Source organism: Streptomyces sp. NPDC006655 (assembly GCF_040703965.1).
Classification (GTDB): domain Bacteria; phylum Actinomycetota; class Actinomycetes; order Streptomycetales; family Streptomycetaceae; genus Streptomyces.
Genome location: NZ_JBEYJU010000062.1, coordinates 1 through 52739 on the forward strand (window position 1 = coordinate 1; position 52739 = coordinate 52739).

The following is a 52739-nucleotide window of genomic DNA, read 5'->3' on the forward strand; positions in this document are numbered from 1 at the left end:
CCAGGACCGCGTGCACCCGCGGTACGACGTTCTCGCCGTCGACCTCGACCACCGCGTCCCGCGGGGCGCGCAGCGCCGTGTGCAGCACCGCGCGGTCCTCGGTGATGTTGATCTTCTCGCCGCGGAACATGGCGTCCCGCAGCCCGAACACGTCGGTGGCGGCGGCCAGCTCGCGCAGCAGCCGCAGCGTCTCGTCGTTGACCAGGTGCTTCGAGTAGTCGATGTGGAGGTCGCCGACCTGGAGGGTGTAGCCCGTGCCGCGTCCCGGGCCGGCCGCGAACAGGTCCCGCAGACGGGTGTCGGCGAGCTCCTCGCGGTGCCGGGCGAGCGCGGTCCACTCGGGCGTCTGGTTGAGCCTGGTACGGCCGTCTGCGTTCATGTGCGACTTCAGCCTTCTTCCTTGCACCTGTCCTGTTGCACGGCTGCCCCGTCTGCCGGTCCCAACCTAGTTGATCAGCGCGGGACGCCGCCTGGTGTCGCGCTGTCCTGCGGCGCAACAACAGGTACGTCCGGCCGGCGCACCGGTATCAACGAGGTGACGGCGAGCGCGAAGAGGAGGGCTGCGAGGAGTGCCGGGCCGTTCAGACCGTACGTCCCGGCGACGGCTCCGCCCAGGAGCGCGCCGAGCGGCGCTCCGGACGTGGAGGAGGTGCGGAAGGCGGCGGCGACCCGGCCGGTCATCGACTCGGGTGCGCGGTGCTGCATCAGCGTGACCTGGTTGACGTTCCACACCATGTTCATCGCGCCGAGCAGCAGCATGCCGACGACCAGGGCGCCGAGGTGCCGGACGGTGCCGACGAGGAGCAGGGCCGCCGTCTGGACCGTGCCGGCGGCCAGCAGGGCGCCCACCCGTCCGGTGCGGCGGGCTACCCGCTGGGCGAGGAAGCCGCCGCCGATGCTGCCCGCCGAGTACGCGGTCATGGCCGCCGCGTATCCGGCGGTGCCCGCGTGCAGCCAGCGTGTCACGTGCAGTACGAGGGTGGCGATCAGGGCCCCCATGCCGATGTTGCACAGCAGGGTGGCCACACAGGCCGCCCGCAGGGCCCGGTCCCGCCACAGGGCGCGCAGGCCCTCGCCGATCTCGGTGCGCAGGGTGCTGCCGGCCGGGCGTGGCGCCCGGTCCGGGGGCCGCGTCCGCAGGGAGGCGACCAGCGCGGCGGCGGCCAGGTAGGTGCTGGCGTCGGCGGCGAAGGGCATGAACGCGCCGGCCGCGAGCAGCAGCGGCACCAGCGGGGCGCCGAGCAGCCCGCCGGCCACCTGCTGACCGGTCATCAGCCGGGCGTTGGCGGCACCCAGGGCCCGGCGGTCCACCAGGGCGGGCAGCAGCGCCGTGGACGCGTTGTCGAAGAGTGTCTGAAGGGTGGTCAGCGCGAAGGCGAGCGCCAGCAGCAGCGGGATGGAGGCGTGCCCCAGTGCCACGGCGAGCGCGAAGGCGGCGACGAGCAGCCCTCGTACGGTGTCCACGGCCCACATGGCACGGCGCTGGTCCACCCGGTCCGCGACGGCGCCGCCGAGGAGCCCGAACAACAGCCACGGCACGTAGCCGCAGGCGGTCACCGAGGCGACAGCCAGCGGGTCGTCGGTCAGGCGCGCGGCCAGCAGAGGCAGCGCGGACGTCCGTAACGCGTCCCCGAACCGGGACACGACGGCGGCCGTCCACAGCCGTCCGAATCCCCCGCGCCACGCGGGCGCCCGCTCCCCCGTCGTCACCGTCGCCCCTTCATGATTCGCCGATGTGCAAACCGTAGAGGGCACCACTGACAACGGGCCGGGCACCGGCCGCGCAGACGACTCCGGCCGGACACCCGAAGGCTCCCGGCCGGTACCAACTCCTAGATCTCGCCCCGCAGTTTGGCGAGCGCCTCGGCGAGGATCGCCTCGCCGTCCGCGTCGCTGCGCCGCTCCCGTACGTACGCGAGGTGCGTCTTGTACGGCTCGGTGCGCGGCGGGTCCGGCGGGTTGTCCCGGTCCTGACCGGCCGGGAAGCCACAGCGCGGGCAGTCCCAGGTCTCGGGCACCTGCGCGTCGCTGGCGAAGCTCGGCTGCGTCTCATGCCCGTTGGAGCACCAGAAGGAGATGCGCAGACGCGGCGCGGACTCGCCGCGCTCGGCCTCGCCCATCGGCCCCGCCCCGACCCGGCTACCTCGGATCGCGTTGCCACTTGCCACGGTCGTAACTCCCTGCGTGATGGTGCCGCGAAGCGAGTCGGCGTGTCGCTTCGTTGCGAGCGCCTCAGTCTACGTAAGGCCCAACGCGCGTCCAGTGTGGGGAGTTACCGTCCCCGCACCTAGACGCAAGCCCCATGATAGGCCGCGCTCAGGTGCGCGTACCGAACATGGGGCCTTGCGTACGGATTGTGCGTGTGTGCGAGTCGCGGATCAGCTGTTCGTCTTCATCAGCATGCCGAGGACGATGATGCACGCGAACCACAGCAGACCGATCACCACGGTGATCCGGTCCAGGTTCCGCTCGGCGACCGAGGAGCCGCCGACGGAGGACTGCATGCCGCCACCGAACATGTCGGAGAGGCCGCCGCCCTTGCCCTTGTGCATCAGCACCAGCAGCATCAGCAGCAGGCTGAAGACGATCAGGGCGATCGAGAACCCCAAAACCACGGCTGGACCAACTTCCTCGGATACGGATGGACTGCGGGGCCGGGACCGTCACGCGGAGCGTGCAGCGGCTTCCCTTCAGGTCTCGGCCCCGCAAGGGTACGACGGATCGTCGCTAGCGCCTACTCGCGGGTGTGCTCACTGATCGCGGAAACGCACGATCTTGACGAATTCGTCGGTGTCCAGCGAGGCACCGCCGACCAGAGCGCCGTCGATGTCGGCCTGGGCCATGATCTCTGCGACGTTGCCGGACTTGACGGAGCCGCCGTACTGGATCCGGACCTGGTCGGCCAGCTCCTGGCCGTACAGCTCGGCGAGCTTGCCGCGGATGGCGGCGCAGACCTCCTGGGCGTCCGCGGCGCCGCAGACCTTGCCGGTGCCGATGGCCCACACGGGCTCGTAGGCGATGACGACCGACTCGGCCTGCTCGGCGGGGAGGTCCTTGAGACCGCCCTCGACCTGGGTGAGGGTGTGGGAGACGTGGTTGCCGGCCTCGCGGACCTCCAGCTCCTCGCCGACGCACAGGATCGGGGTCAGGCCGTGCTTGTAGGCGGCCTTGACCTTGGCGTTCACCGTCTCGTCGGTCTCGTGGTGGTACTGGCGGCGCTCCGAGTGGCCGATGACCACGTACGTGCACTTCAGCTTGGCCAGCATCGGGCCGGAGATCTCACCGGTGTAGGCGCCGGAGTCGTGCGCCGAGATGTCCTGGGCGCCGTACTTGATCTTGAGTTTGTCGCCGTCGACCAGGGTCTGCACGGAGCGCAGGTCGGTGAAGGGCGGCAGGACGGCGACCTCGACGGCCTCGTAGTCCTTGTCGGCCAGGGCGAAGGCGAGCTTCTGGACGTGTGCGATGGCCTCGAGGTGGTTGAGGTTCATCTTCCAGTTGCCCGCCATGATCGGCGTGCGGGTGGTCATAGCGGGGTCAGTCCTCCAGTGCGGCGAGGCCGGGGAGCGTCTTGCCCTCGAGGTATTCGAGGGAGGCGCCGCCACCGGTCGAGATGTGTCCGAACGCGTTCTCGTCGAAGCCGAGGATGCGCACGGCGGCTGCGGAGTCACCGCCGCCCACGACGGTGAAGCCGTTCGACTCGACGAGGGCCTGGGCGACCGCCCGGGTGCCCGCGGCGTAGTCGGGGTGCTCGAAGACGCCCATCGGACCGTTCCAGAACACGGTCGCGGCGTCGGCGAGCTTCGCGGCGTACAGCGCGCCGCTCTCGGGACCGATGTCGAGGCCCATCTGGCCGGCCGGCATGGCGTCGGCGGCGACGGTGGTGTGGTCGGCCGGAGCCTTGGTCTTCAGGTCCGGGAACTCGGGGGCGACGACGGTGTCGACGGGCAGGACGAGCTCGACGCCGGTCTTCTCGGCGCGCTCGATGTACTCGGTGACCGCCGCCAGCTGGTCCTCCTGGAGGAGGGAGCTGCCGATCTCGTAGCCCTTGGCCTTGAGGAAGGTGTACGCCATGCCGCCGCCGATGAGGATCCGGTCGGCCTTGCCGAGCAGCTCGTCGATGACGGCGAGCTTGTCGGAGACCTTGGCGCCGCCCAGCGCGACGACGTAGGGGCGCTTGACGTCCTCGGTGAGCTTCTTCAGGACGCCGACCTCGGTGGCGATGAGGTAGCCGGCGTAGTGCGGCAGCCGGGCCGGGAGGTCGTAGACGGAGGCGTGCTTGCGGTGCACGGCGCCGAAGCCGTCGCCGACGTAGACGTCCGCGAGGGCGGCGAGCCGGTCGGCGAACTCGCCGCGCTCGGTGTCGTCCTTGGAGGTCTCGCCGGCGTTGAAGCGCAGGTTCTCGATGACCGCGACCTGGCCGGGCTCGAGGCCGTTCACGGCGTCGTGGGCGGCGGGGCCGACGGTGTCCTGGGCGAACGCGATCGGGGCGGCGAGGAGTTCACCGAGCCGCTCGGCGGCCTGCAGCAGGGAGAACTGCGGGTCCGGGGCGCCCTTGGGGCGGCCCAGGTGGGAGGCGACGACCACCTTGGCGCCCGCGTCGGCGAGGGCCTTGACGGTGGGCAGTACGGCGCGGATGCGGCCGTCGTCGGTGATGAGGCCGTCGGCCATCGGCACGTTGAGGTCGGCGCGGACGAAGACCCGCTTGCCGTCGACGCCTTCGGCGAGGAGTTCGTCGATCGTCTTCATGGTTGGGGACTCCTACAGGAGGGCTCTTGATCGTACGAGGGCTGATCGAACCGTAGACGGCGGGTCGATCCTTACGCGCGTCAGGGCTCGGGCGGCGCGACGGTGCGCTGCCCGAGCCCTGCTACCGCATCGAGGTGCGTGCTCGGTCGATCAGAGCTGGTTGCCGACGAAGACCGTGAGGTCGACGAGGCGGTTCGAGTAGCCCCACTCGTTGTCGTACCAGCCGAGGACCTTCACCGTGTTGCCCTCCTGGACCATGGTCAGGGAGGAGTCGAAGGTGCAGGAGGCCGGGTCGCTGACGATGTCCGAGGAGACGATCTCGTCCTCGGTGTACGCCAGGTAGCCCTTCAGGTCGCCGTCCTCGGCGGCCTTCTTGAACGCGGCGTTGACCTCGTCCTTGGTGACCTCGCGCTGCAGCGTCACGACCAGGTCGGTGGCGGAGCCGGTCGGGACCGGGACGCGCATGGCGATGCCGTCCAGCTTGCCCTTGAGCTGCGGGAGGACCAGCGCGGTGGCCTTGGCGGCACCCGTGGTGGTCGGGATGATGTTCTCGGCGGCGGCCCGGGCGCGGCGCAGGTCCTTGTGCGGGAAGTCCAGGATGCGCTGGTCGTTGGTGTACGCGTGCACCGTCGTCATCAGGCCCTTGACGATGCCGAAGTTCTCGTCGAGGACCTTCGCCATCGGCGCCACACAGTTGGTGGTGCAGGAGGCGTTGGAGATGACGTGGTGGTTCGCCGGGTCGTACTTGTCCTGGTTGACGCCCATCACGATGGTGATGTCCTCGTCCTTGGCCGGAGCCGAGATGAGGACCTTCTTGGCGCCGCCGGCGATGTGCTTCTCGGCGTCGGCCTTCTTCGTGAAGATGCCCGTCGACTCGATGACGATGTCGACGCCCAGCTCGCCCCAGGGGATGTCGGCGGGGTTGCGCTCGGACAGCACCTTGATGGTGTGGCCGTCGACGGTGATCGTGTCGGCGGTGTGCGACACCTCGGCCTTGAGGCGGCCCAGGATCGTGTCGTACTTCAGCAGGTGCGCGGTGGTCGCGGTGTCACCCAGGTCGTTGACAGCCACGATCTCGATGTCAGCGCCCTGCTCCAGCAGCGCGCGGAAGTAGTTGCGACCGATACGACCGAAGCCGTTGATGCCTACGCGGATCGTCACGAACCGATCTCCTCGTTGGTACGCCGGCCATGCGGTGCCGGCGAGCTGTATTTGGGATGTCCCCGACCACCCACGACCCTACCTCCCTGAGGCTCCCGTGGTGACATCCAGATGCCCCATACACGGCGAGGCGGTCCGTACCCGCCAGTAGGGGTACGGACCACCTCGGATCATGGATCGAATTGCCCGGTTATGACCGGCAATGCCGACCCGTGTTCACTCTTCTTTCACTCGTTCGTGAGCGGGTCGGCTCACTTGTCGAGTGCCGCCAACGCCTTCTTCACCAGAGCGGCACGATCGGCGGCCGAGGTGACCTGTTCCAGACCGAAGCCGAGCAGCACGCTGCGGTCCGTGGTGACCGCGCCGTACGTCTGGAACAGGGCTCCCGTGCGCGCCCAGTCCTTGAGGACGGCCGGGCTGCCCGCGGGCGGCCCGGCGACGCTCCAGGGGCCGAGGGACGTCTCGAAGCCCGCCGTCTCGGTCGCCTTGCCGTCGAGCACGAGCGAGGCGTCGTCGAGGAGGACGCCGTGCCCGCCGGTGCCCGGGTCGGTGACGTAGGAGACGGAGACCTCGACGGACCTGCCGGCGTACGCGCTCAGGTCGAAGCTGGCGGTCTGCCAGCCCGCCGAACTACCGGTGAAGCTGTGCCAGGCGCCGCTGGTGCCGGTCGCGGCGCACGTTCCGTCCCCGATGGTCAGGTAGTGCTTGAGCCACGGGTGCTCGGCGATCAGGAAGCCCGCTCCGCAGTCGGCCGGTACGGCGCCCTTGGCGGCGCCCTCCTTGTCGGGCAGCGTGGTCCAGTCGTCGGCGCCGACCGTGTGGACCTCGACGATCGCGTGGTCGTAGCCCGGTTCGGTGTCCCACAGCAGCTTGGTGCTGAGGGTCGGCTGGTCGGCCGCGGTGACACCGGTGAGGTCGACGGTGCGGGTGAGGCGCTTGTAGGAGTCGTCGGTGTGGACGGCCGCGGCCATGTACGACCCGGAGTACGGCCCGTACGGGTTGACGGTCCCGGCGAACCGTCCCGCGCCCGCGCTGGCGAACTGGGGGTAGGTGTCGGCGGCGAGTTGGTCCGAGGTGACGGAGTAGGTGCCGGCCTTGTCGAGGGGGTTGGCGCCGGTGCCGCTCAGCGGGCCGGAGAACCCGCCCAGCGCGCCGGAGCCGGTGAAGCCGGTGGCCCCCGGCGTCGAGGTACGGGAGTAGGCGCCCAGGTAGTACTGGCTGAAGTCGTCCGACGGGGTGCCGTCACCCAGGTTGACGCTGCCGCCGGCCAGTTCGCCGGCCTCGATCAGCTTGCCGCCCTCGTTGAGGTAGGCGCGCAGCTGGAGCTGGGTGTCGTTGCCGGGTCCGTTCGTGCCGGAGTAGTGCACGACCGTCCTGAAGTGCGCCAGCACGCCGAGCGCGTCGGGCGCGCCCTGGGTGGCGACGTCCCAGACGACCGCCTTGTGCCCGGCGGCCTTCAGCGCGTCGACGTAGGTCCCCGCCTGGGTGGCCTTGGCCCCCTCCTCGGCGACCACCAGGGTGTCCGCCGCGGGTCGCCGCGCCACGGTGTACGTGAAGTGGCTGCTGGAGACCTTCTTGCCGCCCCTGCTCTCGCCGGTGAACCAGACCTCGACCTTGTCGCCGGGTGCGCCGTCCTTCACCCTGGCCCGGTACTCGTCGAAGTAGAGGTCGTCCGCGCCGCCGTAGGTCTTGCCGCCCTTCCAGTGCCTGAGCGCCGTCTCGTGCGTGCGGCCGCCGTCGACGCGGTACCTGAGCTTCTTGTCGCGGACCGCCTTGCGGACGACGACGGAGACCTCCTGGTCGGCTCCGCGCGCGTACGAGGTGGTGAACGTCGCCGGGGTGAAGTCGGCGGCGCTCAGGCCGACCGAGGAACTCGGCCGGTCGGGGTGGGCGGCGGTCTCGGCGACGGAGAGCGCGAACGGGATGTTCTTCACGAACTCGTCCTGGATCAGCTTCTCGTCGTCCGGGAAGTTGAAGACCGACTGGCAGTCGGCGGCGTTCCAGGCGTCGTTCGGGTCGATGTCGGAGGCCGTCTGGCAGGTCGACATCTCCGGGGTGAACATCGCCATGCCGTTGACGTTCGATGCGTGGCCGTCCGCCTCGCCGTTGGTGGTGTACAGCTCCGAGGAGACCTGGGAGTGGTAGCCGGGGATCGCCGGGTTGTCCGGGGTGCCGGCGAGCGCCTTGTAGAGCACGTCGTCCGGGGTGGGGGTGGCCACCTGCCAGCCGACGCCGTAGAGGAGCAGTTCGGCGGCCGAGTGGTAGTTGATGCCGTACGTGAACCGGATCCGCTTCTCGAAGCCGTCCAGCGCCCTGGTCTCCGGCTCGGACTCGGGGCTCGCGCCGCGGTAGGTCTCGCTGGTGGGGTTGGGGGACGAACCCTCGTCGTCGTAGCCCCACTTGTAGCCGAAGTTGCGGTTGAGGTCGACGCCGTCACCCGTGCCGATGACCCCGTCGCCGTTGACGTCCCGCAGGTTCTTGCGCCACAGGCGGGTGTCGGGGCTCCGGAAGGTGTAGTCGTAGCCGTCGGGGTTGGCCGAGAGGACGAACCACAGCTCGGTCGAGTCGACGATCTTCTTGATGCGTTTGTCTGTGCGGTAGTTGTCCAGGTAGTAGTGCATCAGCCGGCGGGTCATCTCCGGCGTGATCCATTCCCGCGCGTGCTGGTTCGACACGTACAGCACGGACGGCTTGGAGCCGTCCTTCGACTTCTTCGCGCCCTTGGTCAGTTTGAGCGCGAGGATGTCCTGGCCGCCGACCGTCTTCCCGATGGACTCGACCTTGGTGAGGCCGGGTTCGGCCTGTGCCGTGCGGAGGATCTCCTCCTTCAGCCCGCCGCTGCCGCTGTAGGGGCGGAAGACGCCCTGGGCGGCGTGGTCGACCCGCGCCTCGGCCCTGGCGGAGAGGGTGTGCTCGGTGAGGGCGACACCCTGCTTCCGCAGCTTCCCGGCCTGCTGGTCGGTGAGGTAGAGCTCGACCTCCGTCTTCCCGGATCCGGTGACCTGGTCGCCGAGTTCGTGGCCGTCCTGGCCGGCCTTGAGCAACAGGGGAATCTGCTTCTTGGTGACGTCGGCGCGGAAGACCTTCACCTCGTCCGGGCCGGTGCTGCCCGAACCCCCGGTCTGTGCCTGGGCCATGGGCGCGAGTGCGGCTCCGCCGATCAGGAGCGCGCCGACAGCGAGGATCGATCTCGCTCTGTGTCTCATGTACCCCCCTAGCAGTGGTCCGCCACGGCGGCGAACTCATGCCAGGCTCATGACACTTCATGATCGAGTCAAGGGCGACTCACGGCCAGCTCACAGGGAGTACACGAGCGGACCACGGGCTCGTAAACGCCGGGCCGGCGACCACGATCGGTCGTCGGCCCGGCGGTCCGACACCGTCTCAGACCGCGAGGTTGTCGGCCAGTTCCTCGGAGAGGTTGGCCTCGGTGCCCGGGATACCCAGGTCCGAGGCGCGCTTGTCGGCCATCGCGAGCAGCCGGCGGATCCGGCCGGCCACCGCGTCCTTCGTCAGCGGCGGGTCGGCGAGCGCGCCCAGCTCCTCCAGGGAGGCCTGCTTGTGCTCCATGCGCAGCCGGCCGGCCGCGGCGAGGTGCTCGGGGACCTCGTCGCCGAGGATCTCCAGGGCACGCTGCACCCGGGCGCCGGCGGCGACGGCCGCACGGGCGGAGCGGCGCAGGTTGGCGTCGTCGAAGTTGGCGAGGCGGTTCGCGGTGGCGCGCACCTCGCGGCGCATCCGGCGCTCCTCCCAGGCCAGCACCGACTCGTGCGCGCCGAGCCGCGTCAGCAGGGCACCGATCGCGTCACCGTCACGGACGACCACCCGGTCCACCCCGCGCACCTCGCGGGCCTTCGCGGCGATGGACAGCCGGCGGGCCGCGCCGACCAGCGCGAGGGCGGCCTCGGGGCCGGGGCAGGTGACCTCCAGGGAGGAGGAACGGCCGGGCTCCGTCAGCGAGCCGTGCGCCAGGAAGGCGCCGCGCCAGGCCGCCTCGGCGTCGCAGGTGGCCCCGGAGACCACCTGCGGGGGCAGGCCCCGGATCGGGCGGCCCCGGCCGTCCACGAGCCCGGTCTGGCGGGCCAGCTGGTCACCGCCGGCAACCACCCGTACGACGTAGCGCGAGCCGCGGCGCAGCCCGCCGGGCGCCATCACGATCAGCTCGGAGGAGTGGCCGAAGATCTCCAGGATGTCCCGCTTGAGGCGCCGGGCGGCCATCGCGGTGTCCAGCTCCGCCTCGATCACGATGCGCCCGCTCACCAGGTGGAGGCCGCCCGCGAACCGCAGAATGGCGCTGACCTCCGCCTTCCGGCAGCAGGTCCGGGTGACGGGTAGCCGGGAGATCTCGTCCTTCACCGCTGCCGTCATCGCCATGGGCCGATCCTTCCATGCATCCGAAAAATACGGTCGTACGCGGCGGCCAACAGCTCCGGGTCATGCCGGGGTGAACCGTCGGTCCGGGCCACGGGGCCCAGCTCGACCGCGGCTCCCAGCCGCTTGGCGGCTTCGGTGAGCGAGTCGCGGTCGGGCACTGCGGCCTCGTCGGCCAGCACCACGTCCAGGGCGAGTTTAGGGGCGTGTCGCCCCAAAACCTCCACATGACGCTGCGGGGAGAAGCCTTCGGTTTCTCCCGGCTGCGGTGCCAGGTTCAGGGACAGGACCTTACGGGCTTTCGTCTCGGTGAGCGCGTCACTGAGCTCAGGGACGAGCAGGTGCGGGATCACCGAGGAGAACCAGGAACCGGGGCCGAGCACCACCCAGTCCGCGTCCAGTACCGCCTCGACGGCCTCCGGCACGGCCGGCGGGTCGTGCGGCACCAGGTGCACGGACTGCACCTCACCCGGCGTCAGGGCCACGGTGGCCTGACCCCGGACGATGTCCACCTCGTCCGGCCGCTGTGGATCATGCCCCTTGACCAGGGCCTGCAACTCCAGCGGCACGGCGGACATGGGCAGCACCCGCCCGTGCGCGCCGAGCAGCTTGCCGACCAGGTCCAGGGCCTGGACATGGTCACCGAGCTGTTCCCACAGGGCGACGATCAGCAGGTTGCCGACCGCGTGCTCGTGCAGGTCGCCCTTGGACTGGAAGCGGTGCTGGATGACCCGGGCCCAGGTCTGGCCCCAGTCGTCGTCCCCGCACAGCGCGGCGAGCGCCTTGCGAAGATCACCCGGGGGGAGCACACCCAGCTCGTCGCGCAGCCGCCCGCTGGAGCCGCCGTCGTCGGCGACGGTGACGACGGCGGTGAGGTCGCCGGTGATCCGGCGCAGCGCGGCGAGCGAGGCGGACAGGCCCATGCCGCCGCCCAGGGCGACCACCTTGGGCTGGGTGCCCCGGCGGCGCGGCCGGGCGCCACGGACCTCGACCGGACGGCCCGCACGGCTCTCCGGCACCATCCGGCGCAGCCTGCCCAGCCGAGGAGGACGTCCGGTCACTCGCGCCCCATGTCCCGGTGCACGACTACGGTCTCCACTCCTTCGGCGGACAGGCGGGCGGCGAGCTTCTCGGACACGGCGACCGAGCGGTGCTTGCCGCCCGTGCAGCCGATGGCGATGGTCACGTACCGCTTGCCCTCGCGCCGGTACCCGGTCGCGATCAGCCGCAGCAGCTCGGCGTACCGGTCGAGGAACTCCTTGGCGCCCGGCTGGTTGAAGACGTACGCCGACACCTCCTCGTTGAGCCCGGTGTACGGGCGCAGCTCCGGAACCCAGTGCGGATTGGGCAGGAACCGCATGTCGGCGACCAGGTCGGCGTCGACCGGCAGGCCGTACTTGAACCCGAACGACATGACCGTCGCCCGCAGTTCGGGCTCCTCCTCGCCGGCGAACTGGGCGTCCATCTTGGCGCGCAGCTCGTGCACGTTGAGGCTGGAGGTGTCGATCACCAGGTCGGCGTCGCCGCGCAGCTCGCGCAGCAGCTCCCGCTCGGCGGCGATGCCGTCGACGATCCGGCCGTCGCCCTGAAGGGGGTGCGGGCGGCGCACCGACTCGAAGCGGCGGACCAGCGCGTCGTCGGACGACTCCAGGAAGACGATCCGGCGGGTGACGCCCCGGCTGTCCAGGTCCGCGAGGGACTCCCGCAGGTTGTCGAAGAAGCGCCGGCCGCGCACGTCCACGACGACCGCGATCCGGGCCACGTTGCCCTGGGAGCGGGCCCCCAGCTCCACCATGGTGGGGATCAGGGCCGGCGGGAGGTTGTCGACGACGAACCAGCCGAGGTCCTCCAGGCACTTCGCAGCCGTCGAACGACCGGCTCCCGACATGCCGGAGATGATCACCAGCTCGGGGATGGCCGCCTCCGCGGCCCCGGCCGGGGTGACGTCCGTGCTCACTTCTGCTCCGTTTTCCTGGACCGCTTCCGCTTGCTGCGGCTGATCCTGGCGCGCCTCGCTGTGCGTTCGCCCTGGCTCGCCCTGTGTCTCGCCGAACGCCGGATCTCGCCCGGCCGTGCCCTGTGCGTCTCGCTCGGTCATCTCTCCTGCCCCCGTCGATCGTCCGGGGCGCCCGCGGGTACGGGCTCCCCCGAGGCGTCCGCCGTCGTCTCGGGCGCCTCGTCTTCCCTGTCATCCATGATCTCTCCCGTCGCCGTGTTCACGGCGGGTGCGGCCGGGGCCGCCTGGGCGAGGGCCGCGGCGATGGTCTCGGCCGTCTTGCGGCCTATCCCGGGGACTTCCTGGATCTGTTCGATTGTGGCGGACCGCAGCTTCTTCACCGAGCCGAAATGCTTGATCAACGCCTGTTTGCGGGTCTCGCCGAGGCCCGGTACGTCGTCCAATGGGCCGGCGCGGAACCGCTTGGCCCGCTTGGTGCGCTGGTAGGTGATGGCGAAGCGGTGCGCCTCGTCGCGGACACGCTGGAGCAGGTAGAGACCCTCACTGGTGCGGGGCAGGACCACGGGGTCCTCGTCCTCGGGCAGCCAGACCTCTTCGAGGCGCTTGGCGAGACCGCAGACGGCGATGTCGTCGATGCCCAGCTCGTCGAGTGCGCGTTTGGCGGCGGCGACCTGCGGCCGGCCGCCGTCGACGACCACGAGCTGCGGCGGGTAGGCGAACTTCTTGGGGCGGCCGTCCTCCTCCTTGAAGCCGTTGACCGGGGCGCCGTCGGAGTGGATGCCGACGCCCACGAGGGCGGCGTTCGTGGGGGCTTCGCCGCCCGTGAGGGGGGCTTCGGTGTCGCCGTCCTCGACCCACTCCCCCGTCCTCTCCTTCTCGGCCAGGTAGCGGCGGAAGCGGCGGGTGATCACCTCGTGCATGGAACGCACGTCGTCCTGCCCGGCGAAACCCTTGATCTGGAAGCGGCGGTACTCGTTCTTGCGCTGGAGGCCGTCCTCGAAGACGACCATGGAGGCCACCACGTCGTCGCCCTGGAGGTGGGAGATGTCGTAGCACTCGATGCGCAGCGGGGCGCTGTCCAGGTCCAGGGCGTCGGCGATCTCCTCCAGCGCGCGCGACCGCGTGGTGAGGTCGGAGGCACGCTTGGTCTTGTGCAGGGCGAGCGCCTGCTGGGCGTTGCGCGCCACGGTCTCCATCAGGGCCTTCTTGTCGCCGCGCTTCGGAATCCGCAACGAGACGTTCGACCCGCGGCGGCCGGTGAGCCACTCCTGGACCGGCTCCAACGGGTCGGGCAGGGCCGGGACCAGCACCTCCTTGGGAACGGCGTCCCCCGTCTCCTCGCCGTAGAGCTGCTGAAGGGCGTGCTCGACGAGAGCGGCGGTGGTGATCTCCTCCACCTTGTCCGTCACCCAGCCGCGCTGGCCGCGCACCCGTCCGCCGCGCACGTGGAAGATCTGGACGGCCGCCTCCAGCTCGTCCTCGGCGACGGCGACGAGGTCGGCGTCGGTCGCGTCGGCGAGCACGACCGCGTTCTTCTCCATGGCCTTCTTGAGGGCACCGATGTCGTCACGGAGCCGGGCGGCCCGCTCGTACTCCATCTCCTCGGCCGCCTCCGTCATCCGGTTCTCCAGACGGCGGAGGTAGGTGCCGGTGCGGCCCGCCATGAAGTCGCAGAACTCTTCGGCCAGTTCGCGATGGTCCTCGGGGTCGATCCGGCCGACGCAGGGGGCCGAGCACTTGCCGATGTAGCCGAGCAGACAGGGGCGGCCGGTGCGGGCGGCGTTCTTGAACACCCCGGCGGAGCAGGTGCGCACCGGGAACACGCGCAGCAGCAGGTCGACGGTGTCCCGGATGGCCCAGGCGTGGCCGTACGGGCCGAAGTAGCGCACGCCCTTCTTCTTGTGACCGCGCATCACCTGGACGCGCGGGAACTCCTCGTTCATCGTCACCGCGAGGTACGGGTAGCTCTTGTCGTCGCGGTACTTGACGTTGAACCGGGGGTCGTACTCCTTGATCCAGGAGTACTCCAGCTGGAGCGCCTCGACCTCCGTGGACACCACGGTCCACTCCACGGACGCGGCGGTGGTGACCATCGTCCGGGTGCGGGGGTGCAGGCTCGCCAGGTCCTGGAAGTAGTTCGCCAGGCGCTGGCGCAGGCTCTTCGCCTTTCCGACGTAGATCACCCGGCGGTGCTCGTCACGGAACCTGTACACCCCGGGACTGTCCGGGATCTGTCCCGGCTTGGGGCGGTAGCTGGAGGGGTCGGCCATGTCTCACACCCTACTGGCGAGCGCCGACACCGCGCCGCCCTGTGGCCTCCCGGGGGGGGCGTCCGGGACGGCCGGGAGCCGGGGCGGCACGCCGGGTCCGGGGTTCTGGCGTCGGAGGCCTCGGGCGGCGGCCTGTGGCGGGTGCGGGGGCGGCGGCGTGGGAACCGTGCGGGGACGTTCGTTCGCTGTCCGCGGTCGAGGGTCGTCCCGGTCCGCCCGCAAGCCCGTCCCGGTCTTGGAATCGGCCACGTCGGCGCCGCCGCGAACGGTTGAGGCGCGGCGCGTGCGAGAGGCCGGTCGGCGTCCCGTGCCGGGCCCCTGCGCAGCCGCCGAGCCGGTCACGACGCGGCGTGCGCGGCTTCCTCCTCCCCTTCTCACCTCTCCTTCTGACGATCTTCGCTCGACGGGGCGCGTCCGGCGCCACCGAACCCGCTCGATCCGCCCGCAGCGGGGTCACGCCTCGGCCAGGTGAACGCCCTCGGCCGGCCCAAGGTGTTGTCGGGGATTGGTCAACACGCTTCAATGCGGGGGAACTCGGGGCCGCGAGCGACGGCCCGCCGACGCGGCGTACCCAAGCGCGGCCGCCCCGGCACCGACGGGGTGGCCCCCACCGCGCCAACGGCCTGACCAGCCGTTGAGAACCCCCCAAGAGAAAGGCCCCCTGCATGCGGCACGGCACACAGCACGCGGACGTCGCCACCGCGGAACTGGACTCGGTCCTGCACGGCGGCCCCTTCCATGTGGCACTGCGCGCCGCGATCGCCGCCCGTGGGCTGCCGCTCCAGCGCGTGCAGCACCATCTGTCGCGTCACGGGGTCAAGGTGGGCGTCACCAGCCTGAGTTACTGGCAGCAGGGTGCCCGCCGCCCCCAGCGTCCGGAGTCGCTGCGGGCCGTCCGCGCGCTGGAGGAGATCCTGCAGCTCCCGGACGAGTCCCTGATACGCCTCCTGGCCGAGACCGAGCAGGGTTCTGCCATGCGCCGTCCCGCGGCCCGCTCCTACCGCTCGCTGGTCAAGGCCTCCGACGTCGTCGACCGGCTCCAGGCCGAGCTCGGCTGGTCCCTCGACGGCGGCCTGCACGCCCTGGGACACCACGAGCGGGTGCGGATCGGCGCCCAGCGTGAACTGGCCGGCCGCGAGTCGCAGCACATCGTGCGCGCCCACCGGGACGGCATCGACCGCTTCGTGGCCGTCCACCACGGCGACCCGGGCTGTGCCCCGCAGCAGATGCGCATGCACGCGCTGGAGAACTGCCGTACGGGGCGCGTCCGTTCGGACCAGGAGACCGGCCTGCTCGTGGCCGAGCTGCTCTTCGACACCCAGCTGCGCTCCGGCGACACCTTCCTCTTCCGCTACGCCGTCGAGGACGGCACGGCCGGTGTCTCCCGTGAGTACGTGCGCGGGTTCGGCTTTCCCGGCGGTCAGTACACCCTCCAGGTGCGCTTCGCCGTCGGCGCTCTGCCGGCCCGGTGCCAACGGTTCACCCAGCACTCGGCCGCGGCCCCGCGCAGCGGCCGGCAGAACCTGCCGCTGAGCGGGCTGCACCGCTCCGTCCACCTGGTCGAGCCCCGGGTACGGCCGGGTCTGCTCGGCATCGGCTGGGACTGGGACTGACCCGAGCGGCTGGAACGGCCCGCGGAGACAGTTCGCGATCTCAGGCGCCCGGCCCGGCCACGATCCGGCCGTTCGCCGCCTTGACCGGCAGTTCGTTCAGCGGCTCGGTGGCAGGCGACCGCACCACCTTCCCGGTCACGGCATCGAACTCGCTGCCGTGGCAGGGGCAGACCAGCGTCGTCCCCTGGAGCTTGTTGATCGGACACCCCGCGTGCGTGCAGATCGTGCTGAACGCCTTCAGGGTGCCGTCGCCGGACCGGCTCACGACGACGTTGTGCTCCCGGTAGAGCTTGGCACCGCCCTTGGCGACCTCGCCCTCGGCCCCGAGGTCGACGGGCGCGGTCGGTGTCGCGTCCGCCGCGGCTCCCCCACCGGGCGCCGAGCAGGCCGCCAGTCCCAGTCCGGCGACCGGTACGGCCGCCGTCCCGCGCAGGACGGTACGACGGCTCGCGGAGGGACGGGCGGTCATGAGGGTCTCCCAGGGGTCGGGGGCGGGGGCGGGTCCGCGGAGGCGTGCGGTGGCGTCACCGGGGGCGGACCGCGGCAGCGGGGAGCACCGTCACGGAACGGTCGCCCGGAATCGTGCAGGGCGACGATACCTGGGTGCTTCTGTCCCGCTTCGGGGCGGGTCGGCGCTCGGGGCGGCCCGCCCGCGTGGGACGTAAACGCTTGCGCAAGCGTTTACGCGGGGACGCCGGATGGAGTAGCTTCCCGGCCGGAGGCCCGCGGCAGCCCCGGCGTGAAACCGGGAGCCTGGCCCAGGCGGGGAAGCGGAGAAGGGGAACCCATGCCCACCATGGCCGACGTGGCGCGCAGTGCCGGTGTCTCCGTGGCGACCGTCTCCCATGTGCTGAACGAGACCCGCCCGGTGCTGCCGCACACCCGCCAGGCCGTCCTCGACGCCATCGAGGAACTGGGCTACACCCCGAACACCCTCGCCCGCTCCCTGGTGACCTCCCGCACCCGCTCCATCGGGCTCGCGGTGTCGGCGATCAGCAACCCCTATTTCACCGACATCCTCCAGGGTGTCGAGGCCGCCGCCCTGGAGCACGGCTACAGCCTGCTCATCGCCGACCCCCACGACGACCCCGAACACGAACGCAAGGTCGTCCAGCTCCTGCACGAACGCCGTGTCGACGGCATGATCGTCGCTCCTTCCGGCGCCCCGGGCGGACTTCTCGCCTACCTCGGCCGCCATGCCGTGCCGACCGTCCTGCTCGACCGGGTGATCGACGGCCACGCGGCCCCCGCCCCGCGCTTCGACCAGGTCTGCGCCGAGAACACCGGGCCGACCGCCCGGCTCGTCACCCATCTCGCCGCCCTGGGGCACCGACGGATCGGCCTGGTCGCGGGGCTGCCCGGGCTGAGCACCACCGACGAGCGGATCACCGGATACCGGCAGGGGCTTGCCGCCGCCGGGCTGGCCCCGGACGATGACCTGGTCGTCTCCGGCAACTCCGAGTCCACCGGTGCCGAGCGGACCGTCGCCGTCCTGATGGCGCTCGCGGCGCCGCCCACCGCGCTCGTCACCGCCAACAACGCGATGACCATCGGCGCGCTGCGCGCCCTCCAGACCCACGACCGCTCCGTGCCCGACGACATCGCCCTGTGCTGCTTCGACGACTTCGCCTGGGCCGATCTGTTCTCGCCCCGGCTCACCGCCGTCGCCCAACCCAGCAGGGAGATCGGTGCCGAGGCGGTCCGGGTGCTCCTGGAGCGACTGGCCGCACCCGACCGGCCCGCCCGCACCGTACGGCTCCCCTGCACCTTCGTGCACCGGACCTCGTGCGGGTGTCGGGAACAGCCCGAGGACCCCGAGCCCTCCAGGAAAGGAACCCCCTCGTGATCGTCGTCGCCGGTGAAGCGCTGATCGATTTGGTACCGCAGGGCACGGGCGCCCTCGCCGCCCTGCGACCGGCGCTCGGCGGCGGCCCGTACAACACGGCCGTGGCGCTCGGCCGTCTGGGCTCCCCCACCGCGTTCTGCTCCCGCGCCTCGAACGACACGTTCGGCGAGGCCCTGCTGGACGGGCTGCGGCGGGCGGGGGTGGACGTCTCCCTCGTGGCGCGCGGCGCGGAGCCGACCACCCTGGCGGTCGCCACCGTCGACCCGCACGGCTCCGCCTCCTACTCCTTCTACGTCGACGGCACGGCCGACCGCCTGTTCACCGCTCCGGTCGCCCTCCCGGCCGCCACCCGCGCGGTCTCCTTCGGGACTCTCTCGCTCGTCCTGGAACCGGGGGCGAGCGCCTACGAGGAGCTGATGCGCGGCGCGGCCGGGCAGGGCCTGTTCATCGCCCTCGACCCGAACATCCGGACGGCTCTGATCCCGGATCCGGACGCCTACCGGGCGCGGTTCAAGAGCTGGCTGCCGTCGGTGACGCTCCTGAAGCTCTCGGAGGAGGACGCGCTGTGGCTGGGCGGCACCCCGCACGAGTGGCTGGCGTCGGGGCCGTCGGCGGTCGTGGTCACCCATGGTGGTGACGGTCTCAGCGCCTTCACCCGTGACGGCACCGTGTACTCCGTCCCGGGTGAGGAGGTCGCCGTCGTGGACACGATCGGCGCCGGTGACACGGTGAACGCGGCCTTGCTGCACGGTCTTGCGGCTCGGGACGCGCTGTCCGCCGAGGCGCTCCTGGGGCTGGACGCCGACGGCTGGACGACGCTGCTGCGCTTCGCGGCGCGGGCGGCCGCGATCACCTGCTCCCGGGCGGTGCGGAGCCGCCGTACGCCGCCGAACTCGCGGTTCCCTGAAGGACCGTCGGCGTCTTCGGCCGGTGCCGGCGACCTTGCCGGTTCGGTTGCTTCCGCTGTTGAGGAGTCAAGGTTCGTCCTGCCCGCGGAGATCGGGCGGCTGATGATGCAACGTGCGGCGCCCCGCGGGAGGTTCCCGCGGGGCGCCGCACATGTCTGGATTTGCCGAATCCCGTCACCCGGTGGGGGGGGTCAGGCCTTGCGGGCCCGCGTCGCCCTCTTCGCGGGCGCCGCCTTCTTCGTGGCCCCGGCCGTCTTCTTCGTGGCCCCGGCCGTCTTCTTCGCCGCCGTCCTGCGCGGTGCCTTCACCGAGCTGGCGTCGCTGACGCGGTCGGCACCGAGGATCTCGCGCAGGAACTTGCCGGTGTGGCTGGCCGGGACGCCGGCCACCTCCTCGGGGGTGCCCTCGGCGACGACGAGTCCGCCGCCGGCGCCGCCCTCCGGACCCATGTCGACGACCCAGTCCGCGGTCTTGATCACGTCGAGGTTGTGCTCGATGACGATGACCGTGTTGCCCTTGTCGACGAGACCGGACAGGACCTTCAGCAGCTTGCTGATGTCCTCGAAGTGCAGACCGGTGGTCGGCTCGTCGAGGACGTAGACGGTCCGTCCGGTGGAGCGGCGCTGCAGCTCGCTGGCGAGCTTCACCCGCTGCGCCTCACCGCCGGACAGCGTGGTCGCGGACTGGCCCAGGCGGACGTAGCCGAGACCGACGTCCTTGAGCGTGTTCAGGTGGCGGGCGATCGACGGGACGGCCTCGAAGAACTCCGTGGCCTCCTCGATCGGCATGTTCAGGACTTCGGCGATGGACTTGCCCTTGTAGTGGACCTCCAGGGTCTCCCGGTTGTACCGGGCGCCGTGGCAGACCTCGCAGGGGACGTAGACGTCCGGGAGGAAGTTCATCTCGATCTTGATGGTGCCGTCGCCCGCGCAGTTCTCGCAGCGGCCGCCCTTGACGTTGAAGGAGAAGCGGCCCGGCAGGTAGCCGCGGACCTTCGCCTCGGTGGTCTCGGCGAACAGCTTGCGGATGTGGTCGAAGACGCCGGTGTAGGTCGCCGGATTCGACCGCGGGGTGCGGCCGATGGGCGACTGGTCGACGTGCACGACCTTGTCGACGAGGTCGTCGCCGTCCACGCGCGTGTGCCGGCCCGGGACGTTGCGCGCGCCGTTCAGCTCGCGGGCCAGGTGGGTGTAGAGGATGTCGTTGACCAGCGTCGACTTGCCGGAGCCGGACACGCCCGTGACGGCGGTGAAGACACCCAGCGGGAAGGACACGTCGATGTCCTGGAGGTTGTTCTCCCGGGCGCCGTGCACGGTGAGCCGGCGGGACGGGTCCTGCGGGCGGCGGATGTCGGGCAGCGGGATCGACTTCTTGCCCGACAGGTACTGACCGGTCTGCGACTCGGCGTTGGCAAGCAGTTCCTTGAGGGAGCCGCTGTGCACGACCTTGCCGCCGTGCTCGCCGGCGCCGGGACCGATGTCCACGACCCAGTCGGCGACCTTGATCGTGTCCTCGTCGTGCTCGACGACGATGAGCGTGTTGCCCATGTCGCGGAGCCGGACCAGGGTCTCGATCAGGCGGTGGTTGTCGCGCTGGTGCAGACCGATCGAGGGCTCGTCCAGGACGTACAGGACGCCGACGAGGCCGGAGCCGATCTGGGTGGCCAGGCGGATGCGCTGGGCCTCACCGCCGGAGAGGGTGCCTGCCGCGCGGTTCAGCGAGAGGTAGTCGAGGCCGACGTCCACGAGGAAGCGCAGCCGCTCGTTGACCTCCTTGAGCACGCGCTCGGCGATCTTCTTGTCGCGCGCATTGAGCTTGAGCTCACCCAGGAAGTCCGCGCAGTCGCTGATCGACATCGCCGAGACCTCGGCGATCGACTTCTCCATGATGGTGACGGCGAGGACGATCGGCTTCAGGCGGGTGCCCTGACAGGTCGGGCAGGGCACCTCGCGCATGTAGCCCTCGAAGCGCTCACGGCTGGCGTCGCTCTCGGCCTCGCTGTGCCGGCGCTTGACGAACGGCACGGCGCCCTCGAAGGGCGTGGTGTACACGCGCTCGCGGCCGTACCGGTTGCGGTAGCGGACCTCGATCTGGGTCTTGTGACCGTGCAGCAGGGCCTTCTTGGCGCGCTGCGGCAGACCGGCGAAGGGGATGTCGGTGCGGAAGCCCAGCGCGTCCGCGAGGGCACCGATCAGGCGGCCGAAGTAGTCCTTGGTGTGACCGTGCGACCAGGGATGGATGGCGCCCTCGTCGAGGGACTTGTCCTCGTCCGGGACGATCAGCTCCGGGTCGACCTCCATACGCGTGCCGATGCCGGTGCACTCGGGGCAGGCGCCGAACGGCGAGTTGAAGGAGAAGGAGCGGGGCTCCAGCTCCTCGAAGGAGAGGTCGTCGTAGGGGCAGTACAGGTGCTCCGAGTACATGCGCTCGCGCTCCGGGTCGTCCCCAGGGAGGTCCACGAAGTCGAGCACGACCATGCCGCCGGACAGGCCGAGGGCGGTCTCCACGGAGTCGGTGAGACGGCGCTTGGCGGTGTCCTTCACCGTGAGGCGGTCGATGACCACCTCGATGGTGTGCTTCTCCTGCTTCTTCAGCGTCGGCGGGTCGGACAGCTGGACGGTCTCGCCGTCCACGCGCGCGCGGCTGTAGCCCTTGGTCTGGAGGTCGGCGAAGAGATCGACGAACTCGCCCTTGCGCTCGCGCACCAGCGGCGAGAGCACCTGGAAGCGGCTGCCCTCCGGCAGCTCCAGCACCTTGTCCACGATGGCCTGCGGCGACTGGCGCGAGATCGGGCGGCCGCACTCGGGGCAGTGCGGCTTGCCGATGCGCGCGAAGAGCAGCCGGAGGTAGTCGTAGACCTCGGTGATGGTGCCGACCGTCGAGCGCGGGTTGCGCGAGGTCGACTTCTGGTCGATGGACACCGCCGGGGACAGGCCCTCGATGAAGTCCACGTCCGGCTTGTCCATCTGCCCGAGGAACTGGCGGGCGTACGAGGAGAGCGACTCCACGTAGCGACGCTGGCCCTCGGCGAAGATCGTGTCGAAGGCCAGGGAGGACTTGCCCGACCCGGACAGGCCCGTGAAGACGATGAGCGAGTCACGAGGCAGGTCGAGCGAGACGTTCTTCAGGTTGTGCTCGCGCGCGCCACGGACGATGAGACGGTCGGCCACAGCCGGTCCGCACCTTTCTTGAGAGAAGTGACAGGGGCAGAGCCCCGTGCTTCTTCAGACTAGGGGGAGCCACTGACAACGCCGGACGGATTCCTGGATGCGTAAACAATCCCGGACCATCCAGCATGCCCGACGCCGTCAACGACGATATAGCACGCGCATTCGATTTACGGAGCCCGACGGAAACCTTCACCCGAAGGTGTGGCCGGGCTAGTGTCAGCCGCATGATTGATCACGCTCATGACCTGGCGTCTGTACAGGAAGCGACGGACCGGCTCCTCAGCGCAGTCGCCGCACTGGACAACGCGGCCGTCACGCGACCGTCACGGCTGCCCGGCTGGACGGTCGGCCACGTCCTGGCCCACCTCGCCCGCAACGCGGACGCGCTCGCGAACGTCCTGGACGGCCGCCCCATGTACGCCTCCGGCGAGGCGCGGGACTCCGACATCGAGCGGGACGCGCCGCGCCCCCTCGACGTGCATCTGGAGGACCTGCGCGCGAGCCACGCCGCGTTCCGGGCCCAGGCGGAGGTGCCCGCGGACTGGACGCGGACGGTGGAGCTGCGCAACGGGGTCACCGACGTCGCGGCCCGGGTGCCCTTCCGGCGCTGGGCCGAGGTCGAGCTGCACCATGTCGACCTCGGGGCCGGGTACGAGCTGGAGGACCTGCCGGAGGAGTTCACCGAGCGGGAGATCGACTTCCTCGCCGACCGCTTCCTGGGGAGCCCCGACGTGCCGGCGACCCGGATCACGGACGGCACGCGCGCGTGGCGCACGGGGAGGCAGGCACCGCAGACGGAGGTCACCGTCCAGGGCCGGCCCGCGGACCTGCTCGGCTGGCTCTGCGGACGCCGCGACGGGACCGCGCTGGAACTGTCCGGCGGGGAGTTGCCGAAGCTGCCGCCGCTGTAGCGGGCGAACCGCCCGACGGGGCCGCGCCCGCTATAGGCTGACCGCCATGACGTACAGCGGAGAGGTCACGGTCGGCGGGCCGGCGGACGTGCACGAGCTCAAGGACCTGATGATCACCAAGATCGCGGTCGGGCCGATGGACAACAACGCCTATCTGCTGCGCTGCCGCGCCACGGACGAGCAGTTGCTGATCGACGCGGCCAACGACGCGGAGACGCTCCTGGGCACGATCGGTGACGACGGCATCGCGTCCGTCGTCACCACGCACCAGCACGGCGACCACTGGCAGGCGCTGGCCGAGGTCGTCGCCGCCACCGGCGCGCGCACGTACGCGGGCCGCGAGGACGCCCCCGGCATCCCGGTCACCACCGACGTCCTCGTCGACGACGGCGACGTCATCCGGGTCGGCCAGGTCGTACTGACCGCCCGCCACCTCGTCGGCCACACCCCCGGCTCGATCGCCCTGGTCTACGACGACCCGCACGGCCATCCGCACGTCTTCACGGGCGACTGCCTCTTCCCCGGCGGGGTCGGCAACACGCGCAAGGACCCGGAGGCCTTCGCCAGCCTGATCCACGACGTCGAGACGAAGATCTTCGCGGTTCTGCCGGACGAGACCTGGGTGTATCCGGGACACGGCAACGACACCACGCTGGGTGCGGAGCGCCCGCACCTGCCGGAGTGGCACGCACGCGGGTGGTGAGTACGGGGCGCGCATCACCAATCGCGCGCCCCGTGTGAACAGTTCGCACGCGCCGGAGCCCAGCGCACGCTCCCGGCGCGTGTGGTTGCGCGGTCAACTGGTGGCAGCCCCGCACAGGATGACGGCTCCTGCGCGGTACGGGCCGCCGGTCATCATTCCCCGCCCTCGGCCGGCGGCCCCGGCGCGTCTGTCCGTCCGGTGAGCGGCAGCGTTCACAGAACCGCAACACCCGTTCCCAGTATGCGGACAATTACCGGCTTGACCTGGACAAACGCGGTGTTCGCTGTCACTCTCCCGCCATGCACCCTGCCCCGAGCGCGCTGCGTCGCGCTGCCGCCGCCACCACCATAGCCCTGCTCGCCACCGCTGTCGGCTGTGCTCCGCAGCCGGACGACAAGGCGTCCGGCGCGTCCTCCCCGTCGGCCGGAACCACCTGTGCCAAGGGCAAGTTGGCCACCCGGACCACCGGCAAACTGACGATCGCGACGGACGAACCCGCGTACGAGCCGTGGTTCAAGGACGACAAGCCGGCCAACGGCGAGGGCTACGAGTCGGCGGTCGCGTACGCCGTGGCGAAGCAGCTGGGGTACGACAGGAGCGCGGTCGTCTGGCAGAGCGTGCCGTTCAACAAGGCGTTCGCCCCCGGGGTGAAGACGTTCGACTTCGACATCAACCAGGTCTCCATCAGCGCCGAGCGCAAGAAGGCCGTGGACTTCTCCTCCGGCTACTACGACGTGCGCCAGGCGGTCATCGCGCTCAAGGGCACCAAGGCCGCGAAGGCCACGAGCGTCGCCGACCTCAAGGGTCTCAAGCTGGGCGCCCAGGTGGGCACGACGAGCCTCGACTACATCAGTGACGTGGTGAAGCCGTCCCAGCAGGCGGCCGCCTACTCCAAGAACGACCAGGCCATCTCGGCGCTCAGGAACGGCCAGGTGGACGCGATCGTGACCGACCTGCCGACCGCCTTCTACGTGACCGCGGCCCAGGTGACGAACGCCAAGATCGTCGGCCAGTTCGAGAACCAGGGCGGTACGCCCGAGCAGTTCGGCCTCGTCCTGGACAAGGGCAGCGCCCTCACCTCCTGCGTGACCTCGGCCGTGGACGCCCTGCGCGGGGACGGCACGCTGGCGAAGCTGGAGAAGCAGTGGCTGTCCGACGCCGTCGACGCTCCGGTGCTCAAGTGACGGTCACGAAGGCCGAGACCGGGGAGGACTCCGGCGAGGACGGAATGCGCGACGCGTACGTCCCCTCGCAGCGGCGCCTGGACCGCGAGCGCCACAAGCGCGTCCGGGCGCGTCGCGCGACCGCGATCGCCGCGCTGTCCACCCTGGTCACGGCCGTGGTTCTGTACTTGATCGTGGTCAGCGCGCCGGGCTGGGAGCGCACCAAGGAGACCTTCTTCGACGGTCAGTACGCGCGCGAGGCCTTCCCCAAGGTGCTCGACGGCCTGTGGCTCAACATCCGGCTGCTGCTGGTCTGCGGCGTCCTGGTGCTCGTCCTGGGCATGTTGATCGCCATCGCGCGCACGCTGCCGGGCCCCGTGTTCTTCCCGTTGCGGGCGCTGGCGGCGGCGTACACGGACTTCTTCCGCGGTCTGCCGCTGCTCATCAATCTGATGATCGTGGTGTTCGGGGTGCCCGCGCTGCGTCTCCAGGGCGTGACCGTCGATCCCGTGCTGCTGGGCGGTACGGCGCTGACGCTGACGTACTCCGCGTACGTCGCCGAGGTGTTCCGCGCGGGCATCGAGTCCGTGCACCCCTCGCAGCGCGCGGCGGCCCGCTCGCTGGGGCTGACCAACCGGCAGGCACTGCGCCACGTGGTGCTGCCCCAGGCGGTACGCCGCCAGGTGCCGCCCCTGCTCAACGACCTGGTGTCGTTGCAGAAGGACACCGGGCTCGTGTCGATCGGCGGCGCGATCGACGCCGTACGGGCGTCCGACATCATCGCCCAGCGCAGCCTCAACTACACGCCGTACATCGTCGCAGGGCTGGTGTTCGTGGCGCTGACCATCCCCATGACGCGCTTCACGGACTGGGTGACGGCCAGGACGGACCGGCAGCGGGCCCAGGGAGGATCCATATGAGTGAGGCGCCTGTCCTGCGCATGGAGTCCGTCCGCAAGACCTTCGGCGACTCGGTCGTCCTGCGGGACGTGGACCTGGAGGTCGCCCCGCACACCGTGACCGCGCTGATCGGTGCCTCCGGCTCCGGCAAGTCGACGCTGCTGCGCTGCGCCAACCTCCTCGAGGAGATCGACGACGGCGCGATCTGGCTGGACGACCAGGAGATCACCGATCCGCGAACCGACCAGGACGCGGTCCGGCGCCGTATCGGCGTGGTCTTCCAGGCGTACAACCTCTTCCCGCACATGACCGTGCTGGACAACATCACCCTGGCTCCCCGCCGGGTGCACGGTGTCGCCCGCGCCGAGGCCGAGGAACGCGCCAGGGAGCTGCTGGAGCGCCTCGGGCTGGGCGGGAAGGCGGATGCCTACCCCGACCGGCTGAGCGGCGGTCAGCAGCAGCGGGTGGCCATCGTGCGCGCCCTGGCGGTACGGCCCCGGCTGCTCCTGCTCGACGAGATCACCGCCGCCCTCGACCCGGAACTGGTCGGCGAGGTGCTCACCGTGGTCCGTGATCTGAAGGACGAGGGCATGACCATGGTGCTGGCGACGCACGAGATGGGCTTCGCCCGGGACGTCGCCGACCAGGTCTGCTTCCTCGACGGCGGCGTCGTCCTCGAACGCGGCACGGCCGACCAGGTGTTCGGCGACCCGCAGCAGGAGCGCACCCGGCGCTTCCTGCGGCGGATCGTGGAGGCCGGGCGCCTCTGAGGCACCGGTCAGGCTTGCGCGGTGGCGGCGCCGACCAGCGCCGCCACCCGCTCCACGCCGAACACATAGCCCTGGACACCGCATCCGGCGATCACACCGTCCGCGCGCAGCGAGACGTAGGAGTGGTGGCGGAACGACTCGCGCTTGTGGATGTTGGAGATGTGGACCTCCAGGACGGGCAGCCCGTCGCAGGTGTGGAGGGCGTCCAGGATCGCGACCGAGGTGTGCGAGTAGGCGCCCGGGTTGATGACGATCCCGCAGTGGCCGAGGCGCGCCTCATGGATCCAGTCGACCAGTTCGCCCTCGTGGTTGGACTGTCTGAAGTCGACGGTGCCACCGTGTGCGGCCGCCGCCCTGACGCACAGGGCCTCGACGTCGGCGAGCGTGTCGGAACCGTAGATCTCCGGCTGGCGCCGGCCGAGCAGGTTCAGGTTGGGTCCGTTGAGGATCATGATCGGGGCGTCGGTCAGGGTGCGGGGCACTGTTCCTCCGGGTCCGTCAGACGTGAACGGCCCTGGTGGGACCGCGACTCAGAACGGTTTATCACGGTGCGCCGGAGCGCTCGCGAAGGACGCCGTGCGCCCCCGTAACCCACGATCACCGCGGGTAGTTGACCCGGCATGCACGATGTACGCACCGTAACTCCTCCCTCGATGCTGTGGCTGGCCGCGGCCTCGCTCGCCGGGACCGCGATCGAGTTCTACGACTTCTTCGTCTACGGGACGGCCGCGGCCCTCGTCCTGGGGCCGCTGTTCTTCCCGACGTTCTCGACGGTCGCGGGGACGCTGGCGGCGTTCGGGACGTTCGGCGTGGGCTTCGTCGCCCGGCCGCTGGGCTCGGCGCTGTTCGGGCACATCGGGGACCGGCGGGGCCGGCGGCCCGTTCTGGTCCTGTCCCTGCTGCTGACCGGCGTCTCCACGGCCGCCGTCGGATGCGTGCCCTCGTACGGCACGATCGGTGTCGGTGCTCCCGTCCTGTTGCTGGCGCTGCGGTTCCTGCAGGGGCTGGGGCTCGGTGGGGAGTGGGGCGGGGCGGTGCTGCTGACCGCGGAGCACGCGCCGGCCGGCCGGCGCGCCCTGTGGTCGAGCTTTCCGCAGATCGGCCCGGCCGTCGGCTTCCTGCTGGCCAACGGCGTGATGCTGGCCCTGTCGGCGACCCTCTCGGACCCGCAGTTCGCGCAGTGGGGGTGGCGGGTGCCGTTCTGGGCGGCGGGAGCGCTGGCGCTGGGCGGCCTGTGGGTGCGCTCCTCGCTCCCGGAGAGCCCGCGCTTCCTGGAGATCGACGAACACGCGCGCGTGCCGCTCGCCGAGGTCGTACGGCACCACTGGCGGCTGGTGCTGCTGACAGCGGGCGCGCTCGCGGTCGGGTACGCGGTGTTCTACGCGGTGACGACCTGGTCGCTGGCGTACGGGACGGAGCGGCTCGGGGTGAGCCGTACGGTCATGCTGGTCTGCATCATGGCCGCCGTGGTGGTGAAGGGCGCGCTCACGCCGGTGATGGCCCTGCTCGGCGACCGTTACGGGCGGCGTCCGCTGTGCCTGGTGGGGTGTACGGTCTCGGCCCTGTGGTCGTTCCCGATGGTCGCGTTGCTGGCGACCGGGCAGCCGCTGTTGATGTTCATCGGGTTCACGGGGGCTCTGGTCGCGTTCGTCACGATGTTCTCGGTGGTCGCCGCCTATCTGCCGGAGCTGTACGAGCCGCGGGTGCGCTGTACCGGCGCCGCGGTGGGCTACAACCTGGGCGGGGTCGTCGGGGGCGCGCTCACGCCGATCGTGGCGACGGCGCTGGCGCAGCACGACGGTCGGGTGCCGTGGGGTGTGGGTGCGTATCTGGCGGGGGTCGCGCTGCTGAGTCTGGGCTGCTTCGCCCTGTTGCCCGAGACGGGCCCGGCGCCGGTGGCGGCGGTCGAGCCGGTCACCGGCCGCGCGCGGTCTATGGGTTGATCGCCAGTTCCAGGTAGACCGCGAACAACACCAGATGGACACCGCCCTGCAGCGGTGTGGCCCGGCCCGGTACCACCGTCAGGGAGCTGACCACCACGGTCAGCGCGAGCAGCAGCATGTGGGTGGAGCCGAGGCCGAGGACGAGTGGTCCGGAGAGCCAGATGGAGGCGAGGGCCACCGCGGGTATGGTCAGGCCGATGCTGGCCATGGCGGAGCCGAGCGCCAGATTGAGGCTGGTCTGCACGCGGTCGCGGCGGGCTGAGCGCAGGGCCGCGATGGTCTCGGGGAGCAGCACCAGCAGGGCGATGATCACGCCGACGACGGCCTGGTGCAGACCGGCGGCCTGTACACCGGCCTCGATCGTCGGGGACACCCCCTTGGCGAGTCCGACGACACCGATCAGGGCGAGGCCGAGGAGTCCGAGGCTGATCCACGCCGTGCGCGCGGAGGGGGCCGCGGCGTGGTCGTCGGCCGCCATCACCTCGCCCTGCCGGGTGATCGGCAGGAAGTAGTCGCGGTGCCGTACGGTCTGCGTCGCCACGAACAGGCCGTACAGGATCAGTGAGGTCAGGGCCGCGAAGGTGAGCTGTACGCCCGAGAACTCCGGGCCCGGCTTGGTGGTGGTGAACGTCGGCAGCACCAGGCTGAGCGTGGCGAGGGTGGCCACGGTCGCGAGGGCGGCCCCGGTGCCCTCCGGATTGAAGACCGCCGTCCCGTGCCGCAGCGAGGCGACGAGGAGACAGAGGCCGACGATGCCGTTGCAGGTGATCATGACGGCGGCGAAGACGGTGTCCCGGGCCAGGGTGGCGCTCTTGTCGCCGCCGTCGGCCATCAGGGTGACGATCAGGGCTACTTCGATGATCGTGACAGCGATGGCGAGGACGAGGGAGCCGAAGGGTTCACCGACCCGGTGCGCCACGACCTCGGCGTGGTGGACCGCCGCCAGGACCGATCCCGCGAGGACCAGCGTCACCAGCGCCACGACCCAGCCGGGCAGATCACGGCCCCAGGTGAGGGCGAGGAGGACGACCGCGAGCACCGGCACGAGGAACGTCCACTGAGTGGTGAGCGACCTGAGCCGAATGATCATGCAGCGATGGTGGCAGAGGCGTACATCGTTCGCATTTCCTGTCCTTTCCGGGGCCGGGGGCCCGCCGTCGGCGCGGCTCGGCCCCCGGCTCGTACGGTGCGGTCGGGCGTGCGGTCAGACGTCGACGCTGTCCCTCGGAGCGCCCTCGCCCTCGGGCTGCGCCGGCCCGGCGGCCGCCTGCTTCCCGGAGGCCCTGAGGCTGGTGATCGTGGTGACGATCAGGACCGCGCAGATGACGCCGAGGGAGACCGGGATGCTGATCTCCGGAACGTGGACGCCGGACTCGTGCAGGGCGTGCAGCACCAGCTTCACACCGATGAAGCCGAGGATGATCGACAGGCCGTACGAGAGGTGGACGAGCTTTTTCAGCAGTCCGCCGATGAGGAAGTACAGCTGTCGCAGACCCATCAGCGCGAAGGCGTTGGCCGTGAAGACGATGTACGGGTCCTGCGTCAGGCCGAAGATCGCAGGGATGGAGTCCAGCGCGAACAGGACGTCGGTCGTGCCGATCGCGAGCATCACGACCAGCATCGGGGTCATGACCCGCTTGCCGTTCTGCCGGATCCACAGCTTGGTGCCGTGGTACCGGTCGGCCACACCGAACCTGCGCTCGACGGCCTTGAGCAGCTTGTTCTCCTCGAACTCCGCTTCCTCCTCATCGGCGCGGGCCTCCTGGATCAGCTTCCAGGCGGTCCAGATCAGGAAGGCACCGAAGAGGTAGAAGACCCACGAGAAGCTGGCGAGGATCGCGGCGCCCGCGGCGATGAAGATCGCGCGCAGCACCAGGGCTATGAGGACGCCGACGAGCAGCACCCGCTGCTGGTACCGCGAGGGCACGGCGAACTTCGCCATGATCAGGACGAAGACGAAGAGGTTGTCGACGCTCAGCGACTTCTCGGTGATGAAGCCGGCGAAGAACTCTCCCGCGGGCCGGCCGCCGGAGAACAGGAACAGACCGAGGCCGAAGAGTCCGGCCAGGGCGATCCAGACGACGGTCCAGATCCCGGCTTCCCTGATGGACACGTCGTGCGGTTTACGGCCGATGAAGAAGTCGACCGCTATCAGAGCGGCCAACCCCAGGACGGTGAGGACCCACAGGGTCACGGACACATCCACTGCGCCTCCGGTTCGTGAACGGGCAAAGTCCCAGCGCCATCGCTGCCGGAGGTCTCTTCCACCCGAGACGGGCCGACGCCCCGGGATCCGGTCGGATCCGTATTGACGGGTACGCCGCAGCAGACAGGGAGTACTCCCCTCCGTGGGGAAAACAGTACCCCAATCACCAAGGATTGGTAAAGCAGTCAGCAAAATAAAGACCAAATACCAAGGTCAGGCGACTTTACATACGCTTGGCACGGGCCGTCGCGACCTGCGTGAGCACCTGCTGGAGCACCTGGCTGCCGACCGGCACGAGGCAGGGCTCGTACGTCCAGGCATGCCCCACCCACGGATCGGCCAGGTGACCGTCCGGTGCCGGGGTGAGTCGCATCAGTGAACGCCAGAGCGGGTCGAGCAACGGGCCGTGGGCGGCGGCGTCCTCCCGGTCGGCGACCAGCAGGAGGTGGACGCCGGCGTCCGGGCCCTCGTCCGCGAGATAGCGCAGCTGGTTGACGGCCCGGTCGTCGAAGCCGTGCGGGAAGTCGTGGACGATCAGCAGCTGACGCGAGGTGTCCGGACCGGGCGGCAGTGCGTCGGGCGCCCCACCGCGCACCGCCATCTGCACCAGGTCGACACGCTCGGTGAGCCGCCCCAGCGTGTCCGCCACACCGGCGGCGCCTCTCGCGGGCGGTGCCGTCAGCGCGCCCGTCCCGGTCAGCGGCGCGAGCGCGGACGCGCCGGAACCGGCCGGATCGATCACGTGCACCCCGAACTCACCCGCCGGATGAACGGCGAGCAGCCGGGCCGCGAGCGCCACCGCCGTCCGCACGGCCAGGTGCCGCAGCTCACCGGTGTCGGCCCCGGCTCCGTCGTGGGAACCACTGTCGATCCACAGTCCCCGCTCCAGCGGCAGCCTGACCAGCCACGGGATGCGCAGCGCGGAGCTCTCCGTGAGATGGAGGTCGCCCAGCCGGACGGCCAGGGGCGGCTCGGCCGGCACCCGGTAGCCGTGCCAGACGGGATTGTCCCAGCGGGCGTACGCAGGAGGCAGTGCGGGCTCGACGACCTCGGACTCGGCGGTGAGCTGGGCGACGTCCCGGTCGAGGACCGCCCGCGCCTGGTCGACCAGCTCGTCCCGGCGGGCCCGGGCCGCCTCGCGGGCGGCGTCGCCCACGGAACCCAGGCGACTGCGCGGATCGGAAAGCGCCTGGTCCAGCTCCCTCGCCAGGCGCGACTGGGCGAAGTCGACGGCGCTGCGGTAGGCGGCGGTGGCTCGGGCCAGGTCCTCGAACATGCCCCAGACCTGGTTGTAGAGCCGCTCGTCCAGGGACCAGCCGACCGCGTCACCGGCGACGGGCGGCGCGGGGCCCTCCGCCGGGACCGGAGCCTCCGGTGCCGCGGGCCGAGGGGCCCGGCGGCGCCCGGGGTGCGTGTAGTCGATGGCGCCACCGACGCTCGAAGTGGCGGCCACTGTGGTGCCGGAGTCGTCGTCGGCGGCCGAGGACCTGCCACCGGGCGGCGGTTCCGTCCCGCCCACCCCGCCGCAGGGGGCCGGCCGACTGCTGCCGGCACCGGAGGCCGGGGAGTCGTACGAAGACCCGGCGGCGCCGTCAGGCAGGTCGGGACCGGTGACGGAGGCGGCACCCGGCAGGTCGGGACCGGTGACGGAGGCGGCCGTGTGGCGGGAGCGGTCGGTCTCCGTCGTACGCACCGGGATCGAGCGGGTCATGCCGTGTGCCACCGCTTCCTCGATCCCGCGGGCGAGGTCGGCGGCCTGGGGCACCCCCTGGTCGGCGAAGAGCGCGGTGAGACCGTCCGCGTAGCCCTGGCCCACCGCGCAGACCTTCCAGGCACCCTGACGTCGGTAGACCTCGAGAACCACGACGGCCGACTCGGCGTCCAGGCCGGCCAGGGTGTACGCGGCGATCTCGGTGCCGTCGAGGCCGGTGACCGAGGCGCGGGGAGCGGGGACGGCACCGAAGCGGGGCGGGCCGCCGGGTGTGGCGGGCAGGGCGATCAGGACGCCGAGCCGGTGCACGGCCTCAGGCAGGGCGTCGAGGTCGACGGCGATCCGGTGCCCGGCGGCCGCCTGCCGGGAGACCTCCAGCCCTGGCAGGCTGGGCGCGCCCGGATGGGCCACCCGGTCGGCGTCCCGCACCCGGCCGCTCTCGTCGGCGAGGGTGGCCCCGGCGACCACGGGCACGCCGGCCGAGATCCGGATCTCGATCCGGTGCCGTGAGAGCGGATGGTTCTGCCCGCGCACCAGCTCGGCCGCCATGGCCCGTGCCCCCCTGTGTGTCGTGTCGCCTTCGCCCCGGGCCGCTCCTAGAGGACCGGCAGAATCGTGGGCACCAGGTCCTGGAAGGTGCGGCCCCTGGCCGGGACGCCGAGGGCGGTCATGGTCCAGCCCGAGCCGGACCGGTGCACCTTCGCCATGATCTGGGCGGTGTACTCGCCGCCGCCGTCGAGCGTGTAACGGGCGAGTTCCTGGCCGTTGGTCTCGTCGACGAGCCGGCAGAAGGCGTTCTGCACCTCTTGGAAGGTCTGGCCGGTGAACGAGTTGACGGTGAAGACGATCTGGTCGATGTGGACCGGGACCCGAGCGAGGTCGACGAGGATCGCCTCGTCGTCGCCGCCCTGGCCGGCACCGCCGACGAGGTTGTCACCCGTGTGGCGGACGGAACCGTCGTCGCTCACCAGATGACGGAAGAACACCACGTCGACGGGCTGCTTGTCGGCGAACAGCACCGCCGAGGCGTCCAGGTCGATCTCCCGGGTCCGCGAACCGAACAGCCCGCGGCGGGGCGCCGCCTTCCAGCCAAGGCCCATGCGGACCGCGCTCAGGGAGCCCCCGTCCTTCTTCTCCAGGCTGATGGCCTGACCCTTGGTCATGTTGACGGTCACGACTGCGTTCCCCTCGTCGGATGTCCCCGGTCACCACGCCGTGCGCGGCTGTCCGAAACCCTATGCAGCGGTACGGACAGTGCCGAACCCCGGCCCACGGTTTGTGTCGGTGTTGCAACACTTCGCGCCCTTGCCGGGGTCTGATGGCGGCTGCGGGATCAGGCCAGGCCCGCCTCCTTCATCTGGCGCAGTTCCTTCTTCATCTCGGACACCTCGTCGCGCAGCCGGGCCGCGATCTCGAACTGCAGATCGGCCGCGGCGGCACGCATCCGCTCGGTCATCTGCTCGATCTGCTCGGCGAGTTCGGCCGCGGGACGGTCGGTGGGCACCGTCTCCCTGGCCTTGCCCTTGGCCGCCTTGCCCGCCTTCGCGCCCTTGGCCGCCTTGTCACCCAGGGCCGGGACGGGCGCCTTGGCTCCCTTGCCGTCCTTCAGGTTGCGGTAGCCCGAGCCCAGCAGCTGTTCGGTGTCGACCTCTTCACGGGCGATCTGCGCCACGATGTCGTTGATCTTCTTGCGCAGCGGCTGCGGATCGATGCCGTTGGCCTTGTTGTACGCGACCTGCTTCTCCCGGCGCCGGTTGGTCTCGTCGATGGCCCTCTCCATCGCCGGGGTGATCTTGTCGGCGTACATGTGGACCTCGCCGGAGACATTGCGCGCCGCACGGCCGATGGTCTGGATCAGCGAGGTGCCGGAGCGCAGGAAGCCCTCCTTGTCGGCGTCGAGGATCGCCACCAGGGACACCTCGGGCAGGTCGAGTCCCTCCCGGAGGAGGTTGATGCCGACCAGGACGTCGAACTCGCCGGACCGCAGCTCGCGCAGCAGCTCGACGCGGCGCAGGGTGTCGACGTCGCTGTGCAGGTAGCGCACCTGGATGCCGAGCTCCAGGAAGTAGTCGGTGAGGTCCTCGGCCATCTTCTTGGTGAGCGTGGTGACCAGGACGCGCTCGTCCTTCTCGGTGCGCTTGCGGATCTCGTGCACCAGGTCGTCGATCTGGCCCTCGGTGGGCTTGACGACGACCTCGGGGTCGACGAGGCCGGTGGGGCGGATGATCTGCTCGACGACGCCGTCCCCGCGGGAGAGCTCGTAGGGGCCGGGGGTCGCCGACAGGTACACGGCCTGCCCGATCCGCTCCTGGAACTCCTCCCACTTCAGGGGCCGGTTGTCCAGGGCGGAGGGGAGCCGGAAACCGTGGTCCACGAGGGTCCGCTTGCGGGAGGCGTCGCCCTCGTACATGGCGCCGATCTGCGGAACGGTGACGTGCGACTCGTCGATGACGAGCAGGAAGTCGTCCGGGAAGTAGTCGAGCAGGGTGTTGGGCGGGGAGCCGGGCGCACGGCCGTCGAAGTGCATCGAGTAGTTCTCCACGCCGGAGCAGGTGCCGATCTGGCGGAGCATCTCGATGTCGTACGTGGTGCGCATCCGCAGCCGCTGGGCCTCCAGCAGCTTGCCCTGCTTCTCCAGCTCGGCCAAGCGCTCCCCCAGCTCCTTCTCGATGTCGTTGACGGCCCGCTCCATGCGCTCGGGGCCCGCGACGTAGTGGGAGGCCGGGAAGACGTACAGCTGACGGTCGTCGCTGATGATCTCACCGGTGACCGGGTGGAGGGTGGACAGCGCCTCGATCTCGTCCCCGAACATCTCGATGCGCACGGCGAGCTCCTCGTACACCGGGAAGATCTCGATGGTGTCGCCGCGGACGCGGAACGTGCCACGGGTGAACGCCATGTCGTTGCGCGTGTACTGGATGTCGACGAAGCGGCGCAGCAGGTCGTCCCGGTCGATCTCGTCGCCGACCCGCAGCGGGACCATCCGGTCGACGTACTCCTGCGGGGTGCCGAGGCCGTAGATGCAGGAGACCGAGGCGACCACGACGACGTCACGGCGGGTGAGCAGCGAGTTGGTGGCCGAGTGGCGCAGCCGCTCGACCTCCTCGTTGATCGAGGAGTCCTTCTCGATGTACGTGTCGGACTGCGGGACGTACGCCTCGGGCTGGTAGTAGTCGTAGTACGAGACGAAGTACTCGACCGCGTTGTTCGGGAGGAGCTCGCGGAACTCGTTGGCCAACTGCGCGGCCAGCGTCTTGTTCGGCGCCATCACCAGGGTGGGGCGCTGGAGCTTCTCGATCATCCACGCGGTGGTGGCGGACTTGCCGGTGCCGGTCGCGCCGAGGAGAACGACGTCCTTCTCGCCGGAGCCGACGCGCCTGGCCAGCTCGGCGATGGCCGCCGGCTGGTCGCCGCTGGGCTGGTACGGGCTGACGACCTCGATGGGCGCCACCGTGCGTTCGATGTGGGAAACGGGCCGCATGGGTTCCACCGTACGACCCCGCACTGACAACCGGTTCTGATCAGCGGTTCTGCGGAGCGCGCACGCTGTGTTCCCGGTAGCCGGGCCCGCGGCTGACGCGGAGGGACCGGCGGCGGCTCGGCTGGTGGGTGACCTCGGCCGCCGGGACTCCCGGCTTGTGCTCGACGCGCCGCCGGTCGGGCCTGCCCGTGACCAGCAGCGGGTCGAAGATCACGACGACGGCGGCGAGGCAGAGGAAGGCCAGCGGTCCGACCAGCATGGGCGCGAGCAGGGAGGCCGGCGAGTCGCCGGGGGACGCCACTCCGGCACTGTGGAGATGGACGGAGAGGGCGGCCATGCCGGTGTAGTGCATGCCGCTGACGGCAAGTCCCATGACCAGGCTCGCGCCGACGCTCCACAGGAAACCGCGGATCTGCCCGGCCGCCCACAGGGCCGAGGTCGCGGCCACCACCCCTATGACGACCGACGCGGCCACGGTGACGGTGTCGTACTGCAGGGTGCCGTTCAGGCGCAGGCCGGCCATGCCGAGGTAGTGCATGGAGGCGATGCCCAGCCCGGTGATCGTGCCGCCGGTGAAGAGCGCGGCGCCGGTGGCGCCCCGGTAGCCGACTATGAAGATCCCGACGCCCACCATGACGATGGCGAGGCCGAGGCTCGCATAGGTGAGCGGTTTGTCGTAGTGGATCGGCGTCTCCTTGACACTGAACCCCATCATGGCGACGAAGTGCATGGTCCAGATGCCGGAGCCGATCGCCGCGGAGCCGAGCGCGAGCCAGGCGGGCCGCCAGGTGTGGGCCACCAGCATCGCCCGGGTCGTGCAGCGCAGCCCCAGGGCGCCGCCGAGGCAGGCCATCAGATAGGCCACCAGCGGGGTGACGACCCCGTAGCTGAATCCGTCGACCGTGCCCTGCATGCGTGGCCGCCCTTCACCCTTTGCGTCCCGGAATATATGAGATGCGCCCCCGTCCCAGGACCGCCCGAGCGGTCAGGGTTGACGCAGAGAGTATGACTCGGCCCGGAATGGTCGAACGATTTTCCGGCAAAGAAACACGGCTTTGCCTCACTTGTGCGGCACCGGTGAGCGGGCTTGGCCGACTCCGTTAGATCTGTGGTCGTCCCGTACCCGCCCGCCGTTGACTCACTGCTGTCAGTCTTGTGCTGTCCGTGTTCGTCCGACGTGAGGTGTACGCATGCACGCGCGCGCAGTTGCCGCCACGACCACCGCGCTCCTGGGAACGGCCGCCCTGCTGAGCCCCGTGCCCACCGCCCTGGCCGGCGACGCGGGAGAGCTGACGGTGCTGGCCCACCGGGGCGCCAGCGCCTACGCACCCGAGAACACCCTGGCCGCCGTCGACAAGGCGGCCGCCCTGGGCTTCACCTGGGTCGAGAACGACGTCCAGCGCACCAGGGACGGCCGGCTCGTCGTCATCCACGACGACAGTCTCCGGCGCACCACGAACGTCACACAGGTCTTCCCCGGCCGGGCCCCCTGGAAGGTGAAGGACTTCACCGCCGCCGAGATCGCCCGGCTGGACGCGGGCAGCTGGTTCTCCCGTGCTTACAGGGGCACGCGCGTGCCCACGCTGGCGCAGTACGTGCGCGAGGTCGAGCACAACCACGAGAAGCTGCTCCTGGAGATCAAGAACCCCGAGCTGTACCCGGGCGTCGAGCGGCAGATCCTCCGGCAGCTGGGCGACGAGGGGTGGCTGGACCGCCGCCATCTCGGCCGACTGGTGGTGCAGAGCTTCAGCGCGGACAGCCTGCGGACCGTGCACCGGCTGCGGCCCTCCGTGACCACCGGTTATCTCGGCACGCCGGCCACGGCGACGCTGCCGCGGTACGCGGGCTTCGCCGATCTGATCAACCCGTCGGTGGGGTCGATCTCCGCCGGTTACGTGCGCGCCGTGCACTCCGTCGACGGGCCGCACGGCCGGCCGCTGCGCGTCTACACCTGGACCGTGGACGACGCCGTCACGGCGTGGAAGGCCGTCGGGTACGGCGTCGACGGGGTCATCAGCAACAAGCCCGACGTGGTGCGGGCCGCGCTGCGGGCGGGCTGACCCGGGCCGGACGAGCGGGCGTTGTCAGTGGCGGGCCGTACGGTGGGGCGCATGGACAGCGAAGGGCAGTGCGAGCAGCGGGTGGTGTGGGCCCTCGTCGACACCGGCATCGGTCCGCTGCTGCTGGCGGCGACCCGCGAGGGCCTGGTCAACGTGGTGTTCCATGCCACGGACGCGGTGCGCGAGCGGACTCTCGAGCGGCTGACGGCCCGGCTGGGCACCGAACCGGTCGAGGAGCCCGGGGCGCCGGTGCTGGCCGAGGCGATACGCCAGCTGCGGGCGTACTTCGCGGGCGACCGGCGGGACTTCGACCTGCCGCTGGACTGGTCGCTGATCTCCGGCTTCAACCGCCAGGTGCTGCGCGAGCTGGCCTCGGGTGTCCCGTACGGCACGGTGGTCGGATACGGCGATCTGGCCGGCCGGGTCGGGCAGCCCGGCGGGGCGCAGGCGGTGGGTGCGGCGATGGGGGCCAACCCGCTGCCGGTGGTGGTGCCGTGCCATCGGGTGGTGGAGAGCGACGGCGGCATCGGCGGGTTCGGCGGTGGTCTGGAGACCAAGCGGAAGCTGCTCGCCCTGGAGGGCGTGCTGCCGGAACCGTTGTTCTGAGGCGCTGCGGCGGGGCCGTCAGGCGTAGTGCCGTGCCTCGACGACGTTGCCGTCCGGGTCGCGGAAGTAGAAGTTCCGCGGGGCCTTCCCGCGGGCGCCGTAGGAGTCGTGTCCGATGCCGGTCATGGGGACGGCGTGCTGGGCCAGGCGGGTGCGCAGGGCGTCGAAGGCGTCGGACGGCAGGGCCAGACAGATGTGGTGCACGGGGTGGCCCGCGCTGTCGGCGGAGCCGGGGAGTGCGGGCATGCGGTCGGCGAGGGAGAGCGGTGCGAGGTCGATGATGCTCCCCTCGTCGACCCGCAGGGAGGGGAAGGGCACCTCGCCCGCGGCGAACTCGGCGACCCTCAGCGGCCGCAGGCCCACCGTCCGCTCGTAGAAGGCGGCCGCGGCGACCGGGTCGGCGACCCACAGGACGACATGGTCCAGACGTACCGGGTGATTCGTCATGCGCTCCAGGCTGGTGGCGTCCCGCACGCGTCGCAAGCGTTTAGCGGGGTGCGCCGCCCGCCAGGGATGAGGGAAGACCGAGGGACAGGAGGCGGGCGCGTGGTGCTGGTGGTGTCGGAAGAGGTCCGGGAGGCGCTCGACGCGGGCCGGGCGGTGGTGGCTCTGGAGTCGACGATCATCGCGCACGGGTTGCCGCGCCCGCGCAACCTCCAGGTGGCGCTGGAGCTGGAGGACGAGGTACGGCGGGCGGGTGCGGTGCCCGCGACCATCGCGGTGCTCGACGGGCGGCCCCGTGTCGGCCTGGCCAAGGACCAGCTGGAACGCGTGGCGAGCGGGGACGGGATCCGCAAGCTGGGCCACCGTGATCTGCCGTTCGCCCTGGCGGCGGAGGCCAGCGGGGCGACCACCGTGTCGGCGACGGCGCAGCTGGCTGCGCTGGCCGGCATCCGGGTGTTCGCCACGGGAGGGCTCGGCGGGGTGCACCGGGCGTGGACGGTGACCCAGGACGAGTCGGCCGACCTGGGGCTGCTGGCCCGCACCCGGATCACGGTGGTGTGCGCCGGTGTGAAGTCGATCCTGGACGTGCCGGCGACCCTCCAGCGACTGGAGACCCTGGGGGTGGCGGTGGCCGGCTACGGCACCGACCGCTTCCCCGGCTTCTACCTGTCCGACTCCGGGCACCCGGTCGACTGGACCCTCCGGACCCCGGAGCAGGTGGCGGACGTCATGCGGGCCCAGGACACGCTCGCCGCGGCGGACACGGCCCTGATCGTCGCCAATCCCGTGGCGGAGGCGGAACAGCTCGATCCGGCCCTGCACGCGCGCGTGCTCGCCGACGCACTGCACGCGTGCGACGCGGAGGGGATCACCGGGCAGGCGGTCACCCCGTTCCTGCTCGGCTACCTGGTCCGGCACACCGACGGGGCCTCCCTGGAGGCCAACCTGGCGGCCGTGCGCGGCAACGTCAGACTGGCGGCCCGGATCGCCTCGGCATGGGCCAGGGGGTGACGACACGGCGGGAGACGCCGCCGGGCGCGGGTGCGGAAGCGAACCTGCGGCTCGCCCGGGGCGTCGCCGAGACGGCGGGCCGGGCAGCGGGCGGGGGCGCGGCACCGTGCGCGGTAGGGGCGCCGGGCGGGGGCGGGAGCGGCGCGCTGCTCGTCGTCGGGGACGTGGTCACCGATGTCGTCGCGCGGCACCGGGGGCCGCTGGCGGCGGGCACCGACACGGCCGCCGTGATCCGGACGCTCCCCGGCGGCGCGGGCGCCAACGTCGCCTGCTGGGCCGCTCACGCCGGCTGTGCGGACGTACGGCTGCTCGGGCGGGTCGGCGCGGACGCGGCCGGGTGGCACGAGCGGGAACTGGTCGCCTCGGGGGTGCGGCCACGGCTGGTGGTGGATCCCGACGCCCCGACGGGGACGGTGGTCTGCCTGGTGGACGGCGGTGCCTCGGCGGAGCGCACCTTCCTCACGGACAGCGGGGCGTCCCTGCGGCTGGAACCGGCCGACTGGTCGGACGCGCTGCTCGACGGGGTGGTCCGGCTGCATCTCTCCGGCTACCTGCTGTTCTCGGCGCCGAGCCGGGCCCTGGTGGCGGTGGCCGTGGCGGCGGCACGCGCGCGTGGCGTGCTGGTGAGCCTGGATCCGGCGTCGGCCGGGTTCCTCGTGGCGCTGGGCGTGGACCGCTTCCCTGCGCTCGTCGAAGGCGTGGACGTGCTGTTGCCGAGCCGGGACGAGGCCTGTCTCCTGACGGGGCTGCCGGATCCGGCGGACGCGGCGGCCGAGTTGAGCCGCCGGGTGCCGCTGGTGGTGGCCAAGGCGGGGGCTCAGGGCGCGCTGGTGGCCCGGGCCGGCCGGGTGGTCGCGCGGGTCCCGGCCGCACCGGCGACGCCCCGGGACACCACGGGAGCCGGGGACGCCTTCACCGGGGCGTTCCTCGCCGCACTGGTCGCCGGCACCGATGCCGAGGAGGCCGCGGCGCGGGGCTGCCGGGCGGGCGCGCGGGCGGTGGGACGCGTCGGGGCAAGACCGCCGGCCCCCGGCTGACACGGCGGGGCCGCCGGGGCTACTCCTTGCGGCCCCAGGCCGAGATCATCGGGGCGGTGGCCAGATCCATGGCGCCCGCCTCCACGTTGGCCAGGTGCTGGTCGATGTCCGCGTCCGTGGCGAGACCGGCCGTGACGAGCCGGTCGCGGATCTGCCGGACCGTGGCCGCCTCCAACGCGGTGCAGGCGGGTGAGGCGACCGGGAAGTAGGCGTCGGCCTCCACCTCGCGCAGCCCGGCCTCGCGGAGCAGCCGCGGAAGCTTGCGGCCGTACGACAGGTCGGCGCCCCGTTCGGCGAGGAGCTTGCGGAAGCCCTGGCGCAGGCGGTTGGCGAGCCGCTGCTCGGGGCCGTACTCGTAGGGGGAGGTGAGGGGCTGGAGGGCGGGGTCGGCGTCCTCGATCAGCAGCCGCCCGCCGGGGCGCAGGGCCTTGATCATGGAACGCAAGGCCCGTTCGCGGTCCGGCACATGGACCAGGACCAGCCGGGCGTGCACCAGGTCGAACCCCTCCCCCGGGGGTTCGTCGGCGCCGACGTCGTGGGTGCGGACCTCGACCGGCGGGTGGGCGGCCGCGGCGAGCAGCGAGGTGTCGATGTCGGTGGCGACGACCTGGCCGGCCGGTCCCACCTTCGCGGCCAGCCAGGACACCACGGAGGTGCCGCCCGCCCCTACTTCCCAGCAGCGCCAGCCCGTCGTGAGACCGGATGCCTCGAGGTGCCGGAAGGTGGTGGGGTCGAAGAGCCGGGCGAAGGCGTCGAAGCGCTGTCCGGCCTCGCTCTGGCGGTTGTCGAGCAGGTATCCGTCGGCTTGTGTCATGAAGCGATGATCCCAGTTGCCCGGCTTGTCCTGGAGGGTCGGCGCCGGGCAGCTGGTCGTCCACAGCCGGGAACCAACCGGAACGCGCTGTTCCCACAGGCTTACCCGCGTCTCACACCGGGCTGGCAGACTTGCCCGGCAAGGCGCGGAAGGGTTGTGCGAGGGGATCCACGCAAGGAGTTCCGGATGACGATGGCAGGGAATCTGCGGAAGGTCACAGGGCTGGGCAGGGCCGGCGGCCTGCGTAAGGTGGCGCGGCTGGCCCGGCGGCGGCCCCGCGTCGACCTGAATCATCACGCGCGGTCCCCGCTGGGCTCCTCGGTGGTCAACTGCGTGACGTACGAGGACGGCGTGCGTGTCCCGGAGTGCAGCGATCTGTACTCGGCCGTGGAGCGGGTGCGCAAGAAGGGTGAGGGGTTCGTCTGGCTGGGGCTGCACGAGCCCACGGACAGCGAGTTCGCGGGCATAGCGGAACTCTTCGACCTGCATCCGCTGGCCGTCGAGGACGCGGTCGAGGCCCATCAGCGCCCCAAGGTGGAGCGGTACGGCGAGACGCTGTTCGCGGTGTTCAAGACGGTCTGCTACGTCGAGCACGAGAAGCTGACCGCGACCAGCGAAGTGGTGAACACCGGCGAGATCATGGTGTTCGTCGGTGCGGACTTCGTGATCACGGTCAGGCACGGCAGGCACGGCTCCCTGGGGCCGCTGCGGGAGGAGTTGGAGGCCACACCGGGGCAGTTGGCCAAGGGGCCGGCCGCGGTGCTGCACGCGATCGCGGACCATGTGGTGGACGACTACCTGAACGTCACGGACTCGGTGCAGGCCGACATCGACCAGGTCGAGGCGGACGTGTTCGCGCCGGACGGCGCCCGGGCCGACCCGGGGCGGATCTACCAGATGAAGCGTGAACTCCTGGAGCTGAAGCGGGCGGTGGTGCCGCTCGGCCGGCCGATGGAGGAGCTGACCACCCGGCCGGCCCGGGTGATCCCGCCGGAGATACAGACCTACTTCCGGGACGTGCTGGACCACTTGATGCGGGCGAAGGAGCAGATCGCGTCCTTCGACGAGTTGCTCAACTCCATCCTCCAGGCGCATCTGGCGCAGGTGACGGTCGCGCAGAACGAGGACATGCGGAAGATCACGGCGTGGGCCGCGGTGATCGCTGTGCCGACGATGGTCTGCGGCGTGTACGGGATGAACTTCGATCACATGCCGGAGCTGCACTGGCGGTTCGGCTATCCGCTGGTCCTCGGCGTCATATCCGCGGCGTGTCTGGCCCTGTACCGGGGATTCAGGCGCAACGGCTGGCTCTGACGCCCGAGGCCGCCGCACCCGTGCGGGGGCGGGCTCGCCGGGACGCTCAGCCGCTCCACGCCGGATGGCGGGGGTCGTCGGCGCGGACCAGGACGTCGGCCGCGCCGGCGGGGTCGGTCTCGGCCGTGTAGCGCTCGAAGGCGGGCAGGGTCCAGTGATCGCTCTCGGGGGTACGGCGGCGCAGGGCGCCGGGAGTCAGCAGGAGGTGGACGGTCAGGTCGAACGGGAACCAGTGCCGCAGCAGGAGCGGTCCGTGCAGCAGCAGGAGGCCGCCGGGCGGGAGGGAGACGTAGGGGCTGCGGGTGGCCCGGTCGGTGGCGGGGTCCCAGAGGTCGGGCAGGACGCGGCCGGTGCCGCCGGGGTCGAGGGGGCCGAAGACCTCGCGCCACAGGGCGTTGGTGTCGAACCAGCCGCCGTAGTACGACTCCGCGTCCCGGCGGCCGTGTTCCAGGCGCAGTGAGGCGGGGCGCAGGAAGCCCTCGGTGTCCACGACGAGCGACGGCCGGCCCCGGACCCGCAGCGCCTCGCCGACGCGTTGCGCGAGGTCGCCGGGCCGGGCCGCCGGGGCGCCGTCGAAGGCGACGCGCGGCCAGGCACCCCCGTCGGCGGGCGTCAGGTCGGCCAGCCGCTCGGCGAGGCGCTCGGCGAGCCGGTCCCAGGTGATCGCTTCCAGTCGCACGGGGCCATGATGCCTCGCCGGGCGGGACCACCGGGCATGCCGGGGCCCTCTCCCGGGAGGCCCCTTCGGCCACCGGCCACCGGCCACCGGCCTCCGACTGCCGAGGCGACGGCACGGTGCGCCGCCTGGGCGGTGCCCGGCCCGCGGGAGGAGGCGAAGGACGTGGGGTCAGGCCCCGGAGCGAGGGAAAGAACCGCGTATGACGCGTCTCGCAACTCCCCCTCATCACGGCGGGCTTGTGGTCGTGCAGCCGCTTCGGCACCGGCGGTGTGCGGCGTGCCGGCGGGGACCGTTGTCGTTGCTGGTGCTGGAGGACGGGGCGCCGCGGTGTCTGGAGTGCGCCGATCTCGGGCACCTGGTGTTCCTGCCGCGCGGGGACACCGCGCTGACCCGGCGGTCGCGGGAGGAGAGCACGCTGTCGGCCGTGGTGGTGCGGTTCAACCGGCGCAGGGCCAGGTACGAGCGGCAGGGTGTCCTGGTGGAGGAGGCCGCGCTGGTCCGGGCCGAGGCGCGGTGTCTGGCGGACGCCGAGGCGCGGCGGCGCCGGCGGGCACGGGGCGCGAAGCTCCGGGCGGCGCAGGACGTGCGGTTCACGCGCGCCTTCGCGGCGGAGATCCTGCGGCTGTTCCCGGGTTGTCCGGCGGAGCGGGCCCTGGCGATCGCGACCCACGCCTCGGTGCGGGGCAGCGGGCGGGTGGGGCGTACCGCGGCCGGACGGTCGCTGACGGAGGGGGCGGTGATCTCGGCGGTGGTGGCGGGGGTGCGGCACGTGGACACGCCGTACGACCAGCTGCTGATGAACGGGGTCCCGCGGTACGAGGCGCGACGGCGGATCGCGGGGACGGTGGAAGCGGTGTTGCGGACGTGGGAGGCAGGGGTGGAGGTGCGTTCGACCGGATGATTTCGTACGTGTGCGGCCGTGGACGCCCGTGCCGGTCACGGGCGGGGGCGGACGGTTGGGCATGGACCCGAGGGGCGGAGGTTTCCGGGCGTGAGTGGGGTGTGGTGGTCGTGATCGACGGACCGTATTACGTACTGGTGCTGCTGGGGGTGCTGGGGACCGGCCTGGTGGCGGGGGTGTTCTGCGGGTTCTCGACGTTCGTGATGCGCGGGCTGGCCTCGCTGCCGCCGGCCCAGGGGATCGCCGCCATGAACGCGATCAACCGGTCCGCGCTGACACCGGCGTTCATGCTGGTGTTCGGGGGGTCGGCGGTGGTGAGCGCGATGATCGCGGTGGTGACCTTCGTGGTGTGGTCGGACGAGGGGAAGGTGGTGCTCCTGCTCGGCAGCGCGCTCCACCTGTGCGGCTCGTTCGGGCTGACGGTGGTGGCGAACGTGCCCCGGAACGAGGCACTGGCCGAGCTGGAGCCGGGTGCTCCGGAGGCCGCGGCCTACTGGCCGGTGTACGTGCGTGAGTGGACGTTCTGGAACCACCTGCGCACCCTCGCGTCGGCCGCGGCGGCCCTCGTGTACGCACTGGCCCTGTCCTGAGGGTGAAGGGAGGAGGAGACCGGCCGCCGGCCACTCTGCGGGCGGCTCCGGGCGGACGTATCGTGGCCGCAGGAGTGCCGCCCGATCGAGGCACGGCCTGGGGTGGACGTACGCGAGGAAGACGACCATGGCCGATCCCAAGGGGTTCATGACCACGCAGCGCGAGGAGTGGCGGCGGCGACCGGTCGAGGAGCGGGTACGCGACTGGGACGAGGTCTACGTCCCCGGGGCGCTGCTGCCGATCATCAGCAGGCAGGCGGACCGCTGCATGGACTGCGGGGTGCCGTTCTGCCACGACGCGTGTCCGCTCGGCAATCTGATCCCGGAGTGGAACGACCTGGTGTCGCGGGAGGACTGGCGGGCGGCGAGTGACCGGCTGCACGCGACGAACAACTTCCCCGAATTCACCGGACGGTTGTGCCCGGCGCCGTGCGAGGCGGGTTGTGTGCTCGCCATCAACCAGCCGGCCGTCACGATCAAGAACGTCGAGTGCGCGATCGCCGACCGGGCCTGGGCGGAGGGGTTCACCGCGCCGATGCCGCCGGAGCGGCTGTCCGGGCGGACGGTCGCGGTGATCGGGTCGGGGCCGACCGGGCTCGCGGCGGCGCAGCAGCTGACCCGGGCCGGGCACACGGTCGCCGTGTACGAGAAGGACGACCGGCTCGGTGGGCTGATGCGGTACGGCATCCCCGCGTTCAAGATGGAGAAGCATCACCTGGAGCGGCGGCTGGACCAGATGCGGGCGGAGGGGACGAAGTTCCGTACGTCGGTGACGGTCGGACGGGACGTGGGGGCGGCGGAGCTGCGGGCCCGGTACGACGCGGTGGTGATCGCGACCGGTGCGACGGCGTGGCGGGAACTCGAGGTGCCGGGCCGGGAGTTGGAAGGGATACACCAGGCGATGGAGTATCTGCCGCTGGCCAACCGCGTGTGCGAGGGGGATCTGGCCGAGTCGCCGATGTCGGCGGCCGGGAAGCACGTGGTGATCGTGGGCGGGGGTGACACGGGGGCGGACTGTCTGGGGACGGCGGTGCGGGAGCGGGCCGCTTCGGTGACCCAGCTGGACATCTACGCGCAGCCGGGTGCGGAGCGGGACGAGGACGTCGAGCCGTGGCCGACGTATCCGAAGGTCTACCGGCTGTCCGCGGCGCACGAGGAGGCGCGGGACCTGGAGACGGCGCCCGCGGCTGACGCGGACGCGCGGTTGTTCGCGGCGTCGACGCTGCACTTCGCGGGCGACGGGAGCGGGCATGTGCGAACGTTGCACCTGGTGGAGGTGGACGCGGCCCGTCGGCCGGTGCCGGAGAGCGGGCGGACGCTGCCCGTGGACATGGTGCTGCTGGCGCTCGGTTTCTCCGGACCGGACCGCTCGGACGGCCTCCTCGACCAGCTGGCGGTGGCGACGGAGCCGCGCGGGACGATCAGCAGGGACGCCGGGTTCGCGACGAACGTGCCCGGGGTGTTCGCCGCGGGGGACGCGGCGCGCGGGCAGTCGCTGATCGTGTGGGCGATCGCGGAGGGGCGGGCGGTGGCGGCAGCTGTCGACCGGTATCTCACGGGCAGTTCACAGCTGCCGGCACCGATATCACCGTACGACCGGCCGATGGTCGTATAGCCGATGGTCGTTTCCCGCTCGCGGCTTACGGCTTACGGCCCAGTGCCCCGTACCCCGGGATCACCCCGTCGTCCTGTCCCGGCACCGGCTCGCCGAGTTCGGGGTGCCAGTGGTGGACCACCGACACCCCGGGCTCGACGAGTTCCAGCCCGTCGAAGAAGCTGCCGAACTCCTTCCGGGAGCGCAGCGCCAGCGTGACCCCGGCCGCCCTGAGCTTCGCGGTGGCCGCCGCCGACTCCTCCGGGGTGAAGTCGGCGGTGGCGTGGGTCATCATCAGGTAGCTGCCGGACGGCAGTTCGGACAGCAGTCTGCCGACCAGCTCGTGCGCCCCGTCCTCGTCCGAGACGAAGTGGAGCAGGGCGACCAGCGACAGCGCGACGGGGCGGTCGAGATCCAGAACCTCGCGCGCGCCGGCGATGATCGCCGCCGGGTCGCGCACATCGGCCTGGAGGTACTCGGTCGCGCCCTCGGGCGTGCTGCGCAGCAGGGCCGCCGCGTGGGCCAGCACGATCGGGTCGTTGTCGCAGTACACGATCCGGGCCTCGGGTGCGATGCCCTGGGCGATCTGGTGCAGGTTCGGCTCGGTCGGGATGCCCGTGCCGATGTCCAGGAACTGCCGGACGCCGTGCTGGGCCAGCCAGCGCGTGGCCCGGTGCATGAAGGCCCGGTTCACCCGGGCCATCACCGGCACCCGGGGGTCGAGGGCCAGCATCTGCCGGCCCATCTCCTCGTCGACGGGGTAGTTGTCCTTGCCGCCGAGATACCAGTCGTACATGCGGGCCGGATGCGGCTTGCCGGTGTCGATCACGGTGCGGTCCTGCCCAGTCATGAGGCACTCCATAAGCGTCGAACGCGGTCGCAGATCAAGTGATTACCAAGGGAAAGAAGGCGAACAAAGCGAACAGCAAAGGGCTTGAACGAGATGCGGAGCAGCTTCAGCAGTAACAGGTTCAGGAGAGCAGGAAGTCGGCCTCCCCCGCCTTGGCGCCCTCGATGAAGGCCGTCATCTCGTCGGTGGTGTAGATCAGCGCCGGTCCGTCCGGGTCGGTGGACTGGCGGACGGCGATCCGGCCGTCGGCCAGCTTCATCGCCTCCAGGCAGTTGCCTCCGTTGCCGCCGCTCCACGGCTTGTGCCAGCCCTCGCTGCCCAGCTCCCTCGCGGGCATGCCGTTGTAGATCCGCCCCGTGCGGTTGCGCGGTCCGGACTGGTGTTTGATGCGATCCATTCACAGCTCCTTGCGGAGATCCCGGAGGATCTCCTTCGTGCGTTGTGCCGTAGCGGCCTGCGCCGCCATGCGGTCCATGACCTCCAGGTGGGTGGCCACCTCGGTGCGCGCGTCCAGGTAGACGGCGCCGGTCAGGTACTCGCTGTAGACCATGTCCGGCAGTTCGGGCATGGCGAACCGGAAGAGTACGAAGGGCCCGTACGTCCCCGGGTGCGGCCCGCTCGCGAACGGGACGACCTGGAGCGTCACATTGGGCAGGTCCGTGACCTCGAGCAGTCGGTCGAGCTGCGCGCGCATCACCTCCGGGCCGCCGACGGGGCGGCGCAGCACGGTCTCGTCCAGCACCGCCCAGAAACGGGGCGCGTCGGGGCGGGTGAGCAGGTCCTGGCGTTGCATGCGCAGGGCGACATGTCCCTCGATGTCCTCGGGCCGGGTCTGCCCGATGGCACCCGACCGCAGTACCCCACGCGCGTAGTCCTCGGTCTGCATCAGGCCGGGGACGAAGTGCGGTTCGTAGGAACGGATCAGGCTCGCCGCGCCCTCCAGGCTGACGTACATGGAGAACCAGCCGGGGAGGATGTCGTGGAACCGCTGCCACCAGCCCGGTTTGTTGGCGTCCTCGGCGAGCCGGACGAAGAGGTCGGCCTCGTCGTCGGCCACTCCGTAGGCCTTCAGGAGGAGTTGGAGGTAGGGAATCTTGAGGGCGACCTCGGCCGTCTCCATGCGGCGGACGGTGGCGGGCGCCACGCGGAGCACCCGGGCGGCCTCCTCGCGCTTGAGTCCCGCGCGTTCCCGCAGGTCGAGGAGGCGCCGACCGAGGACCACCTGACCCACCGTCGGCGCGGACCGCGGCTCGCTCACGCTCCACCCACCTCCAAGAAGTTCCCTGACCGGGCCACCCCGGGCGCGCCGGTCCGCCGCCTACAGGTGTCACCCGGCATGCGGACAGGCCGGCGGAGCCGTTGCGGGACCCCTCGGACATCTGACGGACCGACCAGGCCGGCCGCCGCGCCTGGGCGCCCGAAACAGCCGGAGTTCACCTGTTCGGCACCTTCGGTCGCATGGGCCGGATCGGTCCGCAGGATCCGCACTGATCCCAACTGGCGCCGCTCGACATGCTGTTGCGAGCAGTGTGCCACGGCCCTTCACCCCGTCACACAGCACTCTGCATTTTTCAGAGTGACACTTGCCAAGTGTTCGCGGCGGGGCGATAGTGGCAAGCGTGATTCCGTCCGCGCCCTTAGGAACAGACGCCGTCGGGGACCGTCCTGGTCTCGGCGCCGCCGCGGCAGTCGCCCCTGTCGGGGGCGGTGCCGAGCGCCGGTTCCGGTTCGAGCTGGCCGCTCACCCGGGCTCTCCGGCGCAGGCCAGACGCCTGGCGCGGGCCCGGCTGACCGGTTGGTCGGTCTGCGCGGACACCTGTGACACCGCGCTGCTCGTCCTGTCCGAGCTGGTGACCAACGCGATCGTGCACACCGCGAGCACTCGTGTGGTGTGCGAGTTGCACGACGGCGACGACACCGTGCGCATAGCCGTGCACGACGAGGGCTGCGCGCCCGACGAGCCGCATCCGTCCCCGCAGCGACCCGAGGAGGAGCACGGAAGGGGGCTGCTCCTCGTCGAAGCGCTGTGCCAGGCATGGGGAGCCCAGGAGCACGGGTCCGGGCTGCTGGTCTGGGCGGAGCTGCCGCGCGGGACCGACGCCGCAGGGGACATCGTCAATCCCAGCGACGACCTCGGCTGGGGCGCCCGTCCCGACCCGGCTCCGACGCGCGGCTCGTCCCGCGGGACCCCGCGGGATCCGGTGCACCGCCCTTCGCCGGGTACCGACGAGGAGGCACGACGGGAGGCGCGGTACTCGATGCCGCAGCCCCGGTACACGGTGCCGCAGGCCCGGAGCCCGTTCCCGAGGCGGGGGCAGGCGTGACCGCCGTTCCCGGCCCCGGGCAGCCGCTCGGCCTCGACACCCTGGTCCGCCTGCAGCGGACCCGACGGCCGGGATCCGGGACCGGCCTCAGAAGACTGCCGGTGCCCGAGGGCATGACGGCACCGCTGGGCCGCGACGCGGTGGCCGTACCGGCGGCGCTCGGGCCGCTGGTCGCGCCCCGGCTGCCGCGGGTGGGGTGCGTGTACGCCAACGGCACGCACTGGTGGTGGATCGTTCCGTCGGACTCCGACGACGCCCTCAGCTGGCCCGCCCCCGCTCTCTACAGCCCCGGAGCCACGCTCCCCGACACCGCCCGGCTGATCCACCGCCCTCAGGGGACGCTGCCGTACACCCCGCCCATCCCCCTGTACCTCGCCCTGTGCCGGGTGACGGGGACGACCCCGGAATGGTCCCGCCCGCTGAGCGCGTGACCGCTGCGCGAGCCGGCCACCACGCGAACCCGGCCCCTCCCCTCGCCGCACCGCACCCCCAGCACACTCCCCCATGCCTCCCGAGCCCCGTCGCGCGCCCTGCCCGGCAGGTGTCGGGGCCCGCGATAGTGGCCGTTCGTCGGCGACTCCGGGGAGGATCGTGGTGAGGAAGCGGCGGGATGCGGCGGCGCCAGAGGTGTCCGAGTCGGAGCGGCTGCTGTTCGGGGGGCCGCTCCGCTACGACATGGGCTGGAACCAGCACGGGGACGCCTTCCTGGAGCTGGACTTCCGCGCCATGATGACCCGGCTGCCCGGCATGCTCGCGTCCAGTCTGCGGCTGGCCCGGCAGGCGGACGCCCGGGACGCGCGGACCGTGCTGCTGGCCCAGCTGGGCGTCGGCGTGACCCAGGCCGTGAGCCTGCTGGCCGTGAACAGCGCGCTGGGCCGGCTGATCGGCACCGGCGCCATCGAGGAGCGGCTGCGCGACGCCGCCCCCGTCCTGGTCGCCATGGCCGCCGTCATGTTCGTGGGCGCCCTGCTGCGCGCCGCGTCGACCTACGCCACGGGCCGCCTGGAACCGAAGGTGGAGCGGGTGGCGACCGAGCTGTACCTGGAGCGGGCGGCGGCCGTCGAGCTCGCCGCGATCGAGGACCACGCCTTCCACAAGCTGCTGGACACCGCGCAGTACGGCGCCTCCTCGGCCCGCCGTATGATCAGTTACGGCACCCGCGTGGTGAACGCGATGATCTCGCTGATCGCGGCGGCCGGTGTGCTGACCGTGCTGCACCCGGCCCTGCTCCCGCTGCTGATCACGATGACGATCCCGAGCGCCTGGGGCGCCCTGACCAACGCCCGGCGCCGCTACGAGTCGTTCCACACCTGGGTGCAGCACGCCCGCGCCGGCCACCTGATCAGCAGCCTGCTCACCGAGCCGGAGGCGGCGCCGGAGATCCGGGTGCACGGGGTCGGCCCGTTCCTGCTGCGGCACTTCCGGTCGATGTCGGAGACGGCGGAGGCGGAGCAGGCCCGGCTGGCGCGGCTGGCGGCCTGTACCGGTCTGATCGCGGCGGCCTGGACCGGCCTCGCGACCGTCGCGACCTACGCCACGCTGGGCGTACTGCTGCTGAGCGGTGCGATGGCCCTGTCGGTGGCCGGTACGGCGGTGATCGCGATCCGCACCGGCTCGTCGAGCCTCGACACACTCGTGCTGGAGATCAACACCCTGCACGAGGAGGCGCTGTTCGTCGGCGATCTGGAACGGCTGTACGTGGAGGCCGCCGAGCGGGCGATCCCGGTCGGCGGGGACCTCCTGCCGGAGGATCCGCGGGAGATCCGCTTCGAGAACGTCACCTTCACCTATCCGAGTGACGACCCGGGTGACGGTCCGGGTGCCGCCTCCCGCCCCGCCCTGGACGACGTGACGCTCTCCCTCCCCCTCGGCCGGATCATCGCCCTGGTCGGCGAGAACGGTTCCGGCAAGACCACCCTGGTCAAGCTGCTGGCCGGGCTGTACCAGCCGGACCGGGGCCGCATCCTGTGGGACGGCGTCGACGCGGCGCGGGCCGACCGGCACCGGCTCGCCGAACGCATCGCGATGGTGGCCCAGGACTTCAAGCGCTGGCCGTTCACCGCCAAGGTCAATGTGGCCGTCGGCCGCTCGTCGGCACCGCTCACCGAGGAGCGGCTGGCCGCGTCGGTCGCGGAGGCGGGCGCTCAGGAGGTGGTCGAGGACCTGCCGCGCGGCCTGGAGACGCTGCTGGCGCGCAGCTTCAGCGGTGGGCACGAGCTGTCCGGCGGTCAGTGGCAGCGCCTCGGCATCGCGCGGGCCGCCTACCGGCGCGGGCACATCCTGATCGTGGACGAGCCGACGGCCGCCCTGGACGCCCGGGCCGAACTGGAGGTCTTCGAGAAGATCCGGGCACTGGCCGGCAGCGGGCAGACGGTCGTCCTGATCACCCACCGGCTGGCGTCGGTCCGGCACGCGGATCTGGTGCACGTCCTCGACCAGGGCCGGGTGGTGGAGTCCGGGACCCCCGACGAACTCCTGGCGAGCGGCGGTGTCTACGCGGAGCTGTACGGGCTCCAGGCCAACCAGTTCACGGCCACGGTGCCCGCCCGGAAGGCGGGCTAGAGCCCTTCTGATGGATCTCCGTGGGAGAAGGAGCGGCGTTCGGTGCGTGCGATCCTCAAGGACCTTGGACAGAGTCCCCGAAGTCCACCGGAACCGCTCGAATTCCCGTCCGTGTCGATGCCCG

The 52739-nt window shown here is 71.3% G+C and carries 45 protein-coding genes and 2 pseudogenes; 20 read left to right on the top strand and 27 right to left on the bottom strand.

Annotation, left to right across the window (positions count from 1 at the left end):
- From AB0958_RS29715 to uvrC, 12 genes and pseudogenes are all read right to left on the bottom strand, one after another.
- Positions 1–379 (bottom strand): annotated as a pseudogene (locus AB0958_RS29715) (glucose-6-phosphate isomerase); the annotation flags it as partial.
- A 74-nt stretch (positions 380–453) separates the two neighbouring features.
- Positions 454–1662: an MFS transporter gene (locus AB0958_RS29720; RefSeq protein WP_366893595.1), complete on the bottom strand. Its 1209-nt coding sequence runs from the start codon at positions 1660–1662 to the stop codon at positions 454–456.
- A gap of 170 nt (positions 1663–1832) precedes the next feature.
- Positions 1833–2168, bottom strand: a complete 336-nt coding sequence (locus AB0958_RS29725; RefSeq protein WP_003976875.1) for an RNA polymerase-binding protein RbpA — start codon at positions 2166–2168, stop codon at positions 1833–1835.
- A gap of 210 nt (positions 2169–2378) precedes the next feature.
- Entirely contained in the window at positions 2379–2609 is a 231-nt protein-coding gene (gene secG, locus AB0958_RS29730; RefSeq protein WP_046733461.1) for a preprotein translocase subunit SecG, read from the bottom strand.
- 141 nt (positions 2610–2750) lie between these two features.
- Complete coding sequence (tpiA, locus tag AB0958_RS29735) at positions 2751–3527, bottom strand: triose-phosphate isomerase (protein WP_366893557.1); 777 nt, start codon at positions 3525–3527, stop codon at positions 2751–2753.
- 7 nt (positions 3528–3534) lie between these two features.
- Positions 3535–4746: a phosphoglycerate kinase gene (locus AB0958_RS29740; RefSeq protein WP_366893558.1), complete on the bottom strand. Its 1212-nt coding sequence runs from the start codon at positions 4744–4746 to the stop codon at positions 3535–3537.
- 150 nt (positions 4747–4896) lie between these two features.
- Positions 4897–5907 (bottom strand): type I glyceraldehyde-3-phosphate dehydrogenase, encoded by a 1011-nt coding sequence (gene gap, locus AB0958_RS29745; RefSeq protein ID WP_366893559.1) that lies wholly within the window; start codon positions 5905–5907, stop codon positions 4897–4899.
- 251 nt (positions 5908–6158) lie between these two features.
- Positions 6159–9113: a M14 family zinc carboxypeptidase gene (locus AB0958_RS29750; protein ID WP_366893560.1), complete on the bottom strand. Its 2955-nt coding sequence runs from the start codon at positions 9111–9113 to the stop codon at positions 6159–6161.
- 178 nt (positions 9114–9291) lie between these two features.
- On the bottom strand, positions 9292–10281 hold the full coding sequence (whiA, locus tag AB0958_RS29755) for a DNA-binding protein WhiA (RefSeq protein ID WP_132886120.1): 990 nt from the start codon (positions 10279–10281) through the stop codon (positions 9292–9294).
- Positions 10272–11339, bottom strand: coding sequence for a uridine diphosphate-N-acetylglucosamine-binding protein YvcK (gene yvcK, locus AB0958_RS29760; protein WP_366893561.1), 1068 nt, complete (start codon positions 11337–11339; stop codon positions 10272–10274). The genes whiA and yvcK overlap by 10 nt, the downstream gene beginning before the upstream one ends.
- The gene (gene rapZ / locus AB0958_RS29765; protein WP_366893562.1) at positions 11336–12376 is read right to left on the bottom strand and encodes an RNase adapter RapZ; all 1041 of its coding nucleotides are present in this window, start codon (positions 12374–12376) and stop codon (positions 11336–11338) included. Before rapZ ends, yvcK begins: the two co-directional genes overlap by 4 nt.
- On the bottom strand, positions 12373–14505 hold the full coding sequence (gene uvrC, locus AB0958_RS29770; protein ID WP_366893563.1) for an excinuclease ABC subunit UvrC: 2133 nt from the start codon (positions 14503–14505) through the stop codon (positions 12373–12375). The genes rapZ and uvrC overlap by 4 nt, the downstream gene beginning before the upstream one ends.
- A gap of 665 nt (positions 14506–15170) precedes the next feature.
- Between uvrC and AB0958_RS29775 the strand changes: the two genes are divergently transcribed.
- Entirely contained in the window at positions 15171–16118 is a 948-nt protein-coding gene (locus AB0958_RS29775; protein WP_366893564.1) for a hypothetical protein, read from the top strand.
- A 40-nt stretch (positions 16119–16158) separates the two neighbouring features.
- Here the strand turns inward: AB0958_RS29775 and AB0958_RS29780 are convergent, their stop codons facing one another.
- Positions 16159–16587 (bottom strand): Rieske (2Fe-2S) protein, encoded by a 429-nt coding sequence (locus AB0958_RS29780; protein ID WP_366893565.1) that lies wholly within the window; start codon positions 16585–16587, stop codon positions 16159–16161.
- 318 nt (positions 16588–16905) lie between these two features.
- On the opposite strand from AB0958_RS29780, the gene AB0958_RS29785 reads away from it, so the two are divergent.
- Positions 16906–17964 (top strand): LacI family DNA-binding transcriptional regulator, encoded by a 1059-nt coding sequence (locus tag AB0958_RS29785; protein ID WP_366893566.1) that lies wholly within the window; start codon positions 16906–16908, stop codon positions 17962–17964.
- Positions 17961–18871 (top strand): annotated as a pseudogene (locus AB0958_RS29790) (carbohydrate kinase). The gene AB0958_RS29785 and the pseudogene AB0958_RS29790 overlap by 4 nt, the downstream one beginning before the upstream one ends.
- A 192-nt stretch (positions 18872–19063) precedes the next feature.
- Here AB0958_RS29790 and uvrA read toward each other — a convergent pair.
- Complete coding sequence (gene uvrA / locus AB0958_RS29795) at positions 19064–22042, bottom strand: excinuclease ABC subunit UvrA (RefSeq protein ID WP_366893567.1); 2979 nt, start codon at positions 22040–22042, stop codon at positions 19064–19066.
- Positions 22043–22266: 224 nt separating this feature from the next.
- Between uvrA and AB0958_RS29800 the strand changes: the two genes are divergently transcribed.
- The 5 genes from AB0958_RS29800 to AB0958_RS29820 all read left to right on the top strand — a co-directional run bounded on the left by AB0958_RS29800 (position 22267) and on the right by AB0958_RS29820 (position 26488).
- Entirely contained in the window at positions 22267–22953 is a 687-nt protein-coding gene (locus AB0958_RS29800; protein WP_366893568.1) for a maleylpyruvate isomerase family mycothiol-dependent enzyme, read from the top strand.
- Positions 22954–22999: 46 nt separating this feature from the next.
- Complete coding sequence (locus AB0958_RS29805) at positions 23000–23656, top strand: MBL fold metallo-hydrolase (protein WP_366893569.1); 657 nt, start codon at positions 23000–23002, stop codon at positions 23654–23656.
- Positions 23657–23955: 299 nt separating this feature from the next.
- Complete coding sequence (locus tag AB0958_RS29810) at positions 23956–24840, top strand: ABC transporter substrate-binding protein (protein WP_366893570.1); 885 nt, start codon at positions 23956–23958, stop codon at positions 24838–24840.
- On the top strand, positions 24837–25739 hold the full coding sequence (locus tag AB0958_RS29815; protein ID WP_366893571.1) for an amino acid ABC transporter permease: 903 nt from the start codon (positions 24837–24839) through the stop codon (positions 25737–25739). Before AB0958_RS29810 ends, AB0958_RS29815 begins: the two co-directional genes overlap by 4 nt.
- Positions 25736–26488: an amino acid ABC transporter ATP-binding protein gene (locus AB0958_RS29820; protein ID WP_366893572.1), complete on the top strand. Its 753-nt coding sequence runs from the start codon at positions 25736–25738 to the stop codon at positions 26486–26488. The genes AB0958_RS29815 and AB0958_RS29820 overlap by 4 nt, the downstream gene beginning before the upstream one ends.
- Positions 26489–26496: 8 nt before the next feature.
- On the opposite strand, the gene aroQ is transcribed toward AB0958_RS29820, so the two are convergent.
- Positions 26497–26970, bottom strand: coding sequence for a type II 3-dehydroquinate dehydratase (gene aroQ / locus AB0958_RS29825; protein ID WP_366893573.1), 474 nt, complete (start codon positions 26968–26970; stop codon positions 26497–26499).
- A 171-nt stretch (positions 26971–27141) separates the two neighbouring features.
- Between aroQ and AB0958_RS29830 the strand changes: the two genes are divergently transcribed.
- Entirely contained in the window at positions 27142–28431 is a 1290-nt protein-coding gene (locus AB0958_RS29830; protein ID WP_366893596.1) for an MFS transporter, read from the top strand.
- Here the strand turns inward: AB0958_RS29830 and AB0958_RS29835 are convergent.
- The 6 genes from AB0958_RS29835 to AB0958_RS29860 all read right to left on the bottom strand — a co-directional run bounded on the left by AB0958_RS29835 (position 28421) and on the right by AB0958_RS29860 (position 36742).
- Positions 28421–29521 (bottom strand): ionic transporter y4hA, encoded by a 1101-nt coding sequence (locus AB0958_RS29835; RefSeq protein WP_366893574.1) that lies wholly within the window; start codon positions 29519–29521, stop codon positions 28421–28423. The two genes, AB0958_RS29830 and AB0958_RS29835, sit on opposite strands and share 11 nt — an antisense overlap.
- Positions 29522–29635: 114 nt before the next feature.
- Positions 29636–30637, bottom strand: coding sequence for a TerC/Alx family metal homeostasis membrane protein (locus AB0958_RS29840; RefSeq protein WP_366893575.1), 1002 nt, complete (start codon positions 30635–30637; stop codon positions 29636–29638).
- A gap of 223 nt (positions 30638–30860) precedes the next feature.
- The gene (locus AB0958_RS29845) at positions 30861–32897 is read right to left on the bottom strand and encodes a TerD family protein (protein WP_366893576.1); all 2037 of its coding nucleotides are present in this window, start codon (positions 32895–32897) and stop codon (positions 30861–30863) included.
- A 47-nt stretch (positions 32898–32944) separates the two neighbouring features.
- Positions 32945–33523 carry a TerD family protein gene (locus tag AB0958_RS29850; RefSeq protein WP_360232530.1) on the bottom strand — a complete coding sequence of 193 codons (579 nt, stop codon included), beginning with the start codon at positions 33521–33523 and terminating at the stop codon, positions 32945–32947.
- A gap of 158 nt (positions 33524–33681) precedes the next feature.
- The gene (gene uvrB, locus AB0958_RS29855; protein ID WP_366893577.1) at positions 33682–35829 is read right to left on the bottom strand and encodes an excinuclease ABC subunit UvrB; all 2148 of its coding nucleotides are present in this window, start codon (positions 35827–35829) and stop codon (positions 33682–33684) included.
- A 40-nt stretch (positions 35830–35869) separates the two neighbouring features.
- Complete coding sequence (locus AB0958_RS29860) at positions 35870–36742, bottom strand: MHYT domain-containing protein (RefSeq protein WP_366893578.1); 873 nt, start codon at positions 36740–36742, stop codon at positions 35870–35872.
- 277 nt (positions 36743–37019) lie between these two features.
- Between AB0958_RS29860 and AB0958_RS29865 the strand changes: the two genes are divergently transcribed.
- On the top strand, positions 37020–37889 hold the full coding sequence (locus AB0958_RS29865) for a glycerophosphodiester phosphodiesterase family protein (protein WP_366893579.1): 870 nt from the start codon (positions 37020–37022) through the stop codon (positions 37887–37889).
- Positions 37890–37940: 51 nt separating this feature from the next.
- Positions 37941–38495, top strand: coding sequence for a methylated-DNA--[protein]-cysteine S-methyltransferase (locus tag AB0958_RS29870; protein WP_366893580.1), 555 nt, complete (start codon positions 37941–37943; stop codon positions 38493–38495).
- Positions 38496–38513: 18 nt separating this feature from the next.
- Here AB0958_RS29870 and AB0958_RS29875 read toward each other — a convergent pair whose 3' ends face one another.
- Positions 38514–38942, bottom strand: a complete 429-nt coding sequence (locus tag AB0958_RS29875) for a VOC family protein (protein WP_366893581.1) — start codon at positions 38940–38942, stop codon at positions 38514–38516.
- A 99-nt stretch (positions 38943–39041) separates the two neighbouring features.
- On the opposite strand from AB0958_RS29875, the gene AB0958_RS29880 reads away from it, so the two are divergent.
- On the top strand, positions 39042–39950 hold the full coding sequence (locus tag AB0958_RS29880) for a pseudouridine-5'-phosphate glycosidase (RefSeq protein ID WP_366893582.1): 909 nt from the start codon (positions 39042–39044) through the stop codon (positions 39948–39950).
- 146 nt (positions 39951–40096) lie between these two features.
- Entirely contained in the window at positions 40097–40987 is an 891-nt protein-coding gene (locus tag AB0958_RS29885) for a PfkB family carbohydrate kinase (protein WP_366893597.1), read from the top strand.
- A 19-nt stretch (positions 40988–41006) separates the two neighbouring features.
- Here the strand turns inward: AB0958_RS29885 and AB0958_RS29890 are convergent, their stop codons facing one another.
- Positions 41007–41801, bottom strand: coding sequence for a methyltransferase (locus tag AB0958_RS29890; protein ID WP_366893583.1), 795 nt, complete (start codon positions 41799–41801; stop codon positions 41007–41009).
- A 186-nt stretch (positions 41802–41987) separates the two neighbouring features.
- Between AB0958_RS29890 and AB0958_RS29895 the strand changes: the two genes are divergently transcribed.
- Complete coding sequence (locus AB0958_RS29895; protein ID WP_366893584.1) at positions 41988–43115, top strand: magnesium and cobalt transport protein CorA; 1128 nt, start codon at positions 41988–41990, stop codon at positions 43113–43115.
- A 46-nt stretch (positions 43116–43161) separates the two neighbouring features.
- Here AB0958_RS29895 and AB0958_RS29900 read toward each other — a convergent pair whose 3' ends face one another.
- On the bottom strand, positions 43162–43794 hold the full coding sequence (locus AB0958_RS29900; protein WP_366893585.1) for a uridine kinase: 633 nt from the start codon (positions 43792–43794) through the stop codon (positions 43162–43164).
- A 199-nt stretch (positions 43795–43993) separates the two neighbouring features.
- Here AB0958_RS29900 and AB0958_RS29905 point away from each other — a divergent pair, with 199 nt between their 5' ends.
- From AB0958_RS29905 to AB0958_RS29915, 3 genes are all read left to right on the top strand, one after another.
- A complete protein-coding gene (locus AB0958_RS29905; RefSeq protein ID WP_366893586.1) occupies positions 43994–44695 on the top strand; it encodes a DUF2293 domain-containing protein in 702 nt (233 codons plus the stop codon).
- Positions 44696–44805: 110 nt separating this feature from the next.
- Entirely contained in the window at positions 44806–45285 is a 480-nt protein-coding gene (locus AB0958_RS29910) for an anthrone oxygenase family protein (RefSeq protein ID WP_366893587.1), read from the top strand.
- A gap of 127 nt (positions 45286–45412) precedes the next feature.
- On the top strand, positions 45413–46900 hold the full coding sequence (locus AB0958_RS29915) for a glutamate synthase subunit beta (protein WP_366893588.1): 1488 nt from the start codon (positions 45413–45415) through the stop codon (positions 46898–46900).
- Between the two features lie 25 nt (positions 46901–46925).
- Here the strand turns inward: AB0958_RS29915 and AB0958_RS29920 are convergent, their stop codons facing one another.
- The 3 genes from AB0958_RS29920 to AB0958_RS29930 all read right to left on the bottom strand — a co-directional run bounded on the left by AB0958_RS29920 (position 46926) and on the right by AB0958_RS29930 (position 48987).
- Positions 46926–47729, bottom strand: coding sequence for an SAM-dependent methyltransferase (locus AB0958_RS29920; RefSeq protein WP_366893589.1), 804 nt, complete (start codon positions 47727–47729; stop codon positions 46926–46928).
- Positions 47730–47850: 121 nt separating this feature from the next.
- On the bottom strand, positions 47851–48126 hold the full coding sequence (locus tag AB0958_RS29925) for a DUF397 domain-containing protein (RefSeq protein WP_366893590.1): 276 nt from the start codon (positions 48124–48126) through the stop codon (positions 47851–47853).
- A complete protein-coding gene (locus AB0958_RS29930; protein ID WP_366893591.1) occupies positions 48127–48987 on the bottom strand; it encodes a helix-turn-helix transcriptional regulator in 861 nt (286 codons plus the stop codon).
- 361 nt (positions 48988–49348) lie between these two features.
- Here AB0958_RS29930 and AB0958_RS29935 point away from each other — a divergent pair, with 361 nt between their 5' ends.
- The 3 genes from AB0958_RS29935 to AB0958_RS29945 all read left to right on the top strand — a co-directional run bounded on the left by AB0958_RS29935 (position 49349) and on the right by AB0958_RS29945 (position 52615).
- Complete coding sequence (locus AB0958_RS29935; protein WP_366893592.1) at positions 49349–50053, top strand: ATP-binding protein; 705 nt, start codon at positions 49349–49351, stop codon at positions 50051–50053.
- Positions 50050–50484 carry a hypothetical protein gene (locus AB0958_RS29940; RefSeq protein WP_366893593.1) on the top strand — a complete coding sequence of 145 codons (435 nt, stop codon included), beginning with the start codon at positions 50050–50052 and terminating at the stop codon, positions 50482–50484. The genes AB0958_RS29935 and AB0958_RS29940 overlap by 4 nt, the downstream gene beginning before the upstream one ends.
- A gap of 163 nt (positions 50485–50647) precedes the next feature.
- Positions 50648–52615: an ABC transporter ATP-binding protein gene (locus AB0958_RS29945; protein ID WP_366893594.1), complete on the top strand. Its 1968-nt coding sequence runs from the start codon at positions 50648–50650 to the stop codon at positions 52613–52615.
- The last annotated feature ends 124 nt before the right edge of the window (positions 52616–52739 follow it).

Bases quoted from the DNA above. Each gene is read 5' to 3' on its own strand.
- tpiA (WP_366893557.1), bottom strand. From the start codon at position 3,527: ATGACCACCCGCACGCCGATCATGGCGGGCAACTGGAAGATGAACCTC.
- AB0958_RS29740 (WP_366893558.1), bottom strand. From the start codon at position 4,746: ATGAAGACGATCGACGAACTCCTCGCCGAAGGCGTCGACGGCAAGCGG.
- AB0958_RS29750 (WP_366893560.1), bottom strand. From the start codon at position 9,113: ATGAGACACAGAGCGAGATCGATCCTCGCTGTCGGCGCGCTCCTGATC.
- whiA (WP_132886120.1), bottom strand. From the start codon at position 10,281: ATGGCGATGACGGCAGCGGTGAAGGACGAGATCTCCCGGCTACCCGTC.
- rapZ (WP_366893562.1), bottom strand. From the start codon at position 12,376: ATGACCGAGCGAGACGCACAGGGCACGGCCGGGCGAGATCCGGCGTTC.
- uvrC (WP_366893563.1), bottom strand. From the start codon at position 14,505: ATGGCCGACCCCTCCAGCTACCGCCCCAAGCCGGGACAGATCCCGGAC.
- AB0958_RS29775 (WP_366893564.1), top strand. From the start codon at position 15,171: ATGCGGCACGGCACACAGCACGCGGACGTCGCCACCGCGGAACTGGAC.
- AB0958_RS29780 (WP_366893565.1), bottom strand. From the start codon at position 16,587: ATGACCGCCCGTCCCTCCGCGAGCCGTCGTACCGTCCTGCGCGGGACG.
- AB0958_RS29785 (WP_366893566.1), top strand. From the start codon at position 16,906: ATGCCCACCATGGCCGACGTGGCGCGCAGTGCCGGTGTCTCCGTGGCG.
- AB0958_RS29800 (WP_366893568.1), top strand. From the start codon at position 22,267: ATGATTGATCACGCTCATGACCTGGCGTCTGTACAGGAAGCGACGGAC.
- AB0958_RS29805 (WP_366893569.1), top strand. From the start codon at position 23,000: ATGACGTACAGCGGAGAGGTCACGGTCGGCGGGCCGGCGGACGTGCAC.
- AB0958_RS29810 (WP_366893570.1), top strand. From the start codon at position 23,956: ATGCACCCTGCCCCGAGCGCGCTGCGTCGCGCTGCCGCCGCCACCACC.
- AB0958_RS29820 (WP_366893572.1), top strand. From the start codon at position 25,736: ATGAGTGAGGCGCCTGTCCTGCGCATGGAGTCCGTCCGCAAGACCTTC.
- AB0958_RS29830 (WP_366893596.1), top strand. From the start codon at position 27,142: ATGCTGTGGCTGGCCGCGGCCTCGCTCGCCGGGACCGCGATCGAGTTC.
- AB0958_RS29835 (WP_366893574.1), bottom strand. From the start codon at position 29,521: ATGATCATTCGGCTCAGGTCGCTCACCACTCAGTGGACGTTCCTCGTG.
- AB0958_RS29845 (WP_366893576.1), bottom strand. From the start codon at position 32,897: ATGGCGGCCGAGCTGGTGCGCGGGCAGAACCATCCGCTCTCACGGCAC.
- uvrB (WP_366893577.1), bottom strand. From the start codon at position 35,829: ATGCGGCCCGTTTCCCACATCGAACGCACGGTGGCGCCCATCGAGGTC.
- AB0958_RS29860 (WP_366893578.1), bottom strand. From the start codon at position 36,742: ATGCAGGGCACGGTCGACGGATTCAGCTACGGGGTCGTCACCCCGCTG.
- AB0958_RS29865 (WP_366893579.1), top strand. From the start codon at position 37,020: ATGCACGCGCGCGCAGTTGCCGCCACGACCACCGCGCTCCTGGGAACG.
- AB0958_RS29870 (WP_366893580.1), top strand. From the start codon at position 37,941: ATGGACAGCGAAGGGCAGTGCGAGCAGCGGGTGGTGTGGGCCCTCGTC.
- AB0958_RS29875 (WP_366893581.1), bottom strand. From the start codon at position 38,942: ATGACGAATCACCCGGTACGTCTGGACCATGTCGTCCTGTGGGTCGCC.
- AB0958_RS29890 (WP_366893583.1), bottom strand. From the start codon at position 41,801: ATGACACAAGCCGACGGATACCTGCTCGACAACCGCCAGAGCGAGGCC.
- AB0958_RS29895 (WP_366893584.1), top strand. From the start codon at position 41,988: ATGACGATGGCAGGGAATCTGCGGAAGGTCACAGGGCTGGGCAGGGCC.
- AB0958_RS29905 (WP_366893586.1), top strand. From the start codon at position 43,994: ATGACGCGTCTCGCAACTCCCCCTCATCACGGCGGGCTTGTGGTCGTG.
- AB0958_RS29915 (WP_366893588.1), top strand. From the start codon at position 45,413: ATGGCCGATCCCAAGGGGTTCATGACCACGCAGCGCGAGGAGTGGCGG.
- AB0958_RS29920 (WP_366893589.1), bottom strand. From the start codon at position 47,729: ATGACTGGGCAGGACCGCACCGTGATCGACACCGGCAAGCCGCATCCG.
- AB0958_RS29925 (WP_366893590.1), bottom strand. From the start codon at position 48,126: ATGGATCGCATCAAACACCAGTCCGGACCGCGCAACCGCACGGGGCGG.